The 55638-nt window shown below is 58.8% G+C and carries 43 protein-coding genes; 16 read left to right on the top strand and 27 right to left on the bottom strand.

What is annotated here, in order from left to right:
* Window positions 1–44: 44 nt before the first annotated feature.
* The 4 genes from OKC27_RS16005 to OKC27_RS16020 form a co-directional block, all read right to left on the bottom strand.
* Entirely contained in the window at window positions 45–422 is a 378-nt protein-coding gene (locus OKC27_RS16005) for a DUF4381 domain-containing protein (RefSeq protein WP_270806454.1), read from the bottom strand.
* Window positions 419–1405, bottom strand: a complete 987-nt coding sequence (locus OKC27_RS16010) for a DUF58 domain-containing protein (RefSeq protein WP_270806455.1) — start codon at window positions 1403–1405, stop codon at window positions 419–421. Before OKC27_RS16010 ends, OKC27_RS16005 begins: the two co-directional genes overlap by 4 nt.
* An 8-nt stretch (window positions 1406–1413) precedes the next feature.
* Window positions 1414–2391: an AAA family ATPase gene (locus OKC27_RS16015; protein WP_270806456.1), complete on the bottom strand. Its 978-nt coding sequence runs from the start codon at window positions 2389–2391 to the stop codon at window positions 1414–1416.
* Between the two features lie 148 nt (window positions 2392–2539).
* Complete coding sequence (locus OKC27_RS16020; RefSeq protein WP_270806457.1) at window positions 2540–4078, bottom strand: arylsulfatase; 1539 nt, start codon at window positions 4076–4078, stop codon at window positions 2540–2542.
* Window positions 4079–4882: 804 nt separating this feature from the next.
* Between OKC27_RS16020 and OKC27_RS16025 the strand changes: the two genes are divergently transcribed.
* The 5 genes from OKC27_RS16025 (at window position 4883) to rplY (ending at window position 12243) form a co-directional block, all read left to right on the top strand.
* Window positions 4883–6160: an HD domain-containing phosphohydrolase gene (locus tag OKC27_RS16025; RefSeq protein ID WP_270806458.1), complete on the top strand. Its 1278-nt coding sequence runs from the start codon at window positions 4883–4885 to the stop codon at window positions 6158–6160.
* A 114-nt stretch (window positions 6161–6274) separates the two neighbouring features.
* The gene (locus tag OKC27_RS16030) at window positions 6275–6697 is read left to right on the top strand and encodes a CBS domain-containing protein (RefSeq protein ID WP_042060467.1); all 423 of its coding nucleotides are present in this window, start codon (window positions 6275–6277) and stop codon (window positions 6695–6697) included.
* A 240-nt stretch (window positions 6698–6937) separates the two neighbouring features.
* Window positions 6938–10864: an ATP-dependent RNA helicase HrpA gene (hrpA, locus tag OKC27_RS16035; protein ID WP_270806459.1), complete on the top strand. Its 3927-nt coding sequence runs from the start codon at window positions 6938–6940 to the stop codon at window positions 10862–10864.
* 96 nt (window positions 10865–10960) lie between these two features.
* Window positions 10961–11839 carry a hypothetical protein gene (locus OKC27_RS16040; RefSeq protein WP_182970990.1) on the top strand — a complete coding sequence of 293 codons (879 nt, stop codon included), beginning with the start codon at window positions 10961–10963 and terminating at the stop codon, window positions 11837–11839.
* Window positions 11840–11955: 116 nt separating this feature from the next.
* A complete protein-coding gene (rplY, locus tag OKC27_RS16045; protein WP_033136429.1) occupies window positions 11956–12243 on the top strand; it encodes a 50S ribosomal protein L25 in 288 nt (95 codons plus the stop codon).
* A gap of 109 nt (window positions 12244–12352) precedes the next feature.
* Here rplY and OKC27_RS16050 read toward each other — a convergent pair whose 3' ends face one another.
* Window positions 12353–12745 carry a MerR family transcriptional regulator gene (locus tag OKC27_RS16050; RefSeq protein WP_005360322.1) on the bottom strand — a complete coding sequence of 131 codons (393 nt, stop codon included), beginning with the start codon at window positions 12743–12745 and terminating at the stop codon, window positions 12353–12355.
* Window positions 12746–12867: 122 nt separating this feature from the next.
* On the opposite strand from OKC27_RS16050, the gene OKC27_RS16055 reads away from it, so the two are divergent.
* Window positions 12868–14043: a thiolase family protein gene (locus tag OKC27_RS16055; protein ID WP_182970991.1), complete on the top strand. Its 1176-nt coding sequence runs from the start codon at window positions 12868–12870 to the stop codon at window positions 14041–14043.
* On the opposite strand, the gene OKC27_RS16060 is transcribed toward OKC27_RS16055, so the two are convergent.
* The 11 genes from OKC27_RS16060 to OKC27_RS16110 form a co-directional block, all read right to left on the bottom strand.
* A complete protein-coding gene (locus OKC27_RS16060) occupies window positions 14040–15263 on the bottom strand; it encodes an EAL and HDOD domain-containing protein (protein ID WP_042060457.1) in 1224 nt (407 codons plus the stop codon). The two genes, OKC27_RS16055 and OKC27_RS16060, sit on opposite strands and share 4 nt — an antisense overlap.
* Window positions 15264–15379: 116 nt before the next feature.
* The gene (locus OKC27_RS16065; protein WP_182934132.1) at window positions 15380–16648 is read right to left on the bottom strand and encodes an OmpP1/FadL family transporter; all 1269 of its coding nucleotides are present in this window, start codon (window positions 16646–16648) and stop codon (window positions 15380–15382) included.
* A 252-nt stretch (window positions 16649–16900) separates the two neighbouring features.
* Window positions 16901–18193, bottom strand: a complete 1293-nt coding sequence (locus OKC27_RS16070; protein WP_075113546.1) for an outer membrane protein transport protein — start codon at window positions 18191–18193, stop codon at window positions 16901–16903.
* A 388-nt stretch (window positions 18194–18581) separates the two neighbouring features.
* A complete protein-coding gene (locus OKC27_RS16075; protein WP_182937529.1) occupies window positions 18582–19361 on the bottom strand; it encodes a DUF3379 domain-containing protein in 780 nt (259 codons plus the stop codon).
* The gene (locus OKC27_RS16080; RefSeq protein ID WP_182937527.1) at window positions 19354–19953 is read right to left on the bottom strand and encodes a sigma-70 family RNA polymerase sigma factor; all 600 of its coding nucleotides are present in this window, start codon (window positions 19951–19953) and stop codon (window positions 19354–19356) included. Before OKC27_RS16080 ends, OKC27_RS16075 begins: the two co-directional genes overlap by 8 nt.
* A gap of 13 nt (window positions 19954–19966) precedes the next feature.
* Window positions 19967–21478, bottom strand: coding sequence for a hypothetical protein (locus OKC27_RS16085; RefSeq protein ID WP_333563348.1), 1512 nt, complete (start codon window positions 21476–21478; stop codon window positions 19967–19969).
* Between the two features lie 20 nt (window positions 21479–21498).
* Complete coding sequence (locus OKC27_RS16090) at window positions 21499–22953, bottom strand: vWA domain-containing protein (protein WP_182970992.1); 1455 nt, start codon at window positions 22951–22953, stop codon at window positions 21499–21501.
* Complete coding sequence (locus tag OKC27_RS16095) at window positions 22944–23936, bottom strand: VWA domain-containing protein (RefSeq protein WP_182970993.1); 993 nt, start codon at window positions 23934–23936, stop codon at window positions 22944–22946. Before OKC27_RS16095 ends, OKC27_RS16090 begins: the two co-directional genes overlap by 10 nt.
* Window positions 23933–24472 (bottom strand): DUF4381 family protein, encoded by a 540-nt coding sequence (locus OKC27_RS16100; RefSeq protein WP_182970994.1) that lies wholly within the window; start codon window positions 24470–24472, stop codon window positions 23933–23935. Before OKC27_RS16100 ends, OKC27_RS16095 begins: the two co-directional genes overlap by 4 nt.
* The gene (locus OKC27_RS16105; RefSeq protein ID WP_182970995.1) at window positions 24457–25359 is read right to left on the bottom strand and encodes a DUF58 domain-containing protein; all 903 of its coding nucleotides are present in this window, start codon (window positions 25357–25359) and stop codon (window positions 24457–24459) included. The genes OKC27_RS16100 and OKC27_RS16105 overlap by 16 nt, the downstream gene beginning before the upstream one ends.
* Window positions 25350–26300: an AAA family ATPase gene (locus tag OKC27_RS16110; protein WP_182970996.1), complete on the bottom strand. Its 951-nt coding sequence runs from the start codon at window positions 26298–26300 to the stop codon at window positions 25350–25352. Before OKC27_RS16110 ends, OKC27_RS16105 begins: the two co-directional genes overlap by 10 nt.
* Before the next feature lie 182 nt (window positions 26301–26482).
* Here OKC27_RS16110 and fadI point away from each other — a divergent pair, with 182 nt between their 5' ends.
* Together fadI and fadJ are read left to right on the top strand one after the other, a co-directional pair.
* On the top strand, window positions 26483–27793 hold the full coding sequence (gene fadI / locus OKC27_RS16115) for an acetyl-CoA C-acyltransferase FadI (RefSeq protein WP_139408547.1): 1311 nt from the start codon (window positions 26483–26485) through the stop codon (window positions 27791–27793).
* Window positions 27793–29940, top strand: coding sequence for a fatty acid oxidation complex subunit alpha FadJ (gene fadJ / locus OKC27_RS16120; RefSeq protein ID WP_270806471.1), 2148 nt, complete (start codon window positions 27793–27795; stop codon window positions 29938–29940). The genes fadI and fadJ overlap by 1 nt, the downstream gene beginning before the upstream one ends.
* A gap of 168 nt (window positions 29941–30108) precedes the next feature.
* Here the strand turns inward: fadJ and OKC27_RS16125 are convergent, their stop codons facing one another.
* From OKC27_RS16125 to OKC27_RS16140, 4 genes are all read right to left on the bottom strand, one after another.
* Window positions 30109–31629 carry a SpoVR family protein gene (locus OKC27_RS16125; RefSeq protein WP_042060437.1) on the bottom strand — a complete coding sequence of 507 codons (1521 nt, stop codon included), beginning with the start codon at window positions 31627–31629 and terminating at the stop codon, window positions 30109–30111.
* A 9-nt stretch (window positions 31630–31638) separates the two neighbouring features.
* A complete protein-coding gene (locus tag OKC27_RS16130; protein ID WP_270806462.1) occupies window positions 31639–32910 on the bottom strand; it encodes a YeaH/YhbH family protein in 1272 nt (423 codons plus the stop codon).
* A gap of 23 nt (window positions 32911–32933) precedes the next feature.
* A complete protein-coding gene (locus tag OKC27_RS16135) occupies window positions 32934–34856 on the bottom strand; it encodes a PrkA family serine protein kinase (protein WP_075113556.1) in 1923 nt (640 codons plus the stop codon).
* 612 nt (window positions 34857–35468) lie between these two features.
* Window positions 35469–37382 (bottom strand): RecQ family ATP-dependent DNA helicase, encoded by a 1914-nt coding sequence (locus OKC27_RS16140; RefSeq protein ID WP_270806463.1) that lies wholly within the window; start codon window positions 37380–37382, stop codon window positions 35469–35471.
* Window positions 37383–37727: 345 nt separating this feature from the next.
* Here OKC27_RS16140 and sstT point away from each other — a divergent pair, with 345 nt between their 5' ends.
* Window positions 37728–38978, top strand: coding sequence for a serine/threonine transporter SstT (gene sstT / locus OKC27_RS16145; RefSeq protein WP_042657395.1), 1251 nt, complete (start codon window positions 37728–37730; stop codon window positions 38976–38978).
* 603 nt (window positions 38979–39581) lie between these two features.
* Here sstT and OKC27_RS16150 read toward each other — a convergent pair.
* From OKC27_RS16150 to pabB, 3 genes are all read right to left on the bottom strand, one after another.
* On the bottom strand, window positions 39582–40880 hold the full coding sequence (locus OKC27_RS16150; protein WP_042657394.1) for a serine/threonine transporter: 1299 nt from the start codon (window positions 40878–40880) through the stop codon (window positions 39582–39584).
* 216 nt (window positions 40881–41096) lie between these two features.
* Window positions 41097–41663 carry a CoA pyrophosphatase gene (locus OKC27_RS16155; protein ID WP_058051929.1) on the bottom strand — a complete coding sequence of 189 codons (567 nt, stop codon included), beginning with the start codon at window positions 41661–41663 and terminating at the stop codon, window positions 41097–41099.
* Window positions 41664–41702: 39 nt separating this feature from the next.
* Window positions 41703–42986, bottom strand: coding sequence for an aminodeoxychorismate synthase component I (gene pabB, locus OKC27_RS16160; RefSeq protein WP_270806464.1), 1284 nt, complete (start codon window positions 42984–42986; stop codon window positions 41703–41705).
* A 294-nt stretch (window positions 42987–43280) separates the two neighbouring features.
* Here pabB and OKC27_RS16165 point away from each other — a divergent pair, with 294 nt between their 5' ends.
* Complete coding sequence (locus OKC27_RS16165; protein ID WP_270806465.1) at window positions 43281–44807, top strand: fumarate hydratase; 1527 nt, start codon at window positions 43281–43283, stop codon at window positions 44805–44807.
* Between the two features lie 202 nt (window positions 44808–45009).
* Here the strand turns inward: OKC27_RS16165 and OKC27_RS16170 are convergent, their stop codons facing one another.
* Complete coding sequence (locus OKC27_RS16170) at window positions 45010–45588, bottom strand: PhnA domain-containing protein (protein ID WP_033136973.1); 579 nt, start codon at window positions 45586–45588, stop codon at window positions 45010–45012.
* A 181-nt stretch (window positions 45589–45769) separates the two neighbouring features.
* Here OKC27_RS16170 and OKC27_RS16175 point away from each other — a divergent pair, with 181 nt between their 5' ends.
* The 4 genes from OKC27_RS16175 (at window position 45770) to OKC27_RS16190 (ending at window position 50345) form a co-directional block, all read left to right on the top strand.
* Window positions 45770–46990, top strand: a complete 1221-nt coding sequence (locus tag OKC27_RS16175; protein WP_270806466.1) for a methyltransferase — start codon at window positions 45770–45772, stop codon at window positions 46988–46990.
* 307 nt (window positions 46991–47297) lie between these two features.
* Window positions 47298–48761: a chitinase gene (locus tag OKC27_RS16180; RefSeq protein ID WP_270806467.1), complete on the top strand. Its 1464-nt coding sequence runs from the start codon at window positions 47298–47300 to the stop codon at window positions 48759–48761.
* A 485-nt stretch (window positions 48762–49246) separates the two neighbouring features.
* A complete protein-coding gene (locus OKC27_RS16185; protein ID WP_232093533.1) occupies window positions 49247–49690 on the top strand; it encodes a GFA family protein in 444 nt (147 codons plus the stop codon).
* Window positions 49691–49736: 46 nt separating this feature from the next.
* Complete coding sequence (locus OKC27_RS16190) at window positions 49737–50345, top strand: histidine phosphatase family protein (RefSeq protein WP_234601390.1); 609 nt, start codon at window positions 49737–49739, stop codon at window positions 50343–50345.
* A 132-nt stretch (window positions 50346–50477) separates the two neighbouring features.
* Here the strand turns inward: OKC27_RS16190 and OKC27_RS16195 are convergent, their stop codons facing one another.
* Both OKC27_RS16195 and smrB read right to left on the bottom strand, forming a co-directional pair.
* Window positions 50478–51773: a sensor domain-containing diguanylate cyclase gene (locus OKC27_RS16195; protein WP_111806965.1), complete on the bottom strand. Its 1296-nt coding sequence runs from the start codon at window positions 51771–51773 to the stop codon at window positions 50478–50480.
* 57 nt (window positions 51774–51830) lie between these two features.
* Window positions 51831–52355, bottom strand: a complete 525-nt coding sequence (smrB, locus tag OKC27_RS16200) for an endonuclease SmrB (RefSeq protein WP_139708163.1) — start codon at window positions 52353–52355, stop codon at window positions 51831–51833.
* Window positions 52356–52437: 82 nt separating this feature from the next.
* On the opposite strand from smrB, the gene prmB reads away from it, so the two are divergent.
* Both prmB and aroC read left to right on the top strand, forming a co-directional pair.
* Window positions 52438–53373, top strand: coding sequence for a 50S ribosomal protein L3 N(5)-glutamine methyltransferase (gene prmB, locus OKC27_RS16205; RefSeq protein WP_042657459.1), 936 nt, complete (start codon window positions 52438–52440; stop codon window positions 53371–53373).
* Between the two features lie 12 nt (window positions 53374–53385).
* The gene (gene aroC / locus OKC27_RS16210) at window positions 53386–54474 is read left to right on the top strand and encodes a chorismate synthase (protein ID WP_270806469.1); all 1089 of its coding nucleotides are present in this window, start codon (window positions 53386–53388) and stop codon (window positions 54472–54474) included.
* A 111-nt stretch (window positions 54475–54585) separates the two neighbouring features.
* Here aroC and OKC27_RS16215 read toward each other — a convergent pair whose 3' ends face one another.
* On the bottom strand, window positions 54586–55416 hold the full coding sequence (locus tag OKC27_RS16215) for a substrate-binding periplasmic protein (protein WP_270806470.1): 831 nt from the start codon (window positions 55414–55416) through the stop codon (window positions 54586–54588).
* Between the last annotated feature and the right edge of the window lie 222 nt (window positions 55417–55638).

The raw sequence follows: 55638 nt of genomic DNA on the forward strand, positions 1-55638 counted from the left end.
AGAGCCGGCTGGAATGACGACTATCGGGCTCAGTTATTCTTTGGTTAAAATATCAACAAAGTGTGCTCCCGCCCTGGATCGGGCAGGGCGTTGTCGAGGGTCTGCAGCAGGGCCATGCCAAACAGTTTGGCGTGCCGGGGATCAAGGTGGGTCAACACCGCCTTGATGATATGAAACAGCCCCAGACTGGCCCCGGCATCAGACCAGTTGAGGGCGCGCAGGGCCGCCAGTGCTTCACGGCGGTAGCGCTGCTGCCACCAGCGCTGCACCCTGTGATAGAGCCAGAGCAGCGCCAGCGCGCCCAGGAGCAGGGCAAGCAGCAGCCAGCCTGCGGTTTGCGGTTGCCAGCTGATGGCGTCAGGCACGGTCACATCCTGCAATTCGCGCAGCATATAGGTGCCGGGTAGCTTGTGGATCGTCACTGAGTTCCTCCCAAGGCGGTAATGAGATGGGCGAGGTGGTGGCCACTGGTGTCGAGGCTGATGAGTGGCAAGCCCTTGAGCGCCATCAAGCGCACCAGTTGATCTTTTTTCAGCTGTTGCTGGCGAGTCAGCCCCTGATCCAGCATGGGTAACTGATGGGGGGCGATATTGAGCTGGTACTGACCATCCCCGACCACCCAGGGAGCATTGGCGGTGGTGGTTGTCGAGAGCGTCGCTTCGAGAGGATCGGCAATATGCAGGGCCAGCACATCGTTGTGCTGCTGCAAGTAGTTGAGGCGGGTCAGCTCGGCCTCGGTGACGCCGGCCCAGTCGCTGAGAAAGATCAGGGTGGCATTTTTCAACTTGAGGCGGCCCAACATCGCCAGCAGCGAACCCAGCCCGCCCGCCTCGCTGTCATGGCTGGTCACCGAGAGGGCATGATTGGCGGCGCATAGCTGGCGCAACCTCGCCAGCCAGTGGCCACGGGATCGCTGGCCACGCAGCCACTCCACGCCGTCGCAGCGCAGAATGGCGAGCCCGACCCGATCGTTCTCTTTCAGTACCTGCCAGCCGAGCAGGGCGGCCGCTTCGGCGGCCACCACCGACTTCATCACCTCCACCGAGGAGAAGAACATGCTGCTGCGCTGATCGACACAGAGGATCACGTGGCGATCTTTCTCTTCGCTGTAGCTGCGCACATGGGGGCGACCGGTACGCAGGGTCACTTTCCAGTCCAGGGTGCGAATGTCATCCCCCTGCTGGTAGTGGCGCAGCTCCTCGAAGTTGAGGCCCCGGCCGCGAAAACGGGACTGATGGCGGCCGCATAGCACACTGCCGCTATTGAGCCGTGGTAACAGGGAAAACTGGCCGACCAGTCCCTGCAGCCGCACCAGCGTCAGGTAATCACAATGAATGCGTGGATCGCCACCGGGCGGCTGTCCGCCATGGGTCAGCCCGTCATGAGATAAGGTGCGAGGATTCATGGCGTCACTTATCCGATGACGACGTGATCGAGCAGCGCCATCACCACCTGCTGGTGATCCACCCCTTGTGCCAGCGCGTCATAACTGAGGGTAAAGCGGTGGCCGAGTACGCTGGGCACCATGGCGCGCACATCGTCGGGCAGCACGTGATTGCGCCCTTGCAGCCAGGCATAGGCGCGGGCGCACTTGTCGAGCGCGATGGAGGCGCGGGGGCTGGCGCCGACCGCAAGCCACTGCGCCAGATCGGCGTCTGGATAGCGGTCGGGATGGCGGGTTGCCATCACCAGCGCGATGATGTAGTGCTCCACCAGCGGCGAGATAGTCATGGCCGAGAGCTCGGCCCGGGCCTGCAGGATCAGCTCGGGGGAGAGGGGGGCGAAATGTGCACCCTGTTGGCGGTTGCCACGCTCTTCGGCCCGCACCAGCCGAATGATCGCCAGTTCGGCCTCGTCGTCGGGATAGGCCACCGACACCTTGAGGGCGAAGCGGTCCATCTGGGCTTCCGGCAGCGGATAGGTGCCCTCCTGCTCGATGGGGTTCTGGGTGGCCAGCACCATAAAGAGTTCCGGCAGGCGGTGGCTCTTGTCACCGACGGTGACGGTGCCCTCGGCCATCGCTTCGAGCAGCGCGGCCTGCACCTTGGCGGGAGCGCGGTTCACCTCGTCGGCCAGTACGATGCTGTTGAAGATGGGGCCTTGCTGGAAGCGCAACTGGTGGGCCCCCTCGTGCTCCTGATACATCTCGGTGCCGGTCACATCGGAGGGGAGCAGATCGGGGGTGAACTGAATGCGGCCAAAGCTGGCGTTGAGCGCCTCGGCCAGCGCCTTGACCGAGCGGGTCTTGGCGGTACCGGGCAGACCTTCGAGCAGCACATGGCTATTGGTCAGCAGGCCGATGACCAGGGCGCGGATCACATGGGACTGGCCGACCACGCTTTGACCAACCTGTTCGATGAGTTGAGAGATCTGTTGTTGCAAGGGGTTCATAGCGGTTTCCACTGAGTGCGTATAACGAGGCAAAGCGAGGGGGCTGGCAGGGGCGCCAACCGGTTTTCACTTTCCGCACGGTTCGGGGGGAGCGGTGCGGAAAGTGAAAACGCCCATCAATACATTGATGGGCGTTGGCGTCAGCACCTTACTTGATGGTGGCGACTTTTTGCTTGAGTGCGTCCAGCTCTGCCAGCTTGCCCTGCAGCATCAGGCTCTGAGAGCTGATGGTGGCCGGGTTCATCTGGAAGCTCTGCTGCATCGGGTAGCCTGGCAGGGTGTCGAAGAACCCTTTCAGGATGCCCTGTACCGGGACGAACAGCCACATGTTGTCACCCATCCAGCGCATGTACATGCCTGACTCGTGCGGTGCCTTCTCGAACGGGTCGGCGCGCAGGTTGATGATTTGCGGCCAGTTCGGGATCTCGCGGGTGGCATCGGAGATGTTGCCCTGCATGGTGGCGAAGTTCAGTTTGAAGTCATTCCAGCGCACGGCGTTCAGCTCGCCGTTGGCAGAGAAGTAGAGCATGGAGTTGCGCGGTGCAGTCTCGGTTTTACCAGACAGGTACGGCATGAAGTTGTAGCCGTCCAGGTGGACGCGCCACTCTTTGCCGTTGGCCTTGTAGCCTTTGGCCAGCTTCTCTTTCACGTCAGGTACACCGGCGGCAGCCAGCAGGGTCGGCATCCAGTCCTGGTGTGCCATCATGGCGTTGACCTTGGTGCCCGGCTTGATCACGCCCGGCCAGCGAACCAGCTGGGGCACTCGCATTCCGCCTTCCCAGGTGGTGCCCTTCTCGCCGTAGAACGGGGTGGTACCGCCATCCGGCCAGGTCGCTGTTTCGGCGCCGTTGTCGGTGGTGTAGATCACGATGGTGTTGTTGGCGACACCCAGCTCGTCCAGCTTGTTGAGCAGGATACCTACGTGGTCATCGTGCTCCAGCATGCCGTCGGCATAGATGCTGACGCCGGATTTGCCCTGATACTTCTCTTGCAGGCGGGTCCAGACGTGCATACGGGTGGCGTTGTGCCAGATAAAGAAAGGCTTCTTGGCCTTGACCGCTTTATCCATGAACGCCAGAGTGGATTCGAGGAACTCTTCGTCAGCATGCTCCATGCGCTTGCGGGTCATGGGGCCGGTATCTTCAATCTTGCCGTCAGCAGAGGCCTTGATCACGCCACGCGGGCCGTACTTCTTCTTGAATTCCGGATCTTTCGGGTAGTAGTAAGTTTCCGGCTCCTCTTCCGCGTTCAGGTGGTAGAGGTTACCGAAAAACTCGTCGAAGCCGTGCTTGGTCGGCAGATGCTGGTCACGGTCACCCAGGTGGTTCTTGCCGAACTGAGCGGTCATGTAACCCTGCTCCTTGAGCAGATCACCGATGGTGGGAGTCCACTCCGCAATACCTTGGGTAGAGCCCGGCATGCCGATGGTCAACAGACCGGTACGGAACGGCTCTTCACCGGTGATAAAGGCGGCGCGACCGGCGGTACAGGATTGCTGACCGTAATGATCGGTAAAGACCGCACCTTCGCTGGCGATACGGTCGAGGTTCGGGGTCTGGTAGCCCATCATGCCCTGGTTGTAGGCGCTGATGTTCCAGTAGCCGATGTCATCACCCATGATCGCAAGAATGTTGGGTTTGGCGGCGGCTGCGGCACTCCCGGCAGTGGCCATTAATGCAAGGCTCATTGCTATTTTGTTTAAATTAATGGCCATTATTGGCTCAACTCCTAATCTGATGTGAATGTTTACACAAAGCGGTCTGATGAAAACCGGGAATACCTATCGACAGGGCGGAAATATCAGCCATCACCAATAACATAGGCAGGCGTGGTGTTATCTCGTAGCTCACCTTGACCGGAAAATAGCGGGGCGAAGTCCGTCGGGTTGACCTATCAGTTTCCACAAAACAGCGTTCAACAGTCTCACTCTATTGAGCGGTTATCTCCCTGTCGCCTTATAGCGAATATAACTGGTGGTTATCCGGTGTGTTTTTAGCCTGTTTGGGAGCACTACCCCATACAACACAAGGGGCACGGGCGGTGTGGGGCCCTGTCGTTAACGGGTGCTGCTTAATGGGCGGGGTGACAGGGCTCACATCTCGGGTAATAAAGCGGTATTCAAATCAGGGGAAATAAACAGCCGTGTTTATTGGGTGTTTTTGCCAGAGCGACACTTTAATTTAAATTAACTGACACTTAAGCAAAGCAGGGTGGTGGTTTATTAAGCTCGCCCGCGTTTTTAAATATGAGTCAGTTAGCCATCGAGCAGGTTGCCTAGCACTTTCATTATTTAACTGAAAAATAATGGACAGATTGAGAATGCGGTTTATCGCAAGCTGTGCGCTTCAGTGTGAGTGCGAGTTTGTGAATGTTGGGGCCGATATCCGCCGAAAAGGGTGAGGCAAAGGCGCGTGCTATTGACTAAATTGATAGATAGTAAGGAGCAAAACGACTCCAACCTTCAACTATCACATCCCATGGGATACGGATCATGGACAGAGTACAACGCGCAGCCCCCTTTTCGTTGCAAGTAGATCTCAGACAGGTGGTTTATGCCCTGTCAGCCTCGCTGGACTTGGTGGGCATTGGCGATGTGGCCCACGGTAAACGCGTCGGGATCATGGCCGCCGAGTGCAGTCGGTTTCTGGGGATGAGTGAGGCCGAGCGCTGTCTGCTGTTCGAGCTCGGGGTGTTGCACGATATCGGTGTCTCCTCGACTACCACCCATCACCATCTGGTCAGCGAGTTCGATTGGGAGTCCTCCCAGCACCACTGTGAGGTGGGGTATCAGCTGCTCAAGGATTTCCGTTTGCTGGCCCCGTTGGCGCTGCCCATCCGTCATCACCATACCCATTGGCACCAGCTGCGCGAGCTGACGGATCTGGATCCCCAAGTAGCCCGTCAGGCCAACCTTATCTTTCTGGTGGATCGCTGTGATGCGCTGGCGGCCCCTCATTACGCAGACGGATCGCTGTTGATGCACACCGACGAGATCCGCGCACGGCTGCAGGATTGTCGTGACGAGTTCTTTGCCCCAGAACTGGTGGATGCCTTCCTCAAGGCATCCTGCTCGGAGGCATTCTGGTTGCAGTTGGAGGCTCGATCCATCAATGACTACATGCTGGAGATGTTGCAGGTGCGGAAGCCCTGTCTGACCTCGAACGGGGAGCTGAAAGCGCTGGCGCGGATCTTCTCCGGCATCGTCGATGCCAAGAGCCCCTTTACCATGACCCACTCTCTCGGGGTGAGTCGCTTGTCTCGTGCGTTGGCGGAACAGATGGGGGTGGGTGCCATCCACTGCGACATGCTGGAGATCGCCGGGTTATTGCACGATCTGGGCAAGCTCAGGGTCCCGGACGAGATCCTCGACAAGCCTGCCAGCCTGACGAAAGAGGAGCGTGCCGTCATCAAGGCACACAGCTTCGAGACCTACCAGATCCTGCGCCACATCGAGGGATTTGAAGAGATTGCCTGCTGGGCGGCCTATCACCATGAGGAGCCGGACGGGGAGGGCTATCCGTTCCATCTGCCAGCATCAGCCATGGCGCCGGAAGCGCGTATTTTGCGGGTGGCCGATATCTTTCAGGCGATGGTGCAGGACCGGCCTTATCGGCGCGGGTTGCCAGCTCGTGATGCGTTGGCCTTTTTGCAACAACTGGCGGATCAGGGACGGGTCGATCCCGCCGTGGTGGCGGTGCTGGCTGACCACCTGCCGCAGATGATGATGGCGGCGATCCCGACTCGCGAGGAGGTGCATGCAATAAGTTGAGGGAGGCTTGGTCACTGAACCATCTTGCAGTGAGCCAGCTATGCTTGGAACAAGCCGTGAAGAATGCCGTATCGGTATGCAGAAGAGAGCTTGAATGACCATTAGGGGACAGATATGGAATCGCTAAAAGCCAAGGATTATATGCAGAGCAGACCCATCACCTTCACAGCCGACATGATGGTGCAATCTGCGGTCGAAAAATTTCTGAACAGCCATCAGCTGGGGGGCCCGGTGGTGGATGAAAAGGGCCATCTGATCGGCTGGATCTCCGAGCAGGATTGCATCGCCGTGATGCTCAAAGAGGCCTACCACTGCGAGCAGGTGGCACAGGTCAAGGATGTGATGCGCAAAGAGGTGCTGACGGTGAGGCCCGATACCAGCATTTTGACCCTGGCAGAGATGATGATGGGTCAAAAGCCGAAGATCTATCCGGTGGTAGAGGAGGGACGCCTGCTCGGGGTCATCAATCGCCACAACGTGATGCAGGCCATTCACGCCCAGCTCACCACCTGTTTTGTCCACAACACTCACGGTTGATCCTCTTTCCCTCTCTTCCAAGGCAAGCTGCGGCTTGCCTTGATTATTTGGGAAACCGCACACTTTTCATGTTATGCCATCTTACCAAGAACGTTTTTCCAGGAATGAGGATCGGCCAATCACGCTGCATTCCCATGCCTTGCACTACGTTAAGGCTTGCACCGTCCCCACTCGCTCTTTAGGATCGCTCCCAGCTTATCGATATGGCCCCTCTGGGCACCTATTTAAGGAATTCGTACCTTGTCTCTCTCTATCGAGGCGCTGCGCCGCCGTCTCTCTGCCTGCATGAATCTCGACGCCCGCCGCCTCTCCAGCCGTCTGCACGGGGTCAAGAAGCTGCCTGAAGGCAAACAGGCCGCCGTGCTGGAGACCATCGCCGCCGATCTGGATGCCGCGCAAGCGCGCTATCAAGCCCGTCTGGCCGGTGTACCCAGGGTCACCTATCCGGACAACCTGCCGGTCAGCCAGAAGCAGGCGGAGATCGCCAAGGCGATCAGTGAACATCAGGTGGTGATCATCGCCGGTGAAACCGGCTCGGGCAAAACCACCCAGATCCCCAAGATCTGTCTGGCGCTGGGGCGCGGGGTGAAGGGCTTTATCGGCCACACCCAGCCGCGCCGTCTGGCGGCCCGCACCGTGGCGGCCCGTATTGCCGAAGAGATGGCGTCCGAACTCGGCCACTACGTGGGTTACAAGGTGCGCTTTACCGATCAGGTGAGCGAGCAGACCCACATCAAGCTGATGACTGACGGTATTCTGCTGGCGGAGATCCAGAACGATCGGATGCTCACCCAGTACGACACCATCATCATCGATGAGGCCCATGAGCGCAGCCTCAACATCGACTTCATTCTGGGCTACCTCAAACAACTGTTGCCACGGCGCCCCGATCTCAAGGTGATCATCACCTCGGCCACCATCGACCCGCAGCGTTTCTCCCGTCATTTCAACAAGGCGCCGGTGATCGAAGTCTCCGGCCGTACTTATCCGGTAGAGGTGCGCTATCGCCCGCTGTTTGCTGATAAAAAGAGCGGCGACAAGAGTGCAGACAAGAGTGAGGCGCTGGAGGAGCGTGACGAGCTGCAGGGGATCTTCGATGCGGTGGAGGAGCTGGCCCGCGAAGGGTTGGGGGATATCCTCATCTTCATGAACGGCGAGCGGGAGATCCGCGATACTGCCGATGCCCTGCGCAAGCTCAACCTGCGCGATACCGAGGTGTTGCCGCTCTACGCCCGCCTCTCCAACGCCGAGCAGAACAAGGTGTTCCAGCAACACGCAGGTCGGCGCATCGTGCTGGCCACCAACGTGGCGGAGACCTCGCTGACGGTACCGGGCATTCGCTACGTCATCGATCCGGGTACCGCCCGTATCAGCCGCTACTCCTGGCGCACCAAGGTGCAGCGCCTGCCTATCGAGCCGGTCTCCCAGGCCAGTGCCAACCAGCGTAAAGGTCGCTGCGGCCGGGTAGCGGACGGTATCTGTATCCGCCTCTACTCCGAGGAGGATTTCAACAACCGCCCGGCCTTTACCGACCCCGAGATCCTGCGTACCAACCTGGCGTCCGTCATCCTGCAGATGCTGGCGCTTGGCCTTGGCAATATGGAGGCGTTCCCGTTCGTCGAGCCACCTGAGTCACGCCATATCAAGGATGGCCTGACCCTGCTCAAAGAATTGGAGGCGGTCAAAGAGCTGCCTGGCACCCGGGATCAGGAGTCGAAACTGCAGCTGACCGAAACCGGTCGCCAGCTCTCGCGCATCCCCCTTGATCCACGCTTGGCAAAGATGGTGATCACGGCGGCGCAAACCGGCTGCCTGAGCGAAGTGATGGTGATCACCGCGGGCCTCAGTATTCAGGATCCTCGCGAGCGGCCCATGGAGAAGAAGCAGGCCGCCGACGAGCAACACAGACGCTTTGAAGACAAGGATTCCGACTTCCTCGCCTTCGTCAATCTGTGGAACTACCTGAAAGAGCAGCAGGATCTCCTTGGCAGCAACCCGTTCCGCCGCATGTGCCAGAAGGAGTTTCTCTCCTACCTGCGGGTGCGCGAATGGCAGGACATTCATTTCCAGCTGCGCCAGACGGTGAAAGAGCTTGGTTTTAAAGCCAACCATGAACCGGCGGATTTCAAGACGGTACACTGCGCGCTGCTGACCGGCCTCTTGAGCCACATCGGCAACAAGGATCTGGAAAAGCCGGAGTTCCTTGGCGCCCGCAACGGCCGCTTCCACCTGTTCCCGGCATCGGGCCTGTTCAAGAAGCCGCCCAAGTGGGTGATGGCCGCAGAATTGGTAGAGACCTCGCGTCTATACGCCCGCATCAACGCCCGGATTGAGCCGGAATGGGTGGAGCCGCTGGCGGGTCACCTCATCAAGCTGCACCACAGCGACCCCCACTGGTCGAAGAAAAATGGCGCCGTGATGGCCAAGGAGAAGGTGACGCTTTATGGCCTGACGCTGGTCAATGAGCGCACCATCAACTTCAGCCGCCTCGATCCGGCACTGTGCCGCGAGCTGTTTATCCGCCGCGCGCTGGTGGAGGGGGATTTCGAGACCCGCCACCGTTTCTTTAGCGATAACCGCAAGCTGTTGGCCGAGGTGGAAGCGCTGGAGCACAAATCCCGGCGTCGCGACATTCTGGTGGATGACGAGGATCTGTTCCGCTTCTACGATGCCCGCCTGCCGGAGGAGGTGATCTCCGCCCGCCACTTCGACAAGTGGTGGAAAGAGGCGCAAAAGCAGGATCCCGAGCTGCTCAACTTCGAAAAAGAGATGCTGATGAAGGGGGATGCGGCCCATATCAGCGATCTCGACTACCCCAACTTCTGGCAGCAGGGGCGCCTCAAGCTCAAGCTGAGCTACCAGTTTGAACCGGGGGAGGCCGCCGATGGCGTCACCCTGCATATTCCGCTGCCACTCTTGAATCAGGTGGATGTGAAGGGGTTCGAATGGCTGATCCCCGGGCTGCGGCATGAGTTGCTGGTCGCTCTCATCAAGTCGATGCCCAAGCCGATGCGCAAGAACTTCGTGCCGGCGCCGAACTACGCCGACGCGCTGCTCGCCACCCTCAATCCCGAGCAGGGGCCGCTGCTGGACGAGATGGAGCGCCAACTGCGCCGCATGACCGGTGTCACTGTACCTCGCGAATCCTGGGACTGGAATGCGGTGCCCGATCACCTGAAACTCACCTTCCGGGTGGTCGATGACAAGCACAAGAAGGTGGCGGAAGGCAAAGATCTTGAGGCGCTGAAAGAATCCCTGCGCGGCAAGGTGCAGGAGACCCTGTCACAAGTGGCGGACGACGATATCGAGCAGTCCGGCCTCACCCTGTGGAGCTTTGGCGAGTTACCGCAGGAGTACAGCCAGAAGCGCGGTGGTTTCGAAGTGAAAGCCTATCCGGCGCTGGTGGATGAGAAAGATTCGGTCTCCATCCAGTTGGTAGAGAGCCCGGTGGCTCAGCAACAGCTGATGTGGGCCGGCCAGCGCCGACTGGTGCTGCTCAATGTGCCATCTCCCATTAAATACCTGCAGGAGAAGTTGCCCAACAAGGCCAAGCTGGGGCTCTATTTCAACCCGTTTGGCAAGGTTGCCGAATTGATTGACGACTGTATCGCCTGTGGCTGCGACAAGCTGATCGAGCAGCATGGCGGGCTGGCCTGGGACGAAGCCGGTTTCGAGGCGCTCAAGGAGTACGTTCGCGCCGAGCTCAACGATGCGGTGGTGGAGGTGGCCAAGCAGGTGGAAGCCGTACTTACCCTCTCCCATGAGATCAAGAAGCGGCTCAAGGGCAAGATGCAGCTCGACACCGCCTTTGCCATGTCGGATATCCAGCTGCAGCTGAGCAATTTGATCCACAAGGGCTTCGTCACAGAGACCGGTTGGCAGCGACTGCCTGACTTGCTGCGCTATCTGCGTGCCATCGAGCGACGTCTGGAGAAGCTGGCCATCGATCCCAATCGGGATCGGGTCTACATGCTCAAGGTGCAGAGTGTGGAGTCCGAGTACAAGGCGCTGCTCGCCAAGATCCCCAAATCCCAGCTGATCCCGGCCGAAGTAGCCAACATCCGCTGGATGATCGAGGAGCTGCGGGTGTCGTTCTTTGCCCAGAATCTGGGGACTCCGTATCCGGTCTCCGATAAACGGGTGCTTAACGCCATCGCTCAGTGCTAAGCTGCTATCTAACTGTTTTAACAGCACGATAGCGCGTGATGAGAAGGGGTTGCCAGGCAGCTGGCGCCCTTCAAACCGCAAGTGAGGGAGGCAAGGATGCTGGGGATCTGGTTGAGTGTGGCGCAGGTGGTGATCAGCGGTTACCAACCTATCGCGGAACAAACCTGGGTGCAGTTGAACCCGGAATATTACCCGTTGGCGCGCATGCCGCCTGCGATGTTTGTGGCCTGGCGTGGCAATCAGTTCCCGCCGCTGGCCCAGAAGCAGAAGCATGGTCGCTGGCAGATCCTCTTTCCCGCCCGGCTGGTGCCTCCTTTCGATCTGTTCGAGGGGGAGGCGCAGCTCTCCAAAACCTATCTGGCAAGGCTGCGGCGCATCGACGAGATGGCTTACGGGGTAGCCCCGGGCCAGGCGGTTGCGGCTGGTGCAATCGTGCAGCAGGGCAGTGGTTTCCCTGGTTATAGCGCGCAATCCATCGCGCCTTTTATTGCCGAGTTCCGCACACCCCAAGACGCGTTCGGTGGTGTCGATATTCCCACCGACACCGACGAGAGCGAACCTCTGCTGGCTCAGCTAGGCGTGACGTTTCGCACCGCGGGGATGAGTGGCGCAGGGGAGATGAGTGGGGGGGGAATGGCGCTCGCCAGCAGCACGGCCAGCTTATCCGCTGGCAGTGACGCCATGCTCACCCTCTCGGATCCGGCAGCCGGTGGCCCACAAACCGTGTGTCATCAGGTCGCGGCAGGGGAGACCCTGTGGCGCATTGCCAATCAGCTCTCCAGTGCCCAGGGGGTCGATACTTACAGCTATTTGCTGGCGCTGGTGGCGGAGAATCAACCGCGGCTTGGCAAGAGCATTCGGGTCAGAACGGGGGAGGGTCTTTACTGCCCGCGCGCCGAGACCCTTGCGCAGTTTGATGCCCTGAGCCCGGCCCAGCGTCAGCAGCAATTTGCTCGGCTGGAGCAGGGGCGCTAAATGCAGAGTCGGTACCTTGTATCCGAATTTGGCCCGTGGTAGTATTCGCGCTCGTTTTGCGAGGTGCTGACCGGTCGCAGTTAGCACCATAAATTCATCCAAAAGAGATACACACTATGTCTTTCGTATTCCAAGCTGAAGTCCGTTCTGACCTGGGGAAAGGTGCGAGCCGCCGCCTGCGTCAAGCTGACCAAGTTCCTGCCATCGTTTACGGTGCAGGCAAAGAAGCCCTGTCCATCACTGTTGACCACAAGAAAATGGTTCTGGCTCAAGAGAAGCCGGAATTCTATGAGTCTGTACTGACTCTGGTTATCAACGGTGAAGAAGTTAACGTAAAAGTGAAAGCTATCCAGCGTCACCCGGTACGTTACAAGCTGATCCACCTGGACTTCGTTCGCGTTTAATAGCGAACCGTCAGGTTGAAAAAAAAAGCCACTCTCAGGAGTGGCTTTTTGCTATCTGGCATCTGGTGTGCGGGCTGAAAGGGCTGCCTGATCAGCTACCGCAAGCCGGTTATCCCAGCTGGCTCAGCGCCTGTTGACAGCGCTGCTCGGCGGCATCCAGCTCCAGCAGTACCATCCTGATATCTTCCATCTGCTGTTGCAGTGTCTCCCGTTTCTCCTCAACCAGTCCCAGCATGGTCTGCAGCTGGGTGCGGCTGCTTTTGTCGGCATCATAGAGATCGAACAGCTCGCGGATCTCGGCAAGGCTGAACCCGAGCCGCTTGCCGCGCAGGGTGAGCTTGAGGCGAACCCGATCCTGCTTGCTGTAAATGCGGGTCTGTCCCTCTCTGGCGGGATTGAGCAACCCCTGATCCTCGTAGAAACGGATACTGCGCGTTGTAATATCAAATTCCCGGGCCAGCTCACTGATGCTGAAGCGCCGTCCTTCATCCTTGTTGTTCATACAGACTTCTTGGCGAACTAAATCCTGTCTGCACCTTACCTAAACGTAAACTGCACTGCAACTCTTGTTCCATCGCGTCAGAACCCATATGTTATGGCCATGTAACAAACAGAGGCTGGCAAATGGATATTGCAATTGTTGCGGCAAAACGGACTCCCATGGGGGCATTTCAGGGGGCATTGGCGGAGGTGACGGCGCCTGAGTTGGGAGCCTGTGCCATCGAGGCGGCACTGCAGCAAAGCGGGCTGCGTCCGGAGCAGGTCGATGAAGTGTTTATGGGCAATGTGCTGGCGGCGGGTGTGGGGCAAGCACCCGCCAGGCAGGCGCTGTTGAAAGCGGGGCTGCCAGATGGTGTGCCCGCTACCACGATCAACAAGGTGTGCGGCTCTGGCATGAAGGCGGTGATGCTGGCGGCGGATACCATTCGTCTGGGGGATAACCGGGTGGTGGTGGCGGGGGGGATGGAAAGCATGAGTCGTGCCCCCTATCTGCTGGATAATGCCCGCAGCGGCTTTCGGATGGGGCATCAAAAGGTGCTGGATCACCTCTTCCTCGACGGTTTGCAAGATGCCTATGATGGCCAGCTGATGGGGATACATGCCCAGCGCAGCGCCGATCAGGCTGGTTTGACCCGCAGTGCCATGGATGAGTTTGCCCTTGCGTCATTGCAGCGTGCCCGCGATGCACAGCAAGCCGGTGCGTTTTTGTCCGAGCTGACAAGCGTTTATCGTGGTGATCGCGTGTTGCTGGCTGAGGACGAACAACCGGGCAAGGGCAGACCGGAGAAGATCCCGACCCTGAAGCCTGCGTTTGGCAAGGAGGGTACCATTACGGCGGCCAATTCGAGTTCCATCTCGGACGGTGCGGCGGCGCTGATATTGATGGATGGCGCCACGGCACAAGCCTGGCAGATACCTGTGCTGGCACGGATTGTCGGTTATCAGAGCCATGCGGCATTGCCCGCCGAATTTACCTCCGCACCCATTGGCGCCATCTCACGGCTGCTTGCGCGTCTGGCATGGTCGGTGGAGGAGGTGGATCTGTTCGAGATCAACGAGGCCTTTGCCATGGTCACAATGCTCGCCATGAGCGGGGTCGGCATCCCTCATCACAAGGTCAATGTGCATGGCGGGGCCTGTGCGCTCGGTCATCCGCTGGGGGCGAGTGGCGCGCGCATTCTGGTGACGCTGATCGCCGCGCTGCGGCAACGGGGTTTGCGGCGGGGCGTGGCCGCGCTCTGTATCGGTGGTGGGGAGGCGACCGCCATCGCGGTCGAGGTGCATGACGAGACAAATTAGTCTGTGGCTTCCATCGCCAGCAATTGTTCGTTGACCCAGGTGGTGGCGGCCAGATAGAGGTGACTCACCTTATCCTCGTTGAGCCCTAACTTTGCGGTTCTGGCAGTGACTCTTGACCAGTTGGCATTTTCGTAATCTTCACAAAACGCGAGGTAGAAACCGAGATTGCCTTTGCGTTCCAGCAGCGCCAGCCGAATATCTTCAATAAGGGGGATTGTGCCCAGCAGCTTGTCCATCGGCTGCTCCATCAGCACATCCAGCAGTGAGAAGAGACCGGTGATAAAGGCCTGTTGTGCCTGTTGGGTCGGGGCGTGAGCATGGGCCAGCAGCTCACAGAATCGGGCTCGGATCATCGACATCTGGTAGAGCTCGGCGCTCTTGCCCTTGCCTGCACTGGTTGCCGCCACCAGCGAGACAAAACGCTTTAGCTGGGTGTTGCCCAGATAGATGGCGGCCTGGCGAAATGACGAGATGGGGTTGGTGTGGCCTTTGAGGTGGTTGACGTAGCGCAGCAGCTTGAGGGAGAGGGAGATATCCTGCCCGAGTAGTTGTTCAATCTTGTTGATATCAGGCTCTGTCTCGTTGACCACATTGAGCAACTGCATCACCACGACCTGCGCCGGCTCCATGGTCGCTTGCTTGACCATCTCGGGGCGACTGAAGAAAAAGCCCTGGAAAAGCTGGATCCCCAGTTGTTTGACCCGCTCGAATTCCGCCTTGTCCTCCACTTTTTCCGCCAGATAGGTGAGCCCCAGCGTCTGATGCCGCTGGATAAACACCTTGATCTGCAGCAGGGAGGTGGCGCGCAGATCAAACTTGATGATGTGGATAAAGGGGAGGAAGCGTTCCCAATCCGGTGACATGGTGAAGTCGTCGAGTGCCAGCTGATAACCCAGCGTGTGCAACTGCTTCACCTTTTCCAGCAGGGCATCATCCGGTGGGGAATCTTCCAGAATTTCGATCACCACTTTTTCGGGCGGCAGGCACTCTGCCAATCCCTCCAGCAGCAGTGAGTGGGGGAAATTGATAAAGCAGGGGCGGCCCCCCAACAGCTGATCGATATTCTGTTGCAGGAACTGTTCGACCACCAGGCGTGATGTCGCCTGCTGGGATGAGATACTCGGGAAGACATTATTCAGACTATCGCGAAAGAGCAGCTCATAGGCATGGGTATTGAGGTCTCTGTCGAGGATCGGCTGTCTTGCTACGTAGGAATACATGCCTTGCTCCAGTATGGGTACTGGGTTGATTTTATGGTGTTGCAGAACACTATGCCAGTATTCACCTTATTGAGTAAGGCAATAATTGGCATAGCGTTTTTCTACAGGGCAGGAAGTTAGAAGAAATAGCTCAATTGTGCACCAGCCAGCCAGGCATCCCCTTCGGAAGTGCCCTGGAAGGTGGAGGTCGTCAGCGGATTGCCCGGTTGCAGCTCCATTTTTTCGGTGACATCCACCTTTTTGCCATCGATCAGGGTCAGCCCCAGATCCACGGTCAGGTTGGGCGTGAACTGATACCCCATCCCCAGGCTGTACCAGAGTCGATCGGCATCCGGGATGGAGATGGTTCGACGATCGGCGGGCACCGGGCTGGCGTCATAGGCCACTCCGGAGCGCAGTTGCCACTGGGGAGTGACCTGATAGGTCATACCGACGGCATAGCGCCAGCTATCTTCCCAGTGCTCATCCTTGATGTGCATGCTCTGCAAATTGTTGAGATCAGCTTCCAGCTGAACGAATTTGCTCCAGTTGGTCCAGTTCAGGCTGCCGTGGAGAGCCAGTTTGTCAGTCAGTTGATGGAATGCTGCCAATTCTGCCGTCGCGGGTAGTGGCAGATCCAGACTGCCGGTATCTCTGAGCTCGGTAACGGAGCCGTCTGCATTGGATCGGCCCACAATAGCGTCACCCGAGAGCGTCAAATTGACATCGTGACGATAGGAGAGGCCGAGCCGGGTTTGCTCCGACAGTTCCAGCAAGGTGCCGACATTCCAGCCCCATGCCCAGCCATCCCCTTGCAGATGTTTTGCGATCAGGTTGCGAGAGGGGAAGGTGCCGCCGACCTCGCCTTCGCCCTGAATAGCGGAGATCCCGGCACCGATTGACCACATCTCATTGATCCGATAGGCGAGTGAGGTACCCAGATCCATGGTCTTGATATCGGAGACATTGCCAAAGTGTCCGGCGCTGTAGTTATCCGGCATCTTGACGCCAAGACCGTAGTAAGAGGTTGCCGAGAAGCCGAGGCGCCACTGTTCGTTGAGTGGAATGATGAGATAGGCGTTAGGAACCCAGGCCGCGGCTGCAATATCGTGTGCACTGGCATCGGAAGTGACGATGCCGGGTTTGGTCGGCAAGCGGGTGTTGCCTTCAATATTGACATCAGGACTGACATAGATGGCGCCGCCAGAGAGCGCCATCTGATTGAAGCGGGTCATGGCAGCCGCATTGCGGGAGAGCACGCTGGCGTTATCCGCGATGGCGGCCTCACCGGCAAAGGCGCGTCCCAGGCCTGTAGCGGACTGTTCAGCCAGCTGGAACCCGGCGGCATGGGTCTGACCCGCGATCACCAGCAGGGCGATGGCGGACGGTTTGATGATGGGATGCATGACAAAATCCTTGCTGTTACCCGAAGGTTAAATAGGTCATATGAATGGAGGCAGGATTTTATATGGTATGACCAGCAAGGCAACGGACATGGTGGGTCTCAGGACAAAACAAGATTTAATGCTGGGGAGAAGCACTCTAATAGTTTGATTAAAAAAGAAAAATAAACACGTGTGTGCTACATCTGTGCGCTGAAATGGATTTTATGGACAAAAAAAGAGCGCCTGATGGCGCTCTTTCCATTTTATCAATAATCAGAACTTCATGTTGAACTGAGCAGAGGCCAGGAAGGCGTTGCCGTGGGAAGTACCCTGCCAGCGAGTAGTGCTGTCATGTTTTGGCAGACCTTCGTTGACGTCAACTTCTTTGCCGTCCAGATATGCCATACCAAAGTCAACGCTCATATCGGTGTTGATGTGGTAGGTGGCACCTGCGCTATACCAGATACGGTCTGAGTCGGGGATACTCAGGCTACGGTATTCGGCTTCGATCGGGCTATTGTCATAGGCAAAGCCCAGACGAGCTTCCCAGGCCGGATTGATATACCAGGTACCACCGATGGAATAACGGAGGGAATCTTTAAAATTCTCGGGTTTTTGCAAGCATTGGCCAACAATTGCGCCATCTTTACAGCCACTGCTGGTTGCTTTCAGTTCTTCAAACGCACTCCAGTCTGTCCAGTTGACGGAGTAATGAACTGCAAATTGCGGATTAAGACGGTGATAACCCGCAAATTCTGCCTGAGCTGGCAAATCCAGCTTCAGGTTACCATCTACGGTTTTAAATACAGGCTTGCCATTCTGGAGACCTGCTACGCCGGCAGTCGAGCCCTGAAAATCACCATCAAAGCTCATATCCACTTGTGAGCGATAAGTCAGAGCAAAACGGTGGTTTTCGTTGACTTCATAGAGAGTTCCAACGTTCCACCCGAAGCCCCATGTGTCACCTTTGAGATGTGCGACATTTGTATCTTTCGGGAGCCCGCTTAGATTAAAACCGGCAAAACGGTTGAGCTCCGCAGCACCGTAAACAGCGTTAATACCTGCACCAATGCTGAATTGTTCGTTGATACGATAGGCAATATTAGGGTTGATATTGAAGGTGACCAGCTCTGTATTGCCTGCCGCTGAACCCGCATTGAATGCCTCAGAATATTCGGTAGACAGGCCGTAATTTGAAAATAGGCCGATACCCCAAGCCCATTGGTCATTCAGCGGCTGAATAAAATAAGAGGCGGGGACGAAAGCGGCAGGCGCAATACCACTTTCACTGGCTGGGAGAACCCCACCTATTTTGCCCTCAACATCCACATCCGGTTTGATGTAGGTGCCGGAGACAGAGACCGCCATCTTGTCGAAGGTGGTCATGGCTGCAGGGTTACGGGCCAGTACGGAGGCGTTGTCGGCGATAGCCGCTTCACCGGCATAGGCGCGACCCAGACCGGAGGCCGAGTGCTCGTTCAACTGGAATGCCGCGGCATGGACTTGACCGGTGGCCAGCGCGATGGTGGCGGCAATCAGGCTCTTCTTGAAAATAGTTGTCGTCATGGTGTTCTCTCTTGTAGGCAGATTTTTTTGCCGATATTGGCTGCACGTTCAATGCAAACCCCGACAAAATCCGTTTTTATTTCAGCTTCTTCCCAATCAATTCTGGCGTGATTCTATGGATCTGGTAGGAGGTAAGAAATCAGACCAGTGACAGCAGAATACATAAAAGTGATCGATGTGTTAATCATTTGTTTTAACTTGCTGTTTAATTCATCAGTTTCATAGGGTAACGGCGGATTATTGACCTGGATTGCCGATCCAGGTCACAAAAATAATTTTGCCGATTTTTCGATATTTTGAGGCAAATGAGCGACAACGCGGGGGAAACGGTGGGAAACAGGCAGCCGCTCGTGACGGCTGCCTGTCATTCAGGTCTGATCAGGCTTTGTTAAATGGCCCACTGCAGCTGTGACTGTAGTGCGCTGGCAACGGGTGCAAGTGGCTCTTTCATCTCGCCAATCAGCACCATATTGGCCCCTTTTAGCCGGACTATCTCCCCTTTGAGGGTGCCATCTTCAAAGTTGGCCTGTTGCAGGGTTAGCGGGACATGTTTGGGCACGATAAAGAGGGTGACTGGCCCCATCTCTCCCCTGATCACCATATGCAAAGCTGGCCCCTGATAAAACGAGCAGTGATTGACATAGGTCACCTTCAGTCCATCCATCTCCTTCAGGGTTACTCCGTACATCTCCAGCTTGGCATTGATGCTCTGCAAATTGACCCGTTCGTCGATACCCTGGATAAAGGGCGCTTCGCCATAGACGTGGGCCATGGCCACTTGTGCGAGGGAGAGGGCCGTGGGCGTCGTCTCTGGCAGCGAAATCCAGCGGGTGCTCATCCCCAGCAGGAAGGCGACCGATGCGGCCAGGGCGATCTGGCGCCAGGATGTCGATGTCCGGATCTTGACTGGCACTGTACCAAGGGGTCGGGATGGCGGCATATCATCTTGCGTGTCACTGTCTTGCAGCATGGCTTGCCTGAGCAGGATCCGCTCGGCCAGTCCGGCGGGGACCTCTACCTGCATGGCGCGCTTGAGGCTTCTGTCGAACTGCTTCATCTCGTCGAGGTAGTTCCGATTGGCCTGGCTGACTTCAGCGGCTTTGAGAAAGTCCGGCTGTTGATCGTTGGGCTGGATCATGGCGTTGCGGCGAAATTCGAGTTCATCCATGTCCGTGTCCTCTTGCTTGGTTCTTCTGCTCCATCGCCTCCTTGATCTGGTTGCGGGCGCGAAACAGTCGGGTCATGACGGTGTTCTTGTTGAGGCCGAGCATCTCGGCGATCTCTTCACCACTGAATCCTCCCACGACTTGCAGCAGCAGTGGCTCCTGATACTCCTCGGGCAGACGGGCGATGTGACGGTGCAACCACTCGTGCTCCATCTGCTGTTCGTTGTGCAGCGTGTCGTGCTGGGGCTGAGGGTGATCGTCGAGATCCACCAGCTCCAGCTGTTTGCGTTCGAAGCGGCGGGCGTTCTCCCGTCTGAGGATGGTGATCAGCCACCCCTTGGCCGCCTTGTCATCTTGCAGGGTATCGATCGCCTTCCAGGCACGCAGGAAGGTCTCTTGCACCAGATCTTCCGCCATGTTGGGATCCCGGGCCAGCCAATAGGCATAGCGGTAGAGATCGCCGTGCAGTGCATGAACCAGTGCTTCAAATTTGGTTTGTTTGTCAGCCATGGGATCAGAGACCGGCGAAGTGGCCGGATCATTTCCACCAATATGCTGCCGAGCACGTTTTTTTCTAAAAAACAGCAGTGCCATAGGGCAATCCTTGTCAGGGGGCGTGGCGGCGGGAGCGAGCACTCCCGTGCGCCAGCAGGTAAATCAGGTGCGCAATACCGGCGCTTTCATCAGCCCTGAGGGTACGCGCCAGAGTGCGCCACTCGATGGGCTGGCCAGAAGAGGGCCGGGAAAAACAGGCTCGCTCGAGTTCACCAAGCGCGTTGCCGACCCGATTATGCCCAGCGCCAGGCAACTGGCCTGATTGATAACAGGGGACTTGCCAGCGCAAACTCGCCCACTGGATCAGCGCCTTGCGACTGGCATCCGGCTGATGTTGGCCAAGGGCGCGCTGCAGTCTATAGAAGGCGTGCCAGCGGGGCCCATGGCGCCATAGCGCACGCAGCGCCAGGGCCAGCACGACCCACCAAAGGCTCTCTCGCAGCGCCATCTGTGGACGCTGAGCATCAGGTTGCGAACGTGTCGCTGGCTGGAACGTCAGCGTGATGGCGGGCAGGCTGGCCTGCTCAATCCGGCCACTTTGGGTATTAAACCAGGGCAGGTCTATAGGGGGGAGCTGGTAGTCACCGCTCTGCTCCGCAACCAGAGTCTGGCGCCATTGTCGCTCAAACAGCAGCTTGCCATCGCGATAACGCTCCTGCTGTTGTTCGCCATCAGGATGGGCCTGCACACCCGTGGGCAGTTGATGGGCCAGCAGGGGAGCAAGCTGGATCTGGCCGCTGTCACCATTTTCCATGGTCAGGGTGAGGATCCGGACCAGGGGTTCACCGACTTCTCCCGTGGTGGCTGGTTCAAGCCGATGGCTCAGGGTCAGCCGGGTGGCCACCGGCGTGGCGGGGGCCTTGTCTACTCGAATCTCGAGTGGTGCCGCGCGGGCCGAGAGTTTTTGCGCTTTTCCCCCTTGCTGCGTGAGCTGCCCCTGCAAGCGGGGGGAGTCGAGGTGCCAGAGCCCCGGCGCCTTTGCCTGAACGAGCCAGCTGCGGGTGAGCCTGCCGGGCAGACCCGCCTGAGCGGGGGCGATCCACTCATCGCTACCGAGACGACGGATGGTGAAGTGGGCAGAACTGAGCTCGCTCAGGGCCGGGTTTTGCATGCTGGTGGGCAGCCAAAGGGTTAGCCGGTAGAGCACCGGCTGGCCGGGATAGAGCGGGCCCTGATGATCAAGGCTTGCCTGCATCTCGAGGGGCGAGGGTGCCTCGGGCTGTGGCAGCGCCGCTGTTTTCGCCTCTCTCAATGGCAGGGTAAGCGAGGGGGTAAACTCATTTCCCAGCTTGAGCGGGGCAATCACCACCTCTGCATTCGCGGGTGAGTCGCTCTGGTGCAGCGGGATCTGCCAGCGTGTCAGTTGTTGTACCGGGGTCGTGACCCGGCTCATGGTCACTCTGCCCACTGCAAACTGGCGCAGTAGGGGGGTGATTTCCAGCTCGCTGCTCTGGCGCTCGCCATCCGCTTCGATGATCAGCAGCCAATCGCTGGAGTCGGCCCCCGGCAGCAGCTCTGCGCGAGGGGGTAAGGCCCAAGCAAGTGGACTCGCCAGTGCGAGCAACAGTCCCCATCCTGCCCGCGTCACCAGGGCTCCTCCACCTTGATCAGATCACGGCGCAGAGCCTCTTTGCGCAGCCGCTGCTCCAGCAGCAACACCGGGGGAGAGGGGGGCAGGGGCATTGCCGCTGCCTGCTGATCAGCAGATGGTTCGGGATGCTTGCTGCTGTTGGTGTTGGGGGCTGCCGCCGCACCGCCTTGTAACAGAGAGAGGTTATAGAGCGCATCCTCATGGCTGGGCTCCAGCGCCAGAGCGGCCAGATAGGCCTCCTTGGCTGCCGCAAACTCCCCCAGTTGCAGCAGGGCATTGCCGCGGTTGTAGTGGGCAGTGGCGCTCGCCGCTTGCTGATAGGCTGCGATGGCTTGCCGGTATGCTCCAGCCCGATACCAGGCGTTGCCGCGCCAGACCGGATCATTGAAGGTGCGGGCTGCCTGCTGAAAATCTCCCTCTTGATAAGCCTGCATCGCTTGCAGCTCCCCTCTCTCTGCCGCTTGCAGATCTTGTGGCGCAAGCAGCTGCGCTCCCACCATCAGCGCCACCACCATCAGCCGGGCGCCGACTCTGGCAAGCAAGGCCAGCGGTAACAAGGGGATCAGCAACCAGGGGCCAAGATCCAGTGGTGCCGGGGTGAGGGCCGAGGTCGTGGTGGGGAGGGGGGCAAATCGAGGAACGTCGCTGCCAAGCCATTGCAGCTCACCGCCGAGCCGATTGGCCAGTGCGGCAATGGCCTGACTATCGGGGGTGGGCAACTGCTCGGGCATGCGGGTGGCAAACCCTAACTCATTGGCCGGGATAGCGGGCATGGGGGCCGGTTGACCGCTGCTGGCGAGCAGAATATCGAGTCGAGCCGACTGGGTGTCGCGGCAAAGAAGGCGCTGCTGGCAGGGCCACAGGGCAGCAATTTGGGTCATCTGGTTCGTGGTGAGGTCGTCGGTGATCAGCAGCAGACGCGCCTGTTCACCGGGAGCAATCTGCTTCATGGCAAGCTCAACGGCCCGTGCCGGGTTGCTGCCCTGCAGCGGCATGATATCGGGGCGCAAGTCGGGCAGCAGCAGCGCAAGGGCCTGATGATCCCGGGTGGGCGGCATGGCGAGATAGGCATCGCCTGCGTAGAGGATCAGTGCAATGCGCTCCCCCTTGGCACCGCTCAGCAGTTGCTGCAGCTGCCATCTGACCCGGGTCGCCCGATCCGGTTTGAGATCGGTGGCGGTCATCGAGCGTGACAAGTCCAGCAGCCAGATATCGAGCGGTGCCGCAGGCTGCTGTTGCAGCTCACCGCGCAGTGCCGGTCCGCTCAAGGCCAAAATGACGGGCAGGGTTGCCAGCCAGAGCCAGGGGTGCTGAGGACGGGATGCTGGCAGCAGATAAGCCTGCATCACAGGTGCGAGCAGCGGCGGCTGGCGATGATGGCGCCACCCTTGCCAGAGCCAGGGGATGAGTGCGATCAGCCACAGGGGACGGAGCAAGATCAGCTCCATCTGCGCGCGCCTCGTGCCAGCCAGCTACGCACCATGCGAAACTCCAGCCTGCCGTGCCCTGATGGCAGAAGCAGCAAGCCACAAAGCAGTGCCAACGGCCAGGGGTAGAGCTCGATCACCGGCTGGTACTGGGCAACGGGCATAGGGGCTGGTTCAAGGGCATTGAGGGTCGCGTTGATGGCATCGAGATCGCTCTGGGTACGTGCCCGAAAGTAGCGTCCCTGGCCTGTCTGCGCCAGCGCTTGAAGAAGCGGCTCGTCCAGTTCGCTGCTGGGATCAGCCTGACCGCTGCCTGCCTCATCGTAGGGTTGGATAAAGGTATCGGGATCGGCTCCGACCCCCAGCGTATAGATCCGTATTCCCTGCGCCGCGGCGAGTTTGGCCTCTTGCAGCGGATCCGCGTTGCCTGCGGTATTGCGGCCATCGGTGACCAGCAGCAGGGCGGTGGGGCGATGGGGATCCCCATGCTGATGTGCCAGCTGGATCGCCTCGCCAAGGGCGGTGGTACGGCCGACCAGATCAAAATCGAGCTCGTCGCTCAAGGTCAACAGCGCCGGGATCTCCTGAGTGAGGGGAGAGAGCAGGTAGGCGTGATCGGCAAAGACAATAAGGCCCACCCTGTCTCCGGCCCGTTTGGCGATCAGCGCCTTGATCTGCTGGCGCACTGCCGTCAGCCGTGCTTGCTGCTCACCGTTGTCGAGCATATCCGGGGTGCGCATGCTGTCTGACAGGTCCACCGCCAGCAGCAGATCCCGATTCCCTTCATATTGGATAACCGGTTCCCCCCACCACTGGGGGCGGCAGAGGGCGAGGATGAGGGCACCCCAGAGCAGCATGGCGCGCCAGAGCGGCAATCCGGCGTGGGGACGCAGCAGCGCAAACCCGGGGTGAGCCAGATAACCGCGGCGTAGGGGCGGCAATCCGAAGCGCACCAGCAAGGGCAGCACCAGCGCCAGCGCAAACCAGGGCCAGGCCAGGATCATGAATGCCTCCGCGTGGCTTTGCGCCCCGAGCGAGGGGAGAGCTGCAAAAAGAGGGTTTGACCCCAGCGGCGATAATATTGCCGCAACTGTTCGCACTGCTCGCGGCTCGGGTTCTGGCTGCCATAGAGCCAACTGCTCCAGTGAGGGGCGAACTGGCTGAAATCGCTGCCGCCGTGACGATCGACAAAGGCGAGCCACGCCTCTCCTTGCTGTTGGCGCGCCTCGGGCCAGCGTTGCAGCGCTTCATGACGCAGGGCTTCCTGTATGCGTGCCACCAGTAGCGCCGGATCCCCCTCCAGCTGGCGGCACCAGCGGCGGTAACGTATCACTCTCTGGGCAATCAGGACGATCAGTAGCAGCAATAAGCCGGTGATCAGCAGCCACAATAGCGCCTGCACCCTGGGATCAAGACTCTGTTCAATCAGATCCGGCCCCGGGTGGATGTCGCGCATCAGGGCGGTCAGTGGCGGGGTAATGGCCTCGGAGGCGGGACTGGCGCTGTCGAGTTCGGCGGGCGTGATCATCCCTGATGACATAACCCCTCCTGCCACTGTTGTTGCAGCGTCTGGCTGTTATCGAGCAGATAGAGGCGCTGCACCAGCGGCAGCAACTGCTGCTTGCTGTGGGCCAGCTGCTGCTCGGCGGCTTGCCGGTAGCGCTGGGAAAAACCGGCATGGCCTCCATCCAGCCAGCCCTGATAGTGTTGCCCAGGCCGATCGATGGCCACCGGTAGCTGGCCGCCTTGGGGAAGGGCTGCCTCGAGGGGATCGCGGATCTGCCAATAGTGAATATCGTGGCGCCGCGAGAGCAACTGCAACTGCTGACAGAGCGCCGACTCGCAGGGCCTGTGATCGGTGATGATCGTCAACTTGGCTCCGTGAGGCAGCTTCACGCCGGACAAGATGTCACCCAGCGAGTGAGAGAGCGCACGTCGTGCCAGCCCTTGCTGGTAGTGATGGCAGAGGGATTCGAGCAGGGGCAGTACGCTGCCGCGCTGGCTCTGGTGTTGGGGAATAAGCCCGTGGCAGATCAGAGTGTTGTGTTGCTTCATTCCTTGCCAGATCAGGGCCGCCGCCAGCTCGCAGGCAAGGCGCGCCTTGAGCTGCAGCGTGGAGCCGAAATACATGGCGGGAGAGAGATCGAGCAGCAGCCAATGCGCCTGATCGAGCTCCTCGCTATAGAGGCGGGTATAGGGACGACCGAGGCGAGCCGTCACCCGCCAGTCGATGTGGCGCACTTCGTCACCAGCCTGATAGGCGCGCAGCTCCCGAAACGTGAGCCCGGGGGAGCGGCCCGGTTTGCCTCGTTCGCTGCTGCTTTTGCCTGCTCTTGGTCTGGCTCTGGCGTTGGCCCAGAGCCGGATATTGAGCAGCTGTGGCAGCGACAGGGCGATATCGGGATGCAGGCAGGGATCTAGGGGCATGGCACCTGATCCAGCAGTTGGGCGATCAGAATGTCATTATCCAGATTGTCGGCCAGTGCCTGATAGCTGGGAATAAGGCGGTGGCGCAGCACCGGATAGGCTTGCAGCTGGATATCTTCCGGCAGCACATAATCACGTCCTGCAAGCCAGGCTCGGGCGCGGGCAGAGCGAGCCAGCCCCAGCGTGGCGCGGGGGCTGGCCCCCACGGCAATCAGCGGTTCAAGAGCCGGGCACAGACCGCTGCCCGGGCGGGTGGCGCAGACCAGCTCCACCAGATAGTGCTCCAGTCGGCTTTGCATGGTGACCGCCAGCACCTCGCTGCGGGCACGTTGCAAGGTGGTCTGACTCAGGGTCACTGGCACCGCGCCAAGTTGTTCGCCGCTGGCGTTGAGCTGCAAGATGGCCAGTTCCATGGTGGGGCTGGGGTAGTCCACCATCAACTTGAGCAAAAAACGGTCGAGCTGAGCCTCCGGCAGGGGATAGGTCCCCTCCTGCTCGATGGGATTCTGGGTAGCGGCCACCATAAAGAGAGGCGGCAGCCGCCAGCTCTTTTTGCCCACGGTGATCTGGTGCTCGGCCATGGCTTCCAGCAGCGCCGATTGCACCTTGGCCGGTGCCCGGTTGATCTCGTCTGCCAGCACCAGATGGTTGAACAGGGGGCCGGGCTGGAATACAAAACTGGCATCCTGCGGGTGGAACACCTCGCTGCCGGTGAGATCTGCCGGGAGCAGATCAGGGGTGAACTGGATGCGAGCAAAGCGCCCCTCGACAGCGCCAGCGAGCGCCTTGACGGCGCGGGTTTTGGCAAGACCGGGCGCCCCTTCGATTAACACATGTCCTTCACATAACAGGGCGATCAGGAGCCCTTCAATGAGCTCCTCCTGCCCCAGAATCTGACTGCCAAGATAGTCCCTAAGTGCGCTGAACTCGGCCGCTGCCATGCGATAAACCCGTTGTTTTTATGGAAGTTGATCTTTTTATACTCCAGTTGCTCCCCAAGGGCGAGCAAAGGGGCCTTGCCGTGCTTAATTTAGTTTCAATCAGCTGTATGAAACTTGTGATTGGATTGTTAAGATGTGGCGCAATGAGGTCAGACCTCTGCCTTTTAAACCAAGGAGCCAGGATGAAACAGCCATTGAAACTGACGACTCGCCAGGGCGAACGGATTGCCGTCGTGGCGGGGCTGCGTACCCCCTTTGCCAAGCAGGCCACCGCCTTTCATGGCGTGCCAGCAGTCGATCTCGGCAAACTGGTGGTGAGCGAGTTGCTCGCCCGCACCGATCTCGATCCCATGCTGATCGACCAGCTGGTGTTTGGCCAGGTGGTGCAGATGCCGGAAGCCCCCAACATTGCCCGCGAGATCGTGCTCGGGACCGGCATGAGCGTCACCACCGATGCCTATAGTGTCTCCCGCGCCTGCGCCACCAGTTTTCAGGCGGTGGCCAACGTCACCGAATCCATCATGGCCGGTACTGTGGATATCGCCATCGCCGGCGGCGCCGACTCCTCTTCCGTGCTGCCCATCGGGGTGAGCAAGACGCTGGCGCGCGCGTTGGTGGATCTCAACAAGGCGCGCAATTTGCAGCAGCGCTTCAATATTCTGCGTCAACTGCGGGTCAAGGATCTGCTGCCGGTGCCGCCTGCAGTGGCGGAATATTCGACCGGTCTCTCCATGGGGCAGACCGCCGAGCAGATGGCCAAGAGTCACCAGATCAGCCGCGAGGCGCAAGATGCGCTGGCTCACCGCTCCCACACACTGGCAGCTCAGGCCTGGGCCGATGGCAAGCTCAATGGCGAGGTGTTTACCGCCCATGTGCCGCCCTACAAGTCACCGCTGGAGCGGGACAACAATATCCGTGAAAGCTCGGATCTCGCGAGCTACGCCAAGCTCAAACCGGTGTTTGACCGGGTCCATGGCACAGTGACTGCCGCTAACGCCACCCCGCTCACCGACGGCGCTGCCGCCGTGCTGCTGATGCGGGAAGGGCGGGCGAAAGAGCTGGGTCTCGAACCGCTGGGCTATATCCGCAGTTTCGCTTTTTCGGCCATCGATGTATGGCAAGACATGTTGATGGCGCCCTCCTATGCCACGCCGCTGGCGCTGGACCGTGCCGGTATCACGCTCAGCGATCTGACCCTGATCGACATGCACGAAGCCTTCGCCGCCCAGACTCTGGCCAACCTCAAGATGTTTGCCAGCCACGAGTTTGCCCGTGACAAGCTGGGCCGCGATCAGGCCATCGGCGAGGTAGACATGGACAAGTTCAACGTCCTCGGCGGTTCGCTGGCCTACGGCCACCCCTTTGCCGCGACCGGTGCGCGGATGATCACCCAGACCCTGCACGAGTTGCGTCGTCGCGGTGGGGGATTGGGGCTCAACACCGCTTGTGCGGCGGGTGGATTGGGCGTGGCTATGGTGTTGGAGGTTGAATGATGAACGCTAAGACTTTTTCCCTGGATGTTCGCAAAGATGGCATCGGCATCCTCACCATGGATGTGCCGGGCGAGAGCATGAATACCCTCAAGGCCGCCTTTGTGGAGGAGATCCGCACCGTACTGGCCGAGGTCAAACGCAACAAGGATTTGATCGGTCTGGTGATCACCTCCGGCAAGAAGGACTCCTTCATCGCCGGTGCCGATATCACCATGCTGGCCGCCTGCACCAGTGCCAAGGATGCCGAGACCCTGTCGCGGGAAGGGCAGGAGATCTTTGCCGAGATCGAGGGACTGACCATTCCGGTGATCGCCGCCATTCACGGTCCCTGCCTTGGTGGCGGGCTGGAGTTGGCGCTGGCCTGTCATGGCCGGGTGGTGACCGAGCACGGCAAAACCGTGCTGGGATTGCCGGAAGTTCAGCTCGGCCTGCTGCCAGGCTCTGGCGGTACCCAGCGTTTGCCGCGCCTCATCGGGGTAGCCAAGGCGCTGGATCTGATGCTGACCGGCAAGCAGGTGCGGGCCAAACAGGCCAAGAAATTGGGGCTGGTGGACGATGTGGTGCCGCCTTCCATCCTGCTGGATGCTGCCATCAAGCTGGCCAAGAAGGGCAAACCGCGCCATCAGTTGAAACGGGATCTGCAGGGCAAGGTGCTGGAGACCAACAAGCTGGGCCGCAAGGTGCTGTTCGATCAGGCCAGCAAGGGGGTGAAAGCCAAGACCCGTGGCAACTACCCGGCGCCGGAGCGGATCCTGGACGTTGTGCGTATCGGCGTGGAGGAGGGGATGAAGGCTGGCCTCGCCGCCGAGTCCCGCCACTTTGGCGAGCTGGTGATGACGGCTGAGTCTGCCGCCCTGCGCTCCATTTTCTTTGCCACCACCGAGATGAAGAAAGAGGTTACCTATCAAGGGGCCGAGCCGCGCAAGGTGGCCCATGCCGCCGTGCTGGGCGGTGGTCTGATGGGGGGCGGCATCGCGTTCGTCACCGCCACCAAGGCGGGCGTACCGGTGCGGATCAAGGATGTGGCCAGCAGCGGTATCGGCAACGCCATGCGCTACAGCTACGACATTCTGGCCAAGAAGCTCAAGCGCCGTCACATCCTGCGCAGCGAGCTGGAAAAGCAGATGAGCCTGCTGACCGGTACCCTCGACTACTCCGGTTTCCACCGGGTCGACATGGTAGTGGAGGCGGTGTTTGAGGATCTCAATCTCAAGCACCAGATGGTGAAAGACGTGGAGCGTGAGTGCGGTGAGCACACCGTGTTTGCCTCCAACACCTCCTCCCTGCCCATCAACCAGATTGCGGCAGAGGCGGCGCATCCGGAGCGGATCGTGGGGCTGCACTACTTCAGCCCGGTCGACAAGATGCCGCTGGCGGAGATCATCCCCCACGCTGGCACCAGTGCCGAGACGGTCGCCACCACCCTGGCTTTTGCCCGTGCTCAGGGCAAAACGCCCATCGTGGTGAAGGACGAAGCCGGTTTTTACGTCAACCGCATTCTCGCGCCCTACATGAACGAAGCGGCGCGACTGGTGCTGGAAGGAGAGCCGGTGGAGGTGCTGGATAGTGCGCTGCTGGACTTTGGCTTCCCGGTCGGTCCCATCACCTTGCTCGATGAGGTGGGGATCGATGTGGGTGCCAAGATCTCCCCCATCCTCGAGAAAGAGCTGGGTGGCGAGCAGTTCCAGGCACCCAAGGCGTTCGACAAGCTGCTGCAAAACGATCGCAAGGGACGCAAGAACGGCAAGGGTTTCTATCTCTACGGCAAGGCGGCACCGCGCAACAAGCTGACCGGCAAAGAGGGCAAGAAGACGGTGGATGAGAGCGTCTATGGCGTGCTCGGCATCAAACCTTCCGCCAAGCTGGCCCGCCAAGAAATCGCCGAACGCTGCGTACTGCTGATGCTCAACGAAGCAGCCATGGCGCTGGATAGCGGAGTGGTGGGCTCGGCCCGTGATGGCGATATCGGGGCCATCTTCGGCATCGGCTTCCCGCCTTTCCTCGGCGGCCCGTTCCGTTATATGGACACGCTCGGGATCGATCATCTGGTTGGCCGTCTGGAGTATTATCAGAAGCGCCACGGCGACCGGTTTGCTCCCTGTGCCCGCCTCAAGGCGATGGCCGCAGAGCAGCAGACCTTCTACTGATAACCGCTGCAGATTGACCGCAAGGCAAAGAGGCCCGCACCCCATTCGGGCCTCTTTCTATGTTGTGGTGTGTGCGGGTTGTATGGTTTGAACAGCGATTCTGCAGGCAGAGGCGGCCGATAAAAAAACAGCCCACCGAAGTGGGCCGTCGAGATATCGGGTCACGGGTCAGATCCCCGGTTTGCGCTCCGGGCAGCGGCCGATGATATCGGGTGGCAGATCGCCGTTATCCTGCTCCAGCACCACGTCGAACCCCCACAGTTGATGCAGGTGTTTGAGCACCTCATGACGCGAGTCGCCAAGGGGAATGCGGTTGTGGGGCACATAGCGCAGGGTGAGGGAGCGATCCCCCTTCACGGCCACATTGTAGACCTGAATGTTGGGTTCCAGATTGCTGAGGTTGTACTGGGCCGACAGGGTGTTGCGCACCTGACGGTACCCCTCGTCATTGTGGATGGCGGAGACCTTCAGATAGTTCTTCAGATCGTCGTCATCGATGGCGAACAGCTTCATATCCCGCATTACCTTCGGGCTTAAGAACTGGCTGATAAAGCTCTCATCCTTGAAGTTCTGCATGGCAAAGTGGAGGGTCTCGACCCAGTTGCTGCCAGCGTAATCGGGGAACCACTGTCTGTCCTCCTCGGTCGGGTTCTCGCAGATGCGGCGCAGGTCGGTAAACATGGCAAACCCCAGCGCATAGGGGTTGATCCCCGAGTAGTAGCGACTGTTGTAGGCCGGTTGATAGACCACATTGGTGTGGCTGTGCAGCACCTCCATCATGAAACGATCGCTCAGCTTGCCCTCGTCATAAAGGTGATTGAGGATGGTGTAGTGCCAGAACGTGGCCCACCCCTCGTTCATCACCTGGGTCTGCTTTTGCGGATAGAAATACTGGCTGATCTTGCGCACGATGCGCACCACTTCCCGCTGCCAGGGCTCCAGCAAGGGGGCATTCTTCTCGATGAAGTAGAGAATGTTCTCCTGGGGCTCGGCGGGGTAGCGCCTGTCCTCCACCCCCGCGGCTTTATGCTGCTTGGGCAGGGTACGCCACAGCTCGTTGACCTGAGTCTGCAGATAATCTTCCCGCGCCTTCTGACGCCGCTTCTCCTCCGCCATCGAGATCTTCTGGGGCCGCTTGTAACGATCCACCCCGTAGTTCATCAGTGCATGACAGGAGTCCAGTAATCGCTCTACTGCTTCAATACCGTGTTTTTCTTCACACTCGGTAATGTATTTTTTGGCAAACAGCAGGTAGTCGATGATCGAGGACGCATCGGTCCACGCCTTGAACAGGTAGTTGTTCTTGAAGAAGGAGTTGTGACCGTAGCAGGCGTGGGCCATCACCAGCGCCTGCATCGGCATGGTGTTCTCCTCCATCAGGTAGGCGATGCAAGGGTCCGAGTTGATGACGATCTCGTAGGCCAGCCCCATCTGGCCGCGCTTGTAGTTGCGCTCGGTATGGATAAAGCGCTTGCCGAATGACCAGTGTTGATAGCCGATGGGCATGCCGACACTGGAGTAGGCATCCATCATCTGCTCGGCGGTGATCACCTCGATCTGGTTGGGGTAGGTGTCCAGCTTGTAGAAACGGGCGACCCGGGCGATCTCCTGGTGATAGGTCTCCAGCAGATCGAAGTTCCAGTCTGGTCCGTCATCCAGTGGCGCTACACGTTTTTCAGTTTCGATCATGTGACCTCCTCACGCCGCTTGTTTCTTGAACAGCTCGCGGAACACCGGATAGATATCCTCGACCTTGCGAATATGCTCCATCGCAAAATGGGGGAACTGGCTGGCGACCGATTCATATTCGTGCCACAGAGTCTGGTGGGCACGGGTGGTGATCTCGATGTAGGAGTAGTAGCGCACCCTTGGCATGATGTCTCGCGCCAGGATCTCCCTGCACTGCGGTGAGTCATCGGCCCAGTTGTCACCGTCCGATGCCTGCGCCGCATAGATGTTCCACTGGTTGGCGGGATAACGCTCGTTGATGATGTCGTTCATCATCTTGAGCGCGCTGGAGACGATGGTGCCGCCGGTCTCCTGGGAGTAGAAGAACTCGTGTTCATTCACCTCCTTGGCCTGGGTGTGGTGGCGAATATAGACCACCTCGACGTTCTTGTAAGTCCGGCTCAGGAACAGATAGAGCAGGATATAGAAACGCTTGGCCATCTCCTTGGTGGCTTGATCCATGGAGCCCGAGACGTCCATCAGACAGAACATCACCGCCTGGCTGGAGGGGACGGGCCGTTTGACGAAGTTGTTGAACTTGAGATCGAAGGTGTCGATAAACGGCACCGCATCGATCCGCCGTTTCAACTCCCTGATCTCCTTCTCGAGCAGGGCTATTTCGGCAAAGTGTTCGTTGGGATCGGCGGCCAGCAGGGCCAGCCGATCTTCCAGTTCATGCAGCTGGCGTTTCTTGCCCGCTTGCAGTGCCATGCGCCGCGCCAGCGAATTTTGCAGGGAGCGCACCACGTTGATGTTGGCGGGCACCCCGTTGGAGGTGTAGCCCGCCCGGTAGGTTTTCATCTCCATCAGCTGGTTGAGCTGGGTTTTCTGCAGCCTTGGCAGCTCCAGATCCTCAAACAGCAGATCCAGGTACTCATCCTTGGAGATCTGGAACACGAAATCATCGGCCCCTTCCCCCTGATTGGATGCCTGTCCCTCGCCGGACCCCTGTCCTCCGCCCCCTCCTTTGGGGCGGTCTATCTTGTCGCCGGAGACGAATTGATCATTGCCGGGATGCACCATCTCCCGTTTACCGCCTTGCCCCTGATGGAAATGGGGTTCGCCGATATCCTTGGTCGGGATGCTGATGTTCTCGCCCTTGTCTACGTCCTGAATGCTGCGCTTGGAGACAGCATCCGAGACCGCTTGTTTTATCTGCTTCTTGTAGCGGCGGATGAAGCGCTGCCGATTGACAGCGCTTTTGTTTTTGCCGTTGAGCCTGCGGTCGATAAAATGCGCCATAACTCCCCCTTGAACAGTCAGGGTCAGGATGACTTGCGTACCCTGAGATACCATTCGGAGAGCAGTCGCACCTGTTTGCGGGTGTAGCCTTTCTCCATCATCCGTTCGACAAAGTTATCGTGCTTCTTCTGCTCCTCGGCCGAGGTTTTGCTGTTGAAGGAGATAACCGGCAGCAGCTCTTCCGTGTTGGAGAACATCTTCTTCTCGATCACGGTGCGCAGCTTCTCGTAACTGGTCCAGTTGGGGTTACGGCCTGCATTGTTGGCCCGGGCACGCAGCACGAAGTTGACGATTTCGTTACGGAAATCTTTCGGGTTGCTGATCCCGGCGGGTTTTTCAATTTTCTCCAGCTCGCTGTTGAGGGATGCTCTGTCAAACAGCTGGCCGGTCTCGGGGTCACGGTACTCCTGATCCTGGATCCAGAAGTCGGCGTAGGTGACGTAGCGATCGAAGATGTTCTGACCGTACTCGGAGTAGGACTCGAGATAGGCGGTCTGGATCTCCTTGCCGATGAACTCCACATAGCGTGGGGTCAGATAGCCCTTGATGAACTCAAGGTAGCGATCGTGCAGCTCTTGCGGGAACTGCTCGCGCTCGATCTGCTGCTCCAGCACATAGAAGAGGTGCACCGGGTTGGCGGCCACTTCCGCGTGGTCGAAGTTGAAGACGCGGGAGAGGATCTTGAACGCAAAACGGGTAGAGAGACCATTCATCCCCTCGTCTACACCGGCGTAGTCGCGATACTCCTGATAGCTCTTCGCCTTCGGATCGGTGTCTTTGAGGCTCTCGCCATCATAGACCCGCATCTTGGAGTAGATGCTGGAGTTTTCAGGCTCTTTCAGCCGTGACAGTACCGAGAATTGACCCAGCAGTTCGAGGGTGCCCGGCGCACATTTGGCGTCGGTCAGTTCACTGTTGATCAGCAGTTTTTCGTAGATCTTCACCTCTTCCGAGACGCGCAGGCAGTAAGGCACCTTGACGATGTAGACCCGGTCGAGGAAGGCTTCGTTGTTCTTGTTGTTACGGAACTGCTGCCACTCGGATTCGTTGGAGTGGGCCAGCAGGATGCCGTCAAAGGGGAGGGCAGAGAGCCCTTCGGTGCCGTTGTAGTTCCCCTCCTGAGTGGCAGTCAGCAGCGGGTGCAGCACCTTGATGGGCGCCTTGAACATCTCCACAAATTCCATCACACCCTGGTTCGCCTTGCACAGCGCGCCGGAGTAGGAATAAGCATCGGCGTCATCCTGGGCGAAGTGCTCCAGCATACGGATGTCGACCTTGCCGACCAGCGAGGAGATATCCTGGTTGTTGTCATCGCCAGGCTCGGTTTTGGCGATGGCGATTTGATCGAGGATGGAGGGGTTGACCTTCTCCACCTTGAACTTGCTGATATCGCCGCCAAACTCGTGCAGGCGCTTGGCCACCCAGGGAGACATGATGGGACGCAGGTAGCGGCGCGGGATGCCGTACTCTTTCTCCAGGATCTCCCCGTCCTCTTCGATATCGAACAGGCAGAAGGGGTGATCATTGACCGGTGAGCCCTTGATGCGATAGATGGGTACCTTTTGCATCAGGGATTTTAGTTTTTCTGCCAGCGAGGATTTACCGCCGCCAACGGGGCCCAGCAGATAGAGGATCTGTTTCTTCTCCTCCAGCCCTTGGGCGGAGTGTTTGAGGTAGGAGACGATCTGTTCGATGGCCTCTTCCATCCCGTAGAAATCCTTGAAGGCGGGATAGCGTGCCACGACGCGGTTGGAGAAGAGTCGGCTCAGTCTGGGGTTGGCAGAGGTGTCTACCATCTCCGGCTCACCGATGGCGGTCAGCAGACGTTCGGCTGCGGAGGCATAGCAGGCTTTGTCCTGCTTACACATATCCAGGAATTCCTGGATGGTATATTCCTCTTCTCTCGCTTTCTCATATCGCTGTTGGTAATGCTCGAATATGCCCATAACTTTGCCCTCGTTATAGTCGCTTACCCTGAAAAAAGTGGATGACTGCTTTTGTGTTGTGCGCTTTTAAAGCCTAGTCAACAGCCTCCAGTAATCCATCACGGTTGATTGGTTAAATTCTGAAGAATCCTGCCCGATCCTTGTGCGGGAAGGGTCAGTCAACAACACCGCTATGTTACTGACTGTTAAATTATTTTTGCCACGATAGTGAGGTAAATGTCAAAGACATAAAAAATAAATGTTTATGGGAAACGGGGAACTTATTGCGAAAAGATTAAGGCTTTCGATGAAAGGCAACAGGGGGGCGGGCTGGCGGGGCTATGGATGAAAATGTCATTACGTGTACGTCAACGTAAATGCGCTTGTTTGGAGCTTGAGCTCTAATTTTTACATTGACGCTACATTTCGGGTGCCCTAGATTGGCGATGTGTGAGCAGCATGACGCTTTAGCAAGAGAGTTGACTGTTACCTCACCAAGCTCTGTTTAAGCACGTTTCCGTTGGCTTGACCCTCGCAACCGCGAGGGTCTTCTTTTTTCAGCATCCGCAGACGCGTATAGCTGCTGGTGGATGTAGAGGCCGCACATGATCACCCGATCATAGGGATCACCGATCAAGGGTAGGCTTGTTGCACAGCTGTCAGGACGCGGGCAAACGGGTGTGCGGCCAGTTGGCCTGCACCCGCCAGCGATTTGGCTTTGACCCTGCTGGTCAGCGGTGTAGCGATACCGCACAGGAAACGGGCCAGCACCCGGGCATCCACTGAACCGGTCTTGGCAATCAGCGGATCGCACCAGGCGCGGATCCCCGCCTCGTTTGGCATGGCCAGTTGGGGCAGGGGCGGGAGATGCGCCACCTCGCCGCGACAGACCGAACAGTGGCCGCAATGAACCGGCGCTGCCTCATCGGCGAAATAGCGGGCGAGGCGGTGACTCAGGCATTCATCCGAGGTGAAAAAGTCGAGCATGGCTTGCAGTCTTGCCAGCTCGCTCTGCTCTTTTTGCAAGAAGAGCGCATGGAGCGCGTTAGCCTCCTGCTCGCTGTCCCACCCCTGACGGGTGATGCGGTAGACCTCGGTCATCTGCTTGCTTTCGAGCTCGATCCAGCCCTGTTGCTGCAGGTAGTCGAGCGCCGCAACGGCCCGCTGCCGCTCTCCCTGATAGCCCTGCCAGAGGGCGTCAAAGTCCATGGTGCACCAGCTGCGCGCTTGCGGGGCGCAGGCGAACAGTTGCTCCAGAAACTGGCGCCGATCCGGATTGAAGCGACTCACTATCTCGCCTTTATCCAGCACAAACTTGAAGCGGTAGTCGGCGTAGTAGCTGTAGGCCGGGGTGATGATGCCCGCCATCTCCAGATAGACCAGCAGGGTTTTAAGGGGCAACTGGCGGATATTGGTGTCGTTGGAGAGGCGCAGCAGGGTGAATTCCCACTCGGCCCCGCTCTGCCCGATGATGGCGAGCAGCTGGAGGATGGCACTCAAATCCGGGGTATCGCCGTAGACGAAGTTCTCCAGCACCGGCAGCTGGCTCTGGTTGGCTAGCACGATACAGCGTGATGGTTGGCCATCCCGCCCGGCGCGGCCAATCTCCTGGCTGTAGTTCTCGATGGATTTGGGCAGATCGTAGTGAATGACCCGCCGGATATCCGCTTTGTCGATCCCCATACCAAAGGCGATAGTGGCGACGATGCAATCCACCTTGCCAGCCATGAAGTCGTGCTGGATCTGGCTGCGCAGCGCCGAGTCGAGTCCGGCATGGTAGGCGCGGGCGTTGATCCCTTGCCTAATGAGCTGCTCGGCGCAGGCTTCTGCGGTGTGCTGCAAGGTGACGTAGACGATGGTGGGTGCCGCCGGCTCTCGCGTCAGCGTTCGTGCGAGCCAGCCATCTCGCGCGTCGGGCGCCAAGGGAATGACCGCCAGATCAAGATTGGATCGGTAGAAACCGGTGACTACAACTCCTTCAGGCTCGATGCCGAATTTGGTCTGCATATCCTGAATAACCGCGGGTGTGGCGGTAGCGGTCAGCAGCAACACCTGGGGGATCTTCAGGTCATGGCGGTAGCTCGGCAGCTTGAGGTAGTCGGGGCGAAAGTTGTGGCCCCATTCCGAGATGCAGTGCGCCTCATCGACGACCAGCAGCGAGAGCGGCACTTGTTCGATAAAGCGGCGAAAACGCTCGTTCTTGAGCCGCTCCACCGAGATCATCAGGATCTTGAGCTGCCCATCCAGCGCTTGCTGCATCACTCTGCGGCTCTCCTCCGGGCTTTGGCTCGAGTCGAGGGTGGCGGCGCTTATTCCCTTGCTTTTGAGGAAGGCGAGCTGATCGTGCATCAGCGCCAACAGCGGCGAGATCACCAGGGTCAGGTGGGGCAGGGCGAGGGCGGGCAGCTGATAGCAGAGGGACTTGCCCGAGCCGGTGGGGAAGATGGCGGCGGCACTCTGGCCAGCCAGCACCCGGCTGATCACCGTCTCCTGGCCTGGCCTGAGTGTGGAGAAACCAAAATATTGGTTGAGCAGGGATGGGATCATGGCAAGGCTCCGCAGCAAATGGGGGATGATAGCACAGTGACACCGGTCACGGATGGCGACCCATGGTGCAGGGTGAGTGTGCCGATAAAACGTACAAAAATGGGTGGTTGCGCTGTAGTTAAGGTTTTGTTGCGGTTTTTTGTGATGGAAACAGGATATTTTTTGGTGAGCCGCTGGAAAAAAAAGATGGCGAATGGGATATTCCGTCATGCAATCCGGTGACTGGCGGATCGGCCCGACAGAAGGCTGGCCACAGACACCACACTCGGGCGACAGGGGTTGCTCGGGTGCAAGATTGCTGACAGGACTCATGATTCATGCACTACGGTGCCTAGGGACTTTTTGATGACACAACAACACCCCCTCCTTCGGCTGGTCAATAGCACCAGTCTGGTCAGCCAGATCCTGGTTGGTCTGGTATTCGGTATCTTGCTGGCACTGTTTGCGCCCGAGTGGGCGAAAACGGCAGGTCTGCTCGGCAGCCTGTTCGTTGGCGCACTGAAAGCGGTGGCGCCGCTGCTGGTCTTCGTACTGGTCATGGCGGCCATTATTGGTCACAAGCAGGGTCAGAAGACCAACATGCGACCGATCCTGCTGCTCTATCTGTTTGGTACCTTCTCTGCGGCCGTGGTCGCGGTAGTCGCCAGCTTCCTGTTCCCCTCCAACCTCCATCTGGTCGCCAATACTGCCGAGATCACCCCGCCGGGCGGGATCACCGAGGTGCTGCAGACTCTGCTGTTCAACGTGGTGACCAACCCGGTCAAGGCGCTGATGGATGCCAACTATATCGGGATCTTGGCGTGGGCCATTGGTCTGGGTATCGCCATGCGCCATGCCAACGAAAGCACCAAGGCGCTGATCACCGACTTGTCTCACGGTGTCTCCACCATAGTGAAAGCGGTGATCCGCTGCGCCCCGCTCGGTATTCTGGGTCTGGTGGCCTCGACCCTGGCCGAGACCGGCTTCGACGCGCTGTTTGGCTATGCCCAACTGCTGGTGGTGCTGATCGGCTGCATGCTGTTTATCGCCTTCGTGGTCAACCCGCTGATCGTGTTCTGGAAGATCAAGCGCAACCCCTATCCGCTGGTGCTGACCTGCCTCAAAGAGAGCGGTGTGACCGCCTTCTTCACCCGCAGCTCTGCCGCCAACATTCCGGTCAACATGACGCTGTGTGAAAAACTGCGTCTGCCGGAAGATACCTACGCGGTCTCCATCCCGCTGGGTGCCACCATCAATATGGCGGGTGCGGCCATCACCATCACTGTGCTCGCCATGGCGGCGGTACATACCCTGGGGATGGAAGTGGACATGGCAACGGCCGTGCTGCTCTCCGTGGTTGCAACGGTCAGCGCCTGTGGCGCGTCCGGCGTGGCCGGTGGCTCCTTGCTGCTGATCCCGCTGGCGTGCAGTCTGTTTGGCATCAGCAACGATATCGCCATGCAGGTGGTAGCCGTCGGCTTTATCATCGGCGTGCTGCAGGATTCTGCCGAGACAGCCCTTAACAGCTCCACCGACGTGCTGTTCACCGCCGCGGCTTGTATGGCCGAAGATGAAACCCTGCTGGAACCTTCCGCGCTGCCCAGCAGCGAGGCGTGAGCCGGTAACGGTTTACATCACGATAATGTTGCGCCCTCTTCGGAGGGCGTTTTTTATGAGCCAATGTCGTCATCGCTGCTTGAGCTGGTCGCAAGTTCATTGGCTGATGTTTCATGTAACAGGCTATCTTGGTATCGCTCACCAATTGCTATCCAGACCTCATGTTAGATAGTTCCCTTCCTCTGGTGGCTGCCCCTCTCTGTGTGTCTCTGGTCTATTTGTCTCTGGTCTATTCGATAGCAGCAGTTCGATCCTGCCGTTTCCCTTGTCTGGATACACGCCTGTCTCTCTCTGTAAAAGGTGGGGAGGGCGACAGCATCAACCGTTGCCCCGTCACTTTGGAAAGGTCTCGGGGCGATGCAACGGTTGGATATTTCGCAGGGGCGTATCAGCGTGGTGTGGGGTGACAGAGAACGTATCTATTCCATACCGGTTGCAGGTCAGGTCGCGATTGCGCCATGGCGAGTCCGGGTGACCAGCAAATGGGGGGATTGGCTATGGGCTGTAGAAGATAGGGGAGTAGAGGATGGGCAGAGCGCAGAGATAAAAAAAGCCAGCCGAATGTTCGGCTGGCTTTTTTGCTATCAGAGCAGGTCGCGAAGATTAACCAACCAGCTGATAGAGGATGGCAGAGATGGCGATCATCCCCATGGTTGCAACGAAGGCGTTGCTGATATGGCCCTGATACTTCGCCATGGCCGGTACGCGCTTGATGGCGTACATCGGCATGATGAACAGGATGGTAGCGATGATCGGGCCGCCCAAGGATTCAATCATGCCCAGGATGGAGGGGTTAGCCACGGCGGTGCCCCACAGGGTCAGGATGAAGAAGGCGATGATGAACATCTCGACTTTCTTGGCATTCGGCTCTTTGCCGGAGTTGCGCATGTTCTGCACGATCATCCCTTTCAGACCTTCACGGGCACCCAGATAGTGGCCGAAGAAGGAGGAGACGATGGCCACGAACGCAACCAGCGGACCGAAGTAGGAGATGATGGGGCTGGCATGCTGGTTGGCCAGATAGGAGAGCACGGCGATGTTCTGGGCCTTGGCTTCTGCCAGCTGGGCCGGTGTCAGGCTCATGACGCAGGAGAAGACGAAGAACATCACGAAGCCCAGCAGCACCATGGCGGTACGCTTGAGGATGGCATCGGCTTTCTGGACGGCGTGATCACCGTGATCGCGGCGCTGTGCCAGCGAGAAGCTGGAGATGGCCGGGCTGTGGTTGAAGGAGAAGACCAGTACCGGGATGGTCAGCCACAGGGTGGTGGCGAAATCTTTGGCAGAGGGTACTTGCTCCAGCGCGGCGCCGGTCCAGTCCGGAATGAGGTACAAAGAGATACCGGCCAGAATGACGATCAGCGGGTAAACCAGGAACTCGGTGACTTTCAGCATCAGCTTCTCACCGGCCAGCATCACCGACATCATGCCCATGATCAGCACGATGGAGAGGATCCAGCGCGGCGGGGCGCTCATCTGCAGCTGGTTGACCATGAAGCTTTCAACGGTGTTGGTGATACCCACGCCGTAGATCAGCACGATGGGGTAGATGGCGAAGAAGTAGAGCAGGGTGATTAATTTACCGGCCCCCACGCCAAAGTGCTCTTCCACCACTTCGGTGATGTCTGCATTGGGCTTTTTGGAGGAGAGTACGAAGCGGGCCAGACCACGGTGGGCCAGATAGGTCATGGGACCCACCAGCAGCGCCATGACGACCAGCGGCCAGAAACCGCCCATACCCGCGTTGATCGGCAGGAACAGGATACCCGCGCCAACCGCGGTCCCGAACAGGCTGATGACCCAGGTAGAGTCGCGTTTTTCCCAACGAGTGGTTTGAGTAGAGCGGATCCCTTGCTCTGTTGACGCCGCAACTCCCTGCGTGCCAGTGACTGTGTTTGACATCTATCTCACCCCGAATGTGTGGTTCTTATTAAGTCGGCGCAAGGATACGGTTTTTTTAATCAAAAATGTTGATCAAATTCATCTTTACGGCACAGAAAACCGCACTTTCTTATGGAAATGTGATCAAAACAAGAAAAGTTCAATTTTTGTTTATCATCTGGCACGTTAGTTTAGTGTTAACGAGCAAATTTTGTGCGCGTAAATGTAAGCGAGATGTTATCTGGCGAGGTGTCGGGCTAGCTGGTTGATCATGCTGGCGGTGGCTCCCCAGATAAAGTGCTGTTGCCAGGGGATCCAGTAGATGGTGTGCTGTTTTCCGCCTCTGGCAAGGGTCAGGGGGATGTGGTTGCGCCGATCCAGCAGATGAGTCAGCGGCACTTCGAAGGCATGATCCACCTCATCCGGACTCAGGATGAGGGGATAGTCGCCATCGAGTAGCCCCAGCACCGGCAGCACCTCGAATCGTGACACCGTATTGAGCGGGTTGAGGGTGCCGATCACCTCGATCAGCTGCGCCGGAATGCCGAGCTCCTCTTCGGTCTCCCGCAACGCCGTGGCAATGAGGTTCTCATCGCCGGGATCCTGCCGCCCACCGGGGAAGCTTATCTGCCCCCCATGATGACGCAGCCGGGGGCTGCGCCGGGTCAATAACACGCTGAGCCCTTCGTCGCGCATCACCACCGGGATCAACACCGCCGCCGGACTGAGCCCGCCAATGGCGAGGCGATGGGCCGGGGCGGGTTGCTGCAACTGGAAGCGGGTCAGCAGTTCGTGGCGATCCATGGGAGGCAGCTCCATCTTTGATGCGGTTGCTGGTCGGGGTTACAGCGCCGACAACGGCGGCAGGATGCGGGCGACCTTGTCATAGGTCTCCTGATATTCGCTGTCGGCATCGGAGTCGGCGATGATGCCGCCACCGGCCCAGCAGTGCAGACGACCCGCTTCGGCGATCAGGGTACGAATGCAGATGCTGGTATCCATCCGGCCATGCTGGCTGAGATAGCCGATGCTGCCGCAATAGGCATTGCGGCGCTGGGGCTCCAGCTCCTCGATGATCTCCATGGCGCGGATCTTGGGGGCGCCGGTGATCGAACCGCCCGGGAAACAGGCCCGCAGCAGATCGACCCCTTGCCAGCGTGCATCCAGCTCACCGTGGATGGTAGAGACCAGATGATGCACAGCCGGAAACGACTCCACGCTAAAGAGATGAGGCACGCTGACCGAGCCCGGTCGGCTGACCCGCCCGATGTCGTTGCGCAGCAGATCCACGATCATCAGATTTTCTGATCTGTCCTTGTCGGCCTGCGCTAGCTCCAGCGCGACTTGCCGATCGGTTGCCGGATCAGGGTGGCGAGGGCGAGTGCCCTTGATGGGCTTGGTTTCGATATGGCGGCCATCGAGCAGCAGGAACCGCTCGGGTGAGAGGCTCAGCAGCGCACTATCCGGCAAGCGGATAAAGGCTGAGAAGGGGGCCTTGTTGGCGGTTGCCAGCAGGCAATAGGCCTGCCACTCATCCCCCTGATAGGGGGCGCTGAAACGCTGGGTCAGGTTGATCTGGTAGCAATCCCCTGCGGCGAGGTATTCCTGAATGCGGGCAAACTTCTCGCCATATTCCGCGCGGCTCATATTGCTCTGCCACGCCCCCTGCAAGGCAAAAGCGGGGAGCGGGGCGGCCTGTTGTTGTTCAAGCCAGGCCAGCCGCTTGGCAAGGCCCGCTTCATCCCCCCAGTGCACCAGCTGCCAGTCACCGTTCGCCACATTGCGCAGCAGCGCCCAGTCGTAGATACCTACCGCCATGTCCGGCACTGCGATATCGGCGGCGGCCTGCACCGGCAGTCGCTCGAAGCGGCGGCCGAGATCATAGCCAAACAGACCGAGGGCGCCGCCAATAAAGGGAAGGCGAGTGGCGCACAGATCCAGTTCCCCCAGCAGCTCTTGCTGGGTATGGGCCAGCAGGGCGAGGGGATCTTCATGGTGCTCGCTGCTCTCGCCATGCCGGGTGAGCGTGGTGACCAGACCACGGGTCTCGAGGGTCGCCAGCGGATCGGCGCTGATGATATCAACGCCGTTGTCGGCGCCGAGTGGCCCTGCCGATTCCAGCAACATGGCCCACGGCTGATGTTGCAGGCGGGCAAAAAGCTGATGGAGTTCAGCACTATGGTCTAGATGATGGATATGAAGTGTTGGCGTCATTTTATGTTACACAGGCAACAGTTTAGTTCCCGAACCCTAGTCGGTGCTGGTGGGCAAGCGTATCATAGGTGCCGGTGACTTAAGAAAAAACTGCCGTGTCGTTCGTTTTTTGCTGGTTGATAGTTTTTAGCCAGCACGTCAGCACGGCCCATCATATGGAAGCCCTTGCTCTGCCTTTTGGCAGGGATAAGGACCAGTGAGGATGATATGAGCATTATAAAAAAACAGGATTTCATCGATTCTATCGCAGATGCCCTCCAGTACATCTCCTATTACCACCCGTTGGATTTTGTCCAGGCAGCCAAAGCGGCCTATGACCGCGAGGCCAACCCGGCCGCCAAAGATGCCCTGGCCCAGATCCTGATCAACTCCCGCATGTCCGCCGAAGGCCATCGTCCGCTCTGCCAGGACACCGGCATCGTGACCTGTTTCGTCAAGATCGGTATGCAAGTCCAGTGGGACAGCGACATGACGGTGCAGGAGATGGTGGACAAAGGCACTCGCCGTGCCTACACCAATCCTGACAACCCGCTGCGCGCCTCCGTGCTGGCCGATCCGGCTGGCAGTCGCAAGAATACCAAAGACAACGCCCCTGCTGTGGTCCATATCGACATGATCCCCGGCAACAAGGTGGAAGTGAGCATCGCGGCTAAAGGCGGCGGCTCCGAGAACAAATCCAAGATGGTGATGCTCAACCCCTCAGATGATGTGGTCGAGTGGGTACTGAAAACCGTGCCGACCATGGGCGCAGGCTGGTGCCCGCCCGGCATGCTGGGGATCGGTATCGGCGGTACCGCCGAAAAAGCCGCGGTGCTGGCCAAAGAGGCACTGATGGAGCACATCGACATTCAGGAGCTGATCGCCCGTGGTCCCGAGACCACTGAAGAGAAGCTGCGGGTCGAGCTCTACGACAAGGTCAACAAGCTGGGGATTGGTGCCCAGGGTCTGGGCGGCCTGACTACCGTGCTGGATGTGAAGGTCAAATCCGCGCCGACTCACGCTGCCTCCAAGCCGGTGGTGATGATCCCCAACTGCGCCGCCACCCGTCACGTTCACTTCGAACTGGATGGCTCAGGCCCCGCCGAGCTGACCCCGCCGAAACTGAGCGACTGGCCGGAGATCACCCGTGAAGCGGGTGGCAACGTGCGCCGCGTCAACGTCGATGGCATCACCAAGGCAGAGCTCGCCAGCTGGAAGAGCGGCGATACCGTGCTGCTGTCGGGCAAGATCCTCACCGGTCGCGATGCCGCCCACAAGCGTATCGCCGACATGCTGAAAAATGGTGAAGGATTGCCGGAAGGGGTCGATTTCACCAACCGCTTCATCTACTACGTAGGCCCGGTCGATGCGGTGCGTGACGAAGTGGTTGGCCCGGCTGGCCCCACCACCTCCACCCGGATGGACAAGTTCACCGACATGATGCTGGGTGAAACTGGCCTTATCGGCATGATCGGTAAATCCGAGCGTGGCCCGAAAACCGTCGAGAGCATCAAGCAGCACAAGGCCGTCTATCTGATGGCGGTGGGCGGCGCCGCTTATCTGGTTGCCAAGGCAATCAAGAAGGCGCGTGTGGTCGCCTTTGCCGATCTCGGCATGGAAGCGATCTACGAGTTTGAAGTGGAAGATATGCCGGTGACCGTTGCGGTCGACTCCGAAGGCAACAATATCCACGAAACCGGCCCGGCCTACTGGTCTGCCAAGATTGCCGAGCTGGACGGCAAGCTCTCCTCCTGAGTGACCGTTTCCGCTGCCGGTTAACGGCATCGGCCATGTAAAAAAGGCGCATCCATCCGGATGCGCCTTTTTGCTTTGGCTGGCCTGTTATGGCTCAAGTTGGCCGTTTGCGGCAAGCGGGTATAAAAAAGGATGGCGTCACGCCATCCTTTTTCGTTGTGCTTGTGCTCTGGCAGTAGACAGCAGAGCAATCGCCCTTGGCTTAGGCCTTTTTCAGGTAGGCGGCAACCAGTACGATCTGCACGCCGTTGACTTTGCCTTCGATATGGAGCGGGTTGTTGGTCAGACGGATGCCCTTGACCAGGGTGCCACGCTTGGCGGTGAAACCGGCGCCTTTCACGTCCAGATCCTTGATCAGGGTGACGGAGTCGCCCTCTTGCAGTACAGCGCCGTTGGAGTCAACGGTCGGCGTGCTGTCGTCATCTTCGTCAGCCAGTCCGGCTTCGGCCCACGCCTTGGCTTCGTCTTCCATGTACATCATGTCCAGCAGATCCTGAGCCCACACCTCACCTTTGCCGGAGAGAGCTTTGAGCTGGCGCCATGCCATCACCTGCACCGCAGGCACCTGGCTCCACATGCTGTCGCTCAGGCAACGCCAGTGGTTGACCACCAGGGTATCCGGTTGTTCCAGCTGACCACGGCAGGTGTCACAGATAGCAACGCTGTGATCATCGTCGCTGGCGGGGGAGTGAGGCACCACGAAGGCGGTCAGCGCCTGCTCGGCGCTGCACAGTTCACACTTGGCGCCCGCGCGCGCTTGCAAAATGGCGTTGATGGTCATGTTGTTGGTCCCATAGCTAGTGTAAAGCGACCCGCGTTGGCGGGGCGCGTGAAAGAGGGGGCGGAATATAGCATAAAACCCCGTACTTTGTCAGGTCTGCCCTCGGTCACTGGTTGGCCGTGTTGTCGCGTGGCACTGATGACAAGGTATTGAGGGTGCAATTTGAAGCGGGATCGCTAGAATGAGCCTCTTTTTTGACTGCAAGGCAGGGGCATTCGTGCTGGCTCAACGTTTTCAACAACTGGATCGACTGCTCACCCGCTACCGGCGCTGGTGGCAATATCAGCCATATCATCATCTGACCATGGCCTTTGCCGATGAGGCGCCCGATCTGGCGGCGCAGCTCAATGGGCTGACGCTGACCCAGCTGGCGGAGCTCGATGCGGATATGGATGCCCTCAGCACGCTGCTTGCCCCCTGGATTGCCGAGGGGGCCGAGCTGCAGCACCTCAGCCAGCTTGCCCCTTTTACCCCGGAGCCCATCACCTGCAGCAAGGAGATGGCGCTGCACATGCCGGGGCGCAAGCAGGCCCAGATCGAGTCGTTTACCGCCTGTCTGCCGGCCCATCAGGGCCCCTATCTGGAGTGGTGTGCCGGCAAAGGCCACCTCGGGCGGCTGGTGTCACTTCATCGACAGGCTCCGATCCTCAGTCTGGAGCTGCAAGATCAGCTCTGTGACGAAGGGCGGCTGCTGGCCGAGCGGGATGGCGCCAATATGACCTTTACCTGCGCCGATGCCTTTGCCCCCGAGTCGGCGGCGCTGATCGCCTCCGAGCACCACGCCATGGCACTCCATGCCTGCGGTGAGCTGCACACCCATCTGCTGGAACGGGCGGCCGAGCGCGGTGCCCGCGGAGTGACTATCTCTCCCTGCTGTTACCACCTGATCCGCAGCAGCCACTATCGCCCGCTGTCGGCCGCGGCCAACGCCAGCGAGCTGGTATTGAGCAAGGCGGATCTCAAGCTGCCGCTGCAGGAGACAGTGACCGGCGGCGTGCGGATCGCTCGCTTGCGGGAGCAGGAAGTGGTGTGGCGGCTCGGATTTGACTGCCTGCAGCGTCAGGTGCGCGGGGTGGATGAGTATCTGCCGGTGCCCAATATGCAAAAGAGCCTGCTGACCGGCACCTTCGAGGCATTCTGCGGCTGGGCTGCCGAGCGCAAAGCGATAGCGCTGCCCGCCGGACTCGACTATCCCGCCTTTTTGGCACACGGGGAGCGCCGCTTTGGCGATGTTGCCCGCATGGAGTTGGTGCGTCATTTGTTTCGCCGTCCTCTCGAGATCTGGCTGGCGCTGGATCGCGCGATCTTTTTGCAAGAGCAGGGCTATCGGGTCGAAGTGGGGGAGTTCTGTGCCAAACCCATGACCCCGCGCAATATCCTGATCCGTGCCGTGCGCACCTGACGTCCGGCTCTCTCGCGCATTTCGCTTGAACATTGATGATGGTTGACAGGCTGAGCGTGTCAGCCATTTTTTTCATCACGAACAATGAATGGATGGCAGGTCACCTGGCCGTCTCATCCTTCCAAAAAGTCGCGACAGATCACGCTTTAAGGTTTTCGTTTGGGTTCTTTTTCTTTGTTTCAGCTGCCCTGAATATCACAAGGTGAAATGGCTCACAAATTCCGCCTATTTCTTAATTCTCATCGTGAATTTAGTGGTTAAAACACCTAATCTTGGAGCGCGTTATTCTCAAACAAGGACGGTAAATATGTTCAAACCCAAGCGTTGCGCCTGGCTGATCGCCGCTGCCTGCGCATTGCCAAGCTATGCCGCAATGAGTGCAGCCATGAATATTCAACCCGATCCGCAAAATGCGGGGGGATATGTGATTGCGGCACCGGATCTGGCTGCCGTGGAAAAAGCCAAGACGGCCAATCCCATGTATGCAATATGGGCCAAGGCATTGGCCACCCGGTCTAATAAAATAGTCGATGCCATTGAACCGGGTCTGGCAAGCAATCCTGACAACGTAAAACGGGTTGAACGGGTATTTCCCCAATCTGAATGGGAATATTTAACCCAGATGGCGGCGCCGGAATATACCTATGTCCGCTTCTTGCGGGCCATTGGTAAATTCCCTGCGTTCTGCGGCGAATATACCGACGGGCGCGATTCTGATGCGATCTGTAAAAAATCCATTGTGACGGCCTTTGCCCACTTCTCTCAGGAGACCGGCGGCCATATTGCCAAGGAGAACGTCTCCGATAACCCGCTGGGGCTGGAGGAGTGGCAACAGGCGCTGGTGCATGTGCGGGAGATGGGCTGGTCAGAGGGGCAGACCGGTTACACCACCGGCTGTGGCCAGAACGACTGGCAGAACAAGAAGTGGCCTTGCAGCACGGGTCAGGGGTACTTCGGCCGCGGCGCCAAGCAGCTCTCCTACCACTTCAACTACGGCGCCTTCTCCGAGGCGATGTTTGACGGCGATGCCTCGGTGCTGCTCAACAACCCGGGGCTGGTAGCTGACTCCTGGCTCAACCTCGCTTCTGCTATCTGGTTCTTCCTCACCCCGCAGGCCCCGAAACCGGCCATGCTGCACGTAATTGATCGCACCTGGGTACCTTCCAAACGGGAAGCTGACGCCGGTATCGGCTATGGCTTTGGCACCACCATCAACGTCATCAACGGCGGTATCGAGTGTGGCGAACAGAACAAGGACAAGGGGCAGCCGGTCAATCGCATCCGTTACTGGGAAGGGCTGGCCAACCACTACCAGATCCCGATCAAGGCGGATGAGAAGAACACCTGCTGGCAGCAGACCCCCTATGGCAGCCTCAATCTCAACGGCGCCACCGACGTGCTCTACACCAACTGGGATGGCAACTGGAAATACTATCCGGATCGCCCGGGTGGTTACTCCTTTGAGTGCGAGCTGGTGGGCTTCCAGACCGCTTATTCCGCGCTGGTACCGGGTGATTACGAGAAGTGCGTGACCAACTTCTACGGCTCCCACGCCAACTGGCCGAAAGTGCGGATCGTCGCCAAGCTCGATCCCGCCCCGGTCGATCCGGTTGACCCGCCCATTGATGGTCAGCCTGCCTGGGAGGCCAGCAAGGTCTATATCTCGGGCAACAAAGTGAGTTACAAGGGCGCCGTCTATCAGGCCAAATGGTGGACGCAGGGGGATGATCCCGCCAAAGGTGGCCCGTGGGCGTTGGTGACAACCAAATAAAGAGATAGTCCATTGGCTGGTCGATAAGGAGAGGGGGCTTGGCCCCCTTTTTAGACATTTTGACTGTGGGGGATAATATGCTGCCGCTATTGAAACGAGCTCCATCAATGTGGCGGGGTAGTTGTGGTGTAGCTGTACTGATCAACCAACTTTATTTTTCTTGTTTAAATTGACGTAAAACGGGACATATCAAATTTTATTGATGGGTAATAGTTAAGTCTCAGTTTGATTCTTGCCGCCTGATGAACTCCGAGAGTTATTGTGTTATTTTTTGCTAAACGATCTGTTCGAAGAGTGCACCCATGACGCCATTCCTCTCATATTTCATGATTAAGGTGTTCATTCTTCTCATCTATAAATCTATCGCATCGCATCGCATCGCCTTGCAATGTTTTTAACAGAAACTGATCTGAAAAATGCTCGGTGTAAATATGCTATGTATCCATTTATTTACGGAGGCAAGTGCATAGTTCAGCAGATGTTTTTTGACTGCCAACGAGGTAATCTTGCGTGATTGCAAAATAATCGATAAGGGAAGCGATATGGAGGGTGGTTGTCATTGCGGTGCTATCCGCTACAAGGTGCTGGCGGTACCTTTTGCTGCTGATTTCTGCCACTGTCGGGATTGCCAGCGCACAACAGGGGCACCGGTCGGCGCCTGGATGGATTTTCGGGTAGCACAAGTGCGGTGGCTGTGTGGTAAACCGACCGAGTATGCATCCTCGGAGACTATTCGCCGCGGCTTTTGCGCAAAGTGTGGCTCTACTCTCAGCTATTGCAGTACCCAATATCCCGAATACCTTACTCTGGCCATCACGTCTCTTGATAATCCTGAGGCGATCACGCCGACCTACCACATTTATACCTGCAGCCAGATGCCCTGGTTGCCGATCCAGGACGATTATCCCCGTTATCCGAAAGGGAAATAGCTTGCGGCTTAACCAGTAAGCAGATAGCAGGAAAGAGGAGTGCACCATGGAACTGGTGGTAATCCGCCATGCTGAGACGCAGGCCAATGCCGAGGGACGTTATCAGGGGGCGTTGGATATCGGGCTCAATGACGATGGCGTGCGCCAGATCTCCCGGCTGGCTGAGGAGGTGGCAGTGACAATGCCGCCGTTCGATCGGCTGCTGGCGTCACCCCTGCTGCGAACAAGAGAGTGCGCGGCCATCTTGTCTCGCCAGTTGGGATTGCCTGTGGAACTTGCGCCAGCCTTTCGTGAGCGGGATGTCGGCTTGTTTGAAGGGCTGACACAGGCAGAGGCTAGGGCGCGATATCCCGAACTGTGGGCGCGCAATATCACCCGGCGCTGGGCGCAAGCACCTCCCGGTGGTGAAACCCTGGACGAGGTGATTGCCCGGATCTCGCAGGGATTAACGGCACTGGCTTCGACCACTGAGGGGGAGCGAGTATTGCTGGTGGCGCACGGCGTGGTCGCCAAGGTGATCCGCGCCGTAACGATTGCCGGTTTTGATGACTTCTTCGAGTGGCAACTGCCCAACGGTGGCATGCTGTCGGTGAGGCTCTCTCTGGCTGATGGTGGCCCACTGCGCTTTAGCCGTCCCCTTGATGGTTGTGATTGAAGAGTGCACCAAAAGCAGGACGAAAAAAGCAGCGCTACCGAAGAGGGTTGCGCTGCTTTTTGTGTTTGTTGCGGTTGGTTATCTCTGAAGGCACTGGTTAGCAGTGTCAGTACAGGGCAGGGGCGTGCGCCCTCAGATCGGCTCCGGCTCCTCTTTGCGGCAGCAGTTGCGCCCCTGTTTCTTGGCCATATAGAGGGCGGTGTCGGCTCGTCTAACCATCTTCTCTACAGTGTCATGGTTGCCCTTGCTGGCGCTGATCCCGATGCTGATGGTCAATGAGACCTCAAGCGCTCCGGATAGCGCATGGCGGGCCGATTCCACCGCCAGTCTGATCCGCTCGGCGCTGGCCCAGGCCAGTTCCAGCGAGGTCTCCGGCAGCAGCACGATAAACTCCTCGCCGCCCCAGCGCCCCAGCATGTCTACCTCGCGCAGCTGCTTGCCGATCCGGTTGACCAGGCTCAGGATCGCCTGATCCCCCTGCTGGTGGCCAAAGGTGTCGTTGACCTCCTTGAAGTGATCGATGTCGATCAGCAGCAGGCTCATGGTGTGGCCAAAACGCTGGCAGCGCTGCATCTCGGCGTTGACCAGCTCATCGAAGCGACGCCGGTTGGCAATGCCGGTCAGGGGATCCGTGGTGGCGGCTACCTTTAGCTCCTCCACCAGTCGCGCCCGCTCGGAGATGTCGCGCAGGATGGCGGTCATCTCGGTGGTCTGGCCCAGATTGATCTTGGCGATGGTCACCTCCAGCGGAAATTCGCTGCCATCACGGCGCAACCCCACCACGGAGGCGCGGGCATGCATCGGGCGCGAATTGATGGGGGAGTTGCTGAACGCCTTGAAGTAGCTGTCGTGGTTGGCGCGAAAGCGCTGTGGCAGCAGGGTTTCCAGCCGCTTGCCAAGATAGCTCTCGTCGATGCCGAACATCTCGCAGGCGGCGGTGTTGATAAGCTCGATCCGCGATTCGCTGCTGACGCTGATGATGCCGTCATAGGCAGAGTTGACGACTGCTTCAAAGCGGCGGCGACTGGTCTTGAGCGCCTCTTCCAGCTGCTTTTTGGCGGTGATGTCGATGGCGGTGACGATGATCCGGTTGATCCGTGCCTGCTCGGGAATGATGGGGGAGAGGACAAAGCGCCACCAGCTGGTGCGCGACAGGCTGTCGATGGGGAGCTCGCTCTCCACCCCGGTCTGCTGGCTCACGCATTCATGCATCGGCTGCTCGATACTGCTGGTGATGTAACGGGGAAACATTTCGTTCAGCCGTTTGCCAATACAGCCAAGCACCTCGATCTCGAAGGCTTTGGCGAAGGTGTCGTTAGCTGATATCAGGACAAAATGGTCATCCTTGTCGAGGCTGAATACCGCCACGGCAGCGCCGATGGCGTCGAGGGATGACTTTATGTCGGCATGGGAACCTTGTGTAAACATGCGACCTCCACGGCGAATAACATATTGATATTCAGTATAGTGTGGTCGTTTGGCTAACTACTCTTCAATATCCAGCAACACCAGAATGGCGCTGTCGCCGCCCCATTCGCGAGGAGCCTGATGGAAGGCGCGCACATTGGGATGCTGGGCCAGCCAGCTGGGAATGCGCTGCTTGAGAATATGTTTGCCGATGCCGTGCATCACCGAGGCAACGTGAATGTTCTCTTTTTGGCAGAGAGTGAGCAGGGCGGCCAGCTCCTGTTTTGCCTGCTGCTGGTTCATGCCGTGCAGATCGAGATAGATCTCCGGCGGATAAATGCCCCGTTTGAGCTTTTTCAGCTCAAATTTTGACACATCTTCCCGCACGTAACGGGTCGGCCCATCGTCCTCGAGATGGGGCTGATACTCATCGCTGAAATAGTGGTCAACCCCAAGCTTTTCGCGGGTTTCGCGCAATTCGCGTTTCTGCTTGACCGGGCGTAACTCGGCCCTTATGGTATCTTGCTTGATTTTCCGGGTACCTTTTATCGCATCGCGGAACAGCAGGGTTTCCTCGTCTGTCGGTGAGGGCGTTTTTTTCATCGGATGCTCATTTATTAGGTATGCGTCTTGCCCGCTAGATAAGTTGGGCTCGGGCCGGATATTACTCGACTTGGAGGTGGATTTGGACAAGATATTTATCGATGAGGTGGTTGCCGAGATGCACACCATCCAGGACATGTTGCGTTGGGCCATGAGTCGTTTCAACGACGCCGGGATTTTTTACGGTCATGGAACCGACAACGCCTGGGATGAAGCTGTGCAGCTGGTACTGCCCGCGTTACATCTGCCACCGGATGTAGACCCGGCCATGCGCCACTCCCGTCTCACCAGCAGCGAGCGTCACCGTATTGCCGAGCTGATTATCCGCCGCGTACAGGAGCGGGTACCTGCCGCCTACCTGACCAACAAGGCTTGGTATGCCGGTTGGGAGTTCTACGTGGACGAGCGAGTGCTCATTCCCCGTTCCCCGATTGCCGAGATGGTGGCTGACCGTTTCGCGCCGTTCCTCAAACATGAACCGACCCGGATCATGGATTTGTGCACCGGTTCCGGCTGTATCGCCATCATCATGGCCCACGAATTCCCGGAAGCGGAAGTCGATGCCATCGACATCAGCGTCGATGCGTTGAACGTGGCCGAGCGCAACATCAACGATCACGGGCTGGAGCAGCAGGTCATTCCGATCCGCTCCGATCTGTTCCGCGACCTACCGGCGGGCGACAAGTACGATCTCATCGTCTCCAACCCGCCCTATGTGGACTCCGAAGACATGTCGGATCTGCCGGATGAATTCCGTCACGAGCCCGAGCTGGCGCTGGCGTCCGGCTCCGACGGTCTCAAGCTGACCAAGCGTCTGCTGGCCCATGCGGCAGATTTCCTCAAGGATAACGGTGTGCTGGTGGTCGAAGTGGGCAACAGCATGATCCATCTGGAAGCCCAGTTCCCCGAGATCCCCTTTACCTGGGTTGAATTCGAAAACGGCGGGCACGGTGTCTTTGTGATGACCCGTGACGAGCTGGTGCAGTATCAGGATCATTTCGCCATCTACAAGAACTAAGCAGGAGCGCGCATGGCAGGGAACAGTTTTGGTCAACTCTTTCGGGTCACCACCTTTGGCGAGAGCCACGGCCTGGCGCTGGGCGCCGTGGTCGATGGTTGCCCGCCGGGGCTGGAGATAAGCGAAGCGGATCTGCAGGGCGATCTGGATCGGCGCAAGCCGGGCACCTCCCGCTACACCACGCCGCGTCGCGAGCCGGACGAGGTGAAGATCCTCTCCGGGGTGTTCGAAGGCAAGACCACCGGCACCTCCATCGGGCTGCTTATCGAGAATACCGATCAGCGCTCCAAGGATTACTCCGACATCAAGGATCTGTTCCGGCCGGGTCACGCTGACTACACCTATCACCAGAAGTATGGTCAGCGCGACTATCGCGGCGGCGGTCGCTCCTCGGCGCGCGAGACCGCGATGCGGGTGGCGGCAGGTGCCATTGCCAAGAAGTACCTCAGACAGGTGCATGGCATCGAGATCACCGGTTTCCTCTCCCAGCTCGGCCCCATCAAGGCCGAGGCGTTCGACGCGGCGCAGATTGAGCAGAATCCCTTCTTCTTCCCCGATGCGGGCAAGCTGGAGGAACTGGATCAATACATGCGCGACCTGAAAAAAGAGGGCAACAGCATCGGTGCCAAGGTGCAGGTCATTGCGCGCAATGTGCCGGTGGGCCTGGGTGAGCCGGTGTTCGATCGCCTCGATGCCGACATTGCCCACGCCATGATGGGAATCAATGCGGTGAAAGGGGTGGAGATCGGCGATGGTTTCGCGGTGGTGGAGCAAAAAGGCTCCGAACATCGCGACGAGATGACCCCGGCGGGTTTTGCCAGCAACCATGCGGGCGGCATTCTGGGGGGGATCTCTTCCGGTCAGGATATCGTGGTGAGCATGGCGCTCAAACCCACTTCCAGCATCACTGTGCCGGGCAAGACCATCAATACCGAAGGCGAGGCCATCGAGATGATCACCAAGGGTCGCCACGATCCTTGCGTCGGTATTCGCGCCGTGCCCATCGCCGAAGCCATGCTGGCGCTGGTGTTGATGGATCACCTGCTGCGCCATCGCGCCCAGAATCAGGGGGTGTTGACCCATACCCCGCAGTTGCGCTGATCGGCGCTGCTGCCCATCGACTGATCGCTCCTGCTCGGGGATCCGGTTCGGTAACCAATACAAAGGCGACCTCATGGTCGCCTTTGCTATTTCCGGGGACGGTTTATCCCGTCAATGTTCATTGATGATGCGGGTCAGCAGATCTGCGGCCCCCGGATCGGCATTGAGGCGACAGCTGGGGGGCGAGAACTTGCCATGGGTTTTGGGCAAGGCGTGGATCGCCTCGTTGATCTTGAGGAGCTGCGCGTCGCTCACGCTGTTTTTGGCAAACATCAGGCTGACCGGTTGGTGGTGCAGCAACAGCTGACAGCTGATAAATCCCTCGGCGCCCAATTGGGAGAGCCGATAGCGGGCATATTGCCACTCCATGATGATGCCATCGAGGCGGCGGGCCAGCAGCAGATCGATCATTCGCTCATCGGCATTGTACTCGGTTGCCCCCTTGAGGGCGGGGCACTCCTCCATCTGCTGGATGGGGCGGGTGCCGCGCAGCTTGCCAAGCTTGAGCCCCTTGCTGTGGCAAAGCTCGGGCAGGGTATCGAGCTTTGCCCAGCGATCCTGATGGCCGGGGATGGGGTCATTGCTCAACAGCACATACGCGCTTTGGCGGTAGGGATCCGAGAAGCGGGCGTACTGTTGGCGCTCCGGCAGCGGCAGGGCGGCCATCGCCACATCCAGCTGATCGTGTTCCACCAGATGGAGCGCTCGCGCCCAGGGGATCTCGCGAAACTTGGGGGTGAAGCCTGCCCGGGTGAGGATCTGGCGGGTCAGGCTGACATCCAGCCCGTCGAGCTCGCCCCGGTTGTCGATCTGGCTAAAAGGGGGCCAGTGGCTCCAGGCCACGGTCAGGGTCTGGTCGGCCTGCAACGCAGGGGAGAGCAGCATAAGCAGCAGGCCGATCCGAATGGACCATCTGCTGCGGATAGCATATCGCGTGGTCATAGCCAAACCTCGTTATCCCGTTCTTCTATCATGTGTCCTGTCGTCCGCATGTCCGGGCCGGAGCTGCGGAGGCAGATATTATGTTGGCAGTTAATAGTGTGGTGCCTGCGCCAGCGGTCAACGGGATTATTCGGGGGGCAGCAGGGTAATGCCAGTCAGTTAAGCCTGACTGGCATTGTTTTTATTGGCTTTTTTCACACTATACCTCTGGGGCCTTGGCTT

The organism is Aeromonas sp. QDB62 (assembly GCF_027705695.1).
Taxonomy (GTDB): Bacteria; Pseudomonadota; Gammaproteobacteria; order Enterobacterales; family Aeromonadaceae; genus Aeromonas; species Aeromonas allosaccharophila.

Bases quoted from the DNA above. Each gene is read 5' to 3' on its own strand.
- aroC (WP_270806469.1), top strand. From the start codon at position 53,386: ATGGCAGGGAACAGTTTTGGTCAACTCTTTCGGGTCACCACCTTTGGC.
- OKC27_RS16020 (WP_270806457.1), bottom strand. From the start codon at position 4,078: ATGAGCCTTGCATTAATGGCCACTGCCGGGAGTGCCGCAGCCGCCGCC.
- OKC27_RS16105 (WP_182970995.1), bottom strand. From the start codon at position 25,359: ATGCCCCTAGATCCCTGCCTGCATCCCGATATCGCCCTGTCGCTGCCA.
- OKC27_RS16170 (WP_033136973.1), bottom strand. From the start codon at position 45,588: ATGACCATCAACGCCATTTTGCAAGCGCGCGCGGGCGCCAAGTGTGAA.
- OKC27_RS16025 (WP_270806458.1), top strand. From the start codon at position 4,883: ATGGACAGAGTACAACGCGCAGCCCCCTTTTCGTTGCAAGTAGATCTC.
- OKC27_RS16080 (WP_182937527.1), bottom strand. From the start codon at position 19,953: ATGGCACTGCTGTTTTTTAGAAAAAAACGTGCTCGGCAGCATATTGGT.
- OKC27_RS16175 (WP_270806466.1), top strand. From the start codon at position 45,770: ATGAGCCTCTTTTTTGACTGCAAGGCAGGGGCATTCGTGCTGGCTCAA.
- OKC27_RS16150 (WP_042657394.1), bottom strand. From the start codon at position 40,880: ATGTCAAACACAGTCACTGGCACGCAGGGAGTTGCGGCGTCAACAGAG.
- sstT (WP_042657395.1), top strand. From the start codon at position 37,728: ATGACACAACAACACCCCCTCCTTCGGCTGGTCAATAGCACCAGTCTG.
- OKC27_RS16195 (WP_111806965.1), bottom strand. From the start codon at position 51,773: ATGTTTACACAAGGTTCCCATGCCGACATAAAGTCATCCCTCGACGCC.
- smrB (WP_139708163.1), bottom strand. From the start codon at position 52,355: ATGAAAAAAACGCCCTCACCGACAGACGAGGAAACCCTGCTGTTCCGC.
- OKC27_RS16065 (WP_182934132.1), bottom strand. From the start codon at position 16,648: ATGCATCCCATCATCAAACCGTCCGCCATCGCCCTGCTGGTGATCGCG.
- OKC27_RS16110 (WP_182970996.1), bottom strand. From the start codon at position 26,300: ATGGCAGCGGCCGAGTTCAGCGCACTTAGGGACTATCTTGGCAGTCAG.
- OKC27_RS16100 (WP_182970994.1), bottom strand. From the start codon at position 24,472: ATGTCATCAGGGATGATCACGCCCGCCGAACTCGACAGCGCCAGTCCC.
- OKC27_RS16140 (WP_270806463.1), bottom strand. From the start codon at position 37,382: ATGATCCCATCCCTGCTCAACCAATATTTTGGTTTCTCCACACTCAGG.
- OKC27_RS16155 (WP_058051929.1), bottom strand. From the start codon at position 41,663: ATGGATCGCCACGAACTGCTGACCCGCTTCCAGTTGCAGCAACCCGCC.
- OKC27_RS16165 (WP_270806465.1), top strand. From the start codon at position 43,281: ATGAGCATTATAAAAAAACAGGATTTCATCGATTCTATCGCAGATGCC.
- OKC27_RS16055 (WP_182970991.1), top strand. From the start codon at position 12,868: ATGGATATTGCAATTGTTGCGGCAAAACGGACTCCCATGGGGGCATTT.
- OKC27_RS16215 (WP_270806470.1), bottom strand. From the start codon at position 55,416: ATGACCACGCGATATGCTATCCGCAGCAGATGGTCCATTCGGATCGGC.
- OKC27_RS16190 (WP_234601390.1), top strand. From the start codon at position 49,737: ATGGAACTGGTGGTAATCCGCCATGCTGAGACGCAGGCCAATGCCGAG.
- OKC27_RS16075 (WP_182937529.1), bottom strand. From the start codon at position 19,361: ATGGATGAACTCGAATTTCGCCGCAACGCCATGATCCAGCCCAACGAT.
- OKC27_RS16070 (WP_075113546.1), bottom strand. From the start codon at position 18,193: ATGACGACAACTATTTTCAAGAAGAGCCTGATTGCCGCCACCATCGCG.
- OKC27_RS16010 (WP_270806455.1), bottom strand. From the start codon at position 1,405: ATGAATCCTCGCACCTTATCTCATGACGGGCTGACCCATGGCGGACAG.
- OKC27_RS16030 (WP_042060467.1), top strand. From the start codon at position 6,275: ATGGAATCGCTAAAAGCCAAGGATTATATGCAGAGCAGACCCATCACC.
- OKC27_RS16090 (WP_182970992.1), bottom strand. From the start codon at position 22,953: ATGGAGCTGATCTTGCTCCGTCCCCTGTGGCTGATCGCACTCATCCCC.
- pabB (WP_270806464.1), bottom strand. From the start codon at position 42,986: ATGTTGCTGGAATCGGCAGGGCCACTCGGCGCCGACAACGGCGTTGAT.
- OKC27_RS16050 (WP_005360322.1), bottom strand. From the start codon at position 12,745: ATGAACAACAAGGATGAAGGACGGCGCTTCAGCATCAGTGAGCTGGCC.
- OKC27_RS16130 (WP_270806462.1), bottom strand. From the start codon at position 32,910: ATGGCGCATTTTATCGACCGCAGGCTCAACGGCAAAAACAAAAGCGCT.
- fadJ (WP_270806471.1), top strand. From the start codon at position 27,793: ATGAACGCTAAGACTTTTTCCCTGGATGTTCGCAAAGATGGCATCGGC.
- fadI (WP_139408547.1), top strand. From the start codon at position 26,483: ATGAAACAGCCATTGAAACTGACGACTCGCCAGGGCGAACGGATTGCC.
- OKC27_RS16040 (WP_182970990.1), top strand. From the start codon at position 10,961: ATGCTGGGGATCTGGTTGAGTGTGGCGCAGGTGGTGATCAGCGGTTAC.
- OKC27_RS16095 (WP_182970993.1), bottom strand. From the start codon at position 23,936: ATGATCCTGGCCTGGCCCTGGTTTGCGCTGGCGCTGGTGCTGCCCTTG.
- OKC27_RS16015 (WP_270806456.1), bottom strand. From the start codon at position 2,391: ATGAACCCCTTGCAACAACAGATCTCTCAACTCATCGAACAGGTTGGT.
- OKC27_RS16125 (WP_042060437.1), bottom strand. From the start codon at position 31,629: ATGATCGAAACTGAAAAACGTGTAGCGCCACTGGATGACGGACCAGAC.
- OKC27_RS16180 (WP_270806467.1), top strand. From the start codon at position 47,298: ATGTTCAAACCCAAGCGTTGCGCCTGGCTGATCGCCGCTGCCTGCGCA.
- rplY (WP_033136429.1), top strand. From the start codon at position 11,956: ATGTCTTTCGTATTCCAAGCTGAAGTCCGTTCTGACCTGGGGAAAGGT.
- OKC27_RS16135 (WP_075113556.1), bottom strand. From the start codon at position 34,856: ATGGGCATATTCGAGCATTACCAACAGCGATATGAGAAAGCGAGAGAA.
- OKC27_RS16060 (WP_042060457.1), bottom strand. From the start codon at position 15,263: ATGTATTCCTACGTAGCAAGACAGCCGATCCTCGACAGAGACCTCAAT.